General features: G+C 42.4%; 35 protein-coding genes, 2 tRNA genes, 1 rRNA gene and 3 other annotated features. Of the genes, 18 read left to right on the forward strand and 20 right to left on the reverse strand.

All coding sequences use genetic code 11. The features are described from left to right. Positions 1-42 precede the first annotated feature (42 nt). Positions 43-211, forward strand: a sequence feature (23S ribosomal RNA rRNA prediction is too short). A 19-nt stretch (positions 212-230) separates the two neighbouring features. Beyond that, positions 231-390: a sequence feature (23S ribosomal RNA rRNA prediction is too short), on the forward strand. Between the two features lie 19 nt (positions 391-409). Continuing rightward, positions 410-653 (forward strand) — a sequence feature (23S ribosomal RNA rRNA prediction is too short). A 91-nt stretch (positions 654-744) separates the two neighbouring features. Next, positions 745-855 (forward strand): 5S ribosomal RNA (gene rrf / locus HMPREF1534_RS17950). Between the two features lie 49 nt (positions 856-904). Here rrf and HMPREF1534_RS17945 read toward each other — a convergent pair. After that, the gene (locus HMPREF1534_RS17945) at positions 905-1,549 is read right to left on the reverse strand and encodes a MarC family protein (RefSeq protein WP_005935799.1); all 645 of its coding nucleotides are present in this window, start codon (positions 1,547-1,549) and stop codon (positions 905-907) included. A gap of 164 nt (positions 1,550-1,713) precedes the next feature. Between HMPREF1534_RS17945 and HMPREF1534_RS17940 the strand changes: the two genes are divergently transcribed. Together HMPREF1534_RS17940 and HMPREF1534_RS0118755 are read left to right on the forward strand one after the other, a co-directional pair. After that, the gene (locus HMPREF1534_RS17940) at positions 1,714-3,423 is read left to right on the forward strand and encodes a helix-turn-helix transcriptional regulator (RefSeq protein WP_005935802.1); all 1,710 of its coding nucleotides are present in this window, start codon (positions 1,714-1,716) and stop codon (positions 3,421-3,423) included. A gap of 290 nt (positions 3,424-3,713) precedes the next feature. Beyond that, the gene (locus tag HMPREF1534_RS0118755; RefSeq protein ID WP_159106082.1) at positions 3,714-4,505 is read left to right on the forward strand and encodes a sensor histidine kinase; all 792 of its coding nucleotides are present in this window, start codon (positions 3,714-3,716) and stop codon (positions 4,503-4,505) included. Between the two features lie 144 nt (positions 4,506-4,649). Here HMPREF1534_RS0118755 and HMPREF1534_RS17935 read toward each other — a convergent pair. The 4 genes from HMPREF1534_RS17935 to HMPREF1534_RS17920 all read right to left on the reverse strand — a co-directional run bounded on the left by HMPREF1534_RS17935 (position 4,650) and on the right by HMPREF1534_RS17920 (position 9,407). Further along, a tRNA-Leu gene (locus HMPREF1534_RS17935) sits at positions 4,650-4,731 on the reverse strand. An 85-nt stretch (positions 4,732-4,816) separates the two neighbouring features. Continuing rightward, complete coding sequence (locus tag HMPREF1534_RS17930; protein ID WP_005935807.1) at positions 4,817-5,848, reverse strand: S41 family peptidase; 1,032 nt, start codon at positions 5,846-5,848, stop codon at positions 4,817-4,819. Between the two features lie 7 nt (positions 5,849-5,855). After that, on the reverse strand, positions 5,856-6,701 hold the full coding sequence (locus tag HMPREF1534_RS17925; RefSeq protein WP_005935810.1) for a DUF3316 domain-containing protein: 846 nt from the start codon (positions 6,699-6,701) through the stop codon (positions 5,856-5,858). Between the two features lie 3 nt (positions 6,702-6,704). Next, a complete protein-coding gene (locus HMPREF1534_RS17920) occupies positions 6,705-9,407 on the reverse strand; it encodes a DNA gyrase/topoisomerase IV subunit A (RefSeq protein ID WP_005935812.1) in 2,703 nt (900 codons plus the stop codon). 151 nt (positions 9,408-9,558) lie between these two features. Between HMPREF1534_RS17920 and HMPREF1534_RS17915 the strand changes: the two genes are divergently transcribed. Together HMPREF1534_RS17915 and HMPREF1534_RS17910 are read left to right on the forward strand one after the other, a co-directional pair. Continuing rightward, positions 9,559-11,100, forward strand: coding sequence for a glycine--tRNA ligase (locus HMPREF1534_RS17915; RefSeq protein ID WP_005935815.1), 1,542 nt, complete (start codon positions 9,559-9,561; stop codon positions 11,098-11,100). A gap of 10 nt (positions 11,101-11,110) precedes the next feature. Continuing rightward, positions 11,111-11,722 (forward strand): FKBP-type peptidyl-prolyl cis-trans isomerase, encoded by a 612-nt coding sequence (locus HMPREF1534_RS17910; RefSeq protein ID WP_005935818.1) that lies wholly within the window; start codon positions 11,111-11,113, stop codon positions 11,720-11,722. Between the two features lie 444 nt (positions 11,723-12,166). Here the strand turns inward: HMPREF1534_RS17910 and HMPREF1534_RS17905 are convergent, their stop codons facing one another. Continuing rightward, on the reverse strand, positions 12,167-13,177 hold the full coding sequence (locus HMPREF1534_RS17905) for an aspartate-semialdehyde dehydrogenase (protein WP_005935821.1): 1,011 nt from the start codon (positions 13,175-13,177) through the stop codon (positions 12,167-12,169). 161 nt (positions 13,178-13,338) lie between these two features. On the opposite strand from HMPREF1534_RS17905, the gene HMPREF1534_RS17900 reads away from it, so the two are divergent. Genes HMPREF1534_RS17900 through HMPREF1534_RS17890 form a run of 3 tightly spaced genes read left to right on the forward strand, consistent with a single transcriptional unit; the run spans position 13,339 to position 16,860 of the window. Continuing rightward, complete coding sequence (locus tag HMPREF1534_RS17900; RefSeq protein WP_005935824.1) at positions 13,339-15,489, forward strand: cation:proton antiporter; 2,151 nt, start codon at positions 13,339-13,341, stop codon at positions 15,487-15,489. Continuing rightward, positions 15,476-16,198, forward strand: a complete 723-nt coding sequence (locus HMPREF1534_RS17895) for a tRNA threonylcarbamoyladenosine dehydratase (protein ID WP_005935828.1) — start codon at positions 15,476-15,478, stop codon at positions 16,196-16,198. The genes HMPREF1534_RS17900 and HMPREF1534_RS17895 overlap by 14 nt, the downstream gene beginning before the upstream one ends. 2 nt (positions 16,199-16,200) lie before the next feature. After that, a complete protein-coding gene (locus tag HMPREF1534_RS17890; RefSeq protein WP_005935831.1) occupies positions 16,201-16,860 on the forward strand; it encodes an ABC transporter ATP-binding protein in 660 nt (219 codons plus the stop codon). Here the strand turns inward: HMPREF1534_RS17890 and HMPREF1534_RS17885 are convergent. The 3 genes from HMPREF1534_RS17885 to HMPREF1534_RS17875 form a co-directional block, all read right to left on the reverse strand. After that, entirely contained in the window at positions 16,857-17,807 is a 951-nt protein-coding gene (locus HMPREF1534_RS17885) for a FimB/Mfa2 family fimbrial subunit (RefSeq protein WP_005935833.1), read from the reverse strand. The genes HMPREF1534_RS17890 and HMPREF1534_RS17885 overlap by 4 nt on opposite strands. 76 nt (positions 17,808-17,883) lie before the next feature. Beyond that, entirely contained in the window at positions 17,884-18,114 is a 231-nt protein-coding gene (locus HMPREF1534_RS17880) for a putative signal transducing protein (protein ID WP_018452473.1), read from the reverse strand. A 34-nt stretch (positions 18,115-18,148) separates the two neighbouring features. Continuing rightward, positions 18,149-19,291, reverse strand: a complete 1,143-nt coding sequence (locus HMPREF1534_RS17875; RefSeq protein WP_005935838.1) for an iron-containing alcohol dehydrogenase — start codon at positions 19,289-19,291, stop codon at positions 18,149-18,151. A 76-nt stretch (positions 19,292-19,367) separates the two neighbouring features. On the opposite strand from HMPREF1534_RS17875, the gene HMPREF1534_RS17870 reads away from it, so the two are divergent. The 5 genes from HMPREF1534_RS17870 to HMPREF1534_RS17850 all read left to right on the forward strand — a co-directional run bounded on the left by HMPREF1534_RS17870 (position 19,368) and on the right by HMPREF1534_RS17850 (position 23,393). Continuing rightward, positions 19,368-20,201, forward strand: coding sequence for a CvfB family protein (locus tag HMPREF1534_RS17870; protein ID WP_005935840.1), 834 nt, complete (start codon positions 19,368-19,370; stop codon positions 20,199-20,201). 124 nt (positions 20,202-20,325) lie between these two features. Continuing rightward, entirely contained in the window at positions 20,326-21,183 is an 858-nt protein-coding gene (locus HMPREF1534_RS17865; RefSeq protein ID WP_005935842.1) for a hypothetical protein, read from the forward strand. Positions 21,184-21,324: 141 nt separating this feature from the next. Further along, positions 21,325-21,891 (forward strand): RNA polymerase sigma factor, encoded by a 567-nt coding sequence (locus tag HMPREF1534_RS17860; protein WP_005935844.1) that lies wholly within the window; start codon positions 21,325-21,327, stop codon positions 21,889-21,891. Next, the gene (locus HMPREF1534_RS17855) at positions 21,888-22,313 is read left to right on the forward strand and encodes a hypothetical protein (protein WP_005935847.1); all 426 of its coding nucleotides are present in this window, start codon (positions 21,888-21,890) and stop codon (positions 22,311-22,313) included. Before HMPREF1534_RS17860 ends, HMPREF1534_RS17855 begins: the two co-directional genes overlap by 4 nt. Positions 22,314-22,325: 12 nt before the next feature. Beyond that, positions 22,326-23,393: a hypothetical protein gene (locus tag HMPREF1534_RS17850; protein WP_005935850.1), complete on the forward strand. Its 1,068-nt coding sequence runs from the start codon at positions 22,326-22,328 to the stop codon at positions 23,391-23,393. A 184-nt stretch (positions 23,394-23,577) separates the two neighbouring features. Here HMPREF1534_RS17850 and HMPREF1534_RS17845 read toward each other — a convergent pair whose 3' ends face one another. The 5 genes from HMPREF1534_RS17845 to HMPREF1534_RS17825 all read right to left on the reverse strand — a co-directional run bounded on the left by HMPREF1534_RS17845 (position 23,578) and on the right by HMPREF1534_RS17825 (position 29,291). Next, on the reverse strand, positions 23,578-24,897 hold the full coding sequence (locus tag HMPREF1534_RS17845) for a TolC family protein (protein WP_005935853.1): 1,320 nt from the start codon (positions 24,895-24,897) through the stop codon (positions 23,578-23,580). A gap of 2 nt (positions 24,898-24,899) precedes the next feature. Beyond that, entirely contained in the window at positions 24,900-25,997 is a 1,098-nt protein-coding gene (locus HMPREF1534_RS17840) for an efflux RND transporter periplasmic adaptor subunit (RefSeq protein ID WP_005935856.1), read from the reverse strand. Positions 25,998-26,059: 62 nt separating this feature from the next. Then, complete coding sequence (locus HMPREF1534_RS17835) at positions 26,060-27,301, reverse strand: ABC transporter permease (RefSeq protein ID WP_025066892.1); 1,242 nt, start codon at positions 27,299-27,301, stop codon at positions 26,060-26,062. Positions 27,302-27,305: 4 nt separating this feature from the next. Next, on the reverse strand, positions 27,306-28,559 hold the full coding sequence (locus HMPREF1534_RS17830) for an ABC transporter permease (protein ID WP_005935861.1): 1,254 nt from the start codon (positions 28,557-28,559) through the stop codon (positions 27,306-27,308). 12 nt (positions 28,560-28,571) lie between these two features. After that, entirely contained in the window at positions 28,572-29,291 is a 720-nt protein-coding gene (locus HMPREF1534_RS17825) for an ABC transporter ATP-binding protein (RefSeq protein WP_005935865.1), read from the reverse strand. A gap of 151 nt (positions 29,292-29,442) precedes the next feature. Between HMPREF1534_RS17825 and HMPREF1534_RS17820 the strand changes: the two genes are divergently transcribed. Both HMPREF1534_RS17820 and HMPREF1534_RS17815 read left to right on the forward strand, forming a co-directional pair. Further along, positions 29,443-30,420 (forward strand): ROK family protein, encoded by a 978-nt coding sequence (locus HMPREF1534_RS17820; RefSeq protein ID WP_005935868.1) that lies wholly within the window; start codon positions 29,443-29,445, stop codon positions 30,418-30,420. Further along, entirely contained in the window at positions 30,420-30,809 is a 390-nt protein-coding gene (locus tag HMPREF1534_RS17815) for an L-rhamnose mutarotase (RefSeq protein ID WP_005935872.1), read from the forward strand. Before HMPREF1534_RS17820 ends, HMPREF1534_RS17815 begins: the two co-directional genes overlap by 1 nt. A gap of 217 nt (positions 30,810-31,026) precedes the next feature. Here the strand turns inward: HMPREF1534_RS17815 and HMPREF1534_RS20220 are convergent, their stop codons facing one another. Both HMPREF1534_RS20220 and rplS read right to left on the reverse strand, forming a co-directional pair. Next, the gene (locus tag HMPREF1534_RS20220; protein ID WP_154653392.1) at positions 31,027-31,167 is read right to left on the reverse strand and encodes a hypothetical protein; all 141 of its coding nucleotides are present in this window, start codon (positions 31,165-31,167) and stop codon (positions 31,027-31,029) included. Between the two features lie 490 nt (positions 31,168-31,657). Further along, positions 31,658-32,011: a 50S ribosomal protein L19 gene (gene rplS, locus HMPREF1534_RS17810; protein ID WP_005935875.1), complete on the reverse strand. Its 354-nt coding sequence runs from the start codon at positions 32,009-32,011 to the stop codon at positions 31,658-31,660. 251 nt (positions 32,012-32,262) lie between these two features. Here rplS and HMPREF1534_RS17805 point away from each other — a divergent pair, with 251 nt between their 5' ends. Together HMPREF1534_RS17805 and HMPREF1534_RS19575 are read left to right on the forward strand one after the other, a co-directional pair. Then, on the forward strand, positions 32,263-35,232 hold the full coding sequence (locus HMPREF1534_RS17805) for a glycoside hydrolase family 3 N-terminal domain-containing protein (RefSeq protein WP_005935878.1): 2,970 nt from the start codon (positions 32,263-32,265) through the stop codon (positions 35,230-35,232). A 117-nt stretch (positions 35,233-35,349) separates the two neighbouring features. After that, positions 35,350-35,517, forward strand: coding sequence for a DUF362 domain-containing protein (locus tag HMPREF1534_RS19575; RefSeq protein WP_005935882.1), 168 nt, complete (start codon positions 35,350-35,352; stop codon positions 35,515-35,517). A gap of 79 nt (positions 35,518-35,596) precedes the next feature. Here HMPREF1534_RS19575 and HMPREF1534_RS17800 read toward each other — a convergent pair whose 3' ends face one another. The 4 genes from HMPREF1534_RS17800 to HMPREF1534_RS17785 form a co-directional block, all read right to left on the reverse strand. Beyond that, complete coding sequence (locus tag HMPREF1534_RS17800) at positions 35,597-36,790, reverse strand: pyridoxal phosphate-dependent aminotransferase (protein ID WP_005935884.1); 1,194 nt, start codon at positions 36,788-36,790, stop codon at positions 35,597-35,599. 124 nt (positions 36,791-36,914) lie between these two features. After that, positions 36,915-38,129 (reverse strand): bifunctional 3,4-dihydroxy-2-butanone-4-phosphate synthase/GTP cyclohydrolase II, encoded by a 1,215-nt coding sequence (locus HMPREF1534_RS17795; protein WP_005935886.1) that lies wholly within the window; start codon positions 38,127-38,129, stop codon positions 36,915-36,917. Between the two features lie 2 nt (positions 38,130-38,131). Then, positions 38,132-40,033: an LptF/LptG family permease gene (locus tag HMPREF1534_RS17790; RefSeq protein ID WP_005935889.1), complete on the reverse strand. Its 1,902-nt coding sequence runs from the start codon at positions 40,031-40,033 to the stop codon at positions 38,132-38,134. 83 nt (positions 40,034-40,116) lie between these two features. Next, on the reverse strand, positions 40,117-40,503 hold the full coding sequence (locus tag HMPREF1534_RS17785; RefSeq protein ID WP_005935892.1) for an START-like domain-containing protein: 387 nt from the start codon (positions 40,501-40,503) through the stop codon (positions 40,117-40,119). 206 nt (positions 40,504-40,709) lie between these two features. Between HMPREF1534_RS17785 and HMPREF1534_RS17780 the strand changes: the two genes are divergently transcribed. Then, positions 40,710-40,783: transfer RNA gene (locus HMPREF1534_RS17780), tRNA-Met, on the forward strand. Positions 40,784-40,793: the final 10 nt, after the last annotated feature.

Raw genomic sequence — 40,793 nt, forward strand, 5'->3', positions numbered from 1 at the left:
ATACGAGGACACTGATTGGTGGGTAGTTTGACTGGGGTGGTCGCCTCCAAAAGTGTAACGGAGGCTTCTAAAGGTGCCCTCAGACCGATTGGTAACCGGTCTCAGAGTGTAATGGCATAAGGGCGCTTGACTGGGAGACTAACAAGTCGAGCAGGTAGGAAACTAGAGCATAGTGATCCGGTGTTTCCGCATGGAAGGGACATCGCTCAAAGGATAAAAGGTACTCCGGGGATAACAGGCTGATCCCTCCCAAGAGCTCATATCGACGGAGTGGTTTGGCACCTCGATGTCGGCTCGTCACATCCTGGGGCTGGAGAAGGTCCCAAGGGTTGGGCTGTTCGCCCATTAAAGTGGCACGCGAGCTGGGTTCAGAACGTCGTGAGACAGTTCGGTCTCTATCTATCGTGGGCGTATGAAATTTGCGTGGCTCTGACACTAGTACGAGAGGACCGTGTTGGACAGACCTCTGGTTTACCGGTTGTGCCGCCAGGTGCATTGCCGGGTATCTAAGTCTGGATCGGATAAGTGCTGAAAGCATCTAAGTACGAAGCCGGCCACAAGATTAGATTTCTCAGGGTCGTTGTAGACTACAACGTTGATAGGATGCAGGTGTAAAGATGGAGACATCAAAGCCGAGCATTACTAATTGCCCGTTCACTTTCTTTATATGCCGGATGGTGTATACGTTTAGCGGTTACTATGAAATGAAATTACGATAATAGCTTATCAATATGTCAACCTTCTTCAGGTGGCTATAGCACAAGGGTTCCACCTCTTCCCATTCCGAACAGAGAAGTTAAGCCTTGTCACGCCGATGGTACTGCGTAACAGTGGGAGAGTAGGTAGCCGCCGTTTTTGATGGAAGCCTCCAAGTCAGTCAAATGATTCGGAGGCTTTTTTGTGTTTATACTCTACTCAACTGTATAATATCGATTAATATAGGGCGTAATCCACTTACAAAACATTCTACGGCAATAACCATTAGGATAAGTCCCATTAAACGCATCATAACATTGTTACCTGTTTCTCCTAAAATATTGACTAATCGAGTTGAAGCTCTTAATATAAGGTAGGTGATGAAATAAATCAAAGCAATCATTCCTATTAATATACCTTTCATACTCCAGGTATTGGCATCATCCATTAGCATGATACCATTTGCTATCGCACCCGGACCACATAACATGGGGATAGAAAGGGGAGTTATGGATATATCATTTGCGTAGGTCTTGATTTCTTCATCCTTTAGCTTTGTATTAGTGAAACGGGCCTGAAGCATATCGTAACCAATCTTTAATATTATAAATCCTGCTGCAATTCGAAAACCATTGGTGGATATACCGAAGAACTTAAAGAGGAATTGCCCGGAGAAAGTAAAGGCAAGGAGGGTTATAAACGAAATGATGGTAGCACGTTTGACGATGTGTTGTCGTTCTTCATCAGACATTCCTTTAGTCATTGTTAAAAATACCGGCATGGTACCCAATGGGTTGGTTAATGTAAAAAAGGAAGTAAAGCATAGCAATGCATACGGTAAAAGTGTATCCATGAGTGTGATTTTTTAGGTTATATGCAAATGTAGTTTTTAATTGTTAGATAGCCCAATAAAGTAATGATATATTTTTGCAAGAAGATTTTTTATATAATAACTTTAGCACATTTGTTGTATAGTGGATTATATTTTATCTTTGTCTCAGAATCTAACATCATCAAATGAACTACTATTACTTAATAATACTTGTGTATGCATGGTTCTTTGCAGGTGCGCAATCTGTTGTTGCACAAGAAAATGTATTGCCGACTCACGAATATTATACTGAGGAATATATTGCGAAAATTTATATTGAAGAGCCTAAACGTGCTTTACAATTACTTGACGAAGCAGAGAACTTGAACTGCATGCCATCGAATATGATAAATGATTTGCGTAGTAGGACTTATCGGAATATGTATATGAATAAATCTGCTTTTGTTTATGCCCGAAAAGCCTATGTCATTGATTCTATTCAAGGTACTGATCCTTCTCATCTTTTAGAAATGACAATAGATTTAGCGGAAATATCTTTCTTGTTAAGTCGATTTGAGCAGAGTGTTAAATATGCTACAGAAGGAATTGCTTTAGCGCGTAAAAATGGAAATAAGGGATCGGAAGCTAAATTATTGTTTTGTTTGGGAGAAAATAAGAAGGTGCTTGGGCTTAAAAGAGAAGGTTATGCTTATTTTGACCAAGCAATAGATTTGATAAAAGGAGAGAGTGATATGCTTTCCATGCAAATGCTTTCTTATTTTTATGGATTGAAAATGAATTATCTTCTTTCTGATGGTTGTTTTGATGAAGTTCTTTTTATAGGATTGGAGCGTGAAAAGTTGATACATGAAATGGCTGATTCCCGAAAATATCCGGATTCATATATTGACTTGCAATATTCGTATGTATACATTAAACTTGCCTATGTAGCATTTAAATTGCGAAAATATGAAGAGGCTGATAACTATTTCAGGAAATATAGTTCAACAAAGGCAGCTTTGACTCCCGATGGTAAATGTGATGCGGCTCCTTATTTGTTATTGACTAAGCGTTATAAGGAGGTATTAGAAAAATGTGAAGACTTTAAGAATGTCTTGAGAAGTCAGGATACTCTTAATCAACAATATTTAAGTGTTCTTCAAAAAGAAGTAGCGGCCTATTCAGGTTTGAATAACTTTAAGAAAGTAGCAGAATTACGTGAATCAATTCTTAATATTGTTACTCACATGTATAGAGATGAAGTAAGGAATGCAGCTTTGGAGTTGGATGCAGTTTATAAAGTGAACGAAAGGGATAAGCAGATAGCGAAGCAGGACTTTCGATTAAAGATGCATGGCATATTTCTTCTTTTTGCAATTGGGTTTATTTTGTTGATGTCTTTTTTCCTTTGGAAAAGCTGGAAGTATAATCGTATTATCAGGGCAAAGAATAAAGTACTTGTACGCCTTATAAATGAACAATTATCTCCAAAAGAGAATACTGATGTCGTGTCTGAGTCTTTACCGGCTGCAAACCGGGAAGAGGATATTTTATCGGAAAATGGTATGGAATGGGCAGAGAACAGAGAGCTGTTTAGTAAATTGAATGAAACTATTCTTCATGAGAAATTATATTTGTCACCGAATTTATCAAGAGATGATTTGGTGAGGATCGTACATTTGAATTATGCTCGTTTTGCCAGGATGATAAAAGAAAATACGGGTGGTAACTTAAGTGGATATATAAATAATTTGCGTTTGAATCATGCTATTCAGTTGTTAAATGAGCATCCTAATTATACGATGAAGGCGATAGCAGAAGATTCAGGCTTCAACAGTATGCCTACTTTTAATAATCTCTTTAAGAAGAAAACAGGGATGACTCCTTTTGAGTTTAAAAGTGTACAAAAAGAATAGGTCATATAATATATTGGTTATCAGTAGAAAAGAACTTTTATTTATATCTTTTGAACAAATCTTTATAAAGAGTATGTCTTTCTAAGCATATTTTTCGTACATGATTATGTTTTTTTGCATCAGAAACTATGTATAACCTTATTAGATGTAGAAAATGAATTATGTGGTATCTGAGTCTATTATTCATATTATTCTTAATTATAATTTTTACTTATTTTGTTAAAGAATATCGGCGGTATCGTTTAGAATTAGATAAGACGCTGCTTGAATACCACTCTTATGTAGTAAAAATGGATAAATTGGAAAAAGAAAATATCCAATTAAGGCGAGAGTTGGCTATCGAGAAAAATGCAGCAAAGGAAAGGAAAGAAAAAGTGAATCAACTCAAGGCGGCTTTCTTGGCTAATATAAGTCATGAGATACGCACTCCTCTGAATGCCATTGTCGGGTTCTCTAATTTGTTGATAGAGTCAAAAGATGTTTCAGAGAGGAGACAATATGCACAAATAATCAGTGCAAATAATGAATTGTTGCTTAATTTGGTTGATAATATATTAGATTTAGCAAAGATTGAGTCTGGTTATCTTTGTTTGCATACTTCCTCTTTTAGTCTTTCGGAACTTGTGCGGGAGATTGCTATGAAATGTGAATCCAGAGTGAGTGATGAGGTGAAAATTATAGTAAAAAAACCGGAGAATGATTATTGGGCTGAATTAGATAAAAAGCGTATAACTCAAGTTCTGGAGCATTTTGTGATGAATGCATTAAAGTATACTTCGCAGGGATATATTGAAATTACTTATGAAGTGAAGGAAGCAGCAGTTATATTAAGTGTTACAGATACCGGTTGCGGAATTCCTTCTGATAAATTAAATAAGGTGTTTGACCGTTTTGAAAAAGCAGACTCTTTTGTTCAGGGAATTGGTATTGGATTGTCTATTTGTAAATCGATAGTAGAACAAATGGGAGGTTGTATAGGAGTTGAATCGGAGTTGAATGCAGGAAGTAAATTTTGGATTGAAGTACCTTGTCATCCTATTTGTTGTAGTGAGGAAAAAAACAGTGTATATTTGATGTCATAGCATTAATGTTTTTACGTTGAGCCTTGCGTTCGTTCTTTTGCGTTGACTCAAGGCTCGGTTTTTCTAATTTTTGCAGACATAAAAAAGGCTATCTCAAAGTATATTTTGAAATAGCCTCTTTGTTTTTCAACATGTAATGTTGTGTGCGCCTGATAGGACTCGAACCTACACGTCTCACGACACCAGATCCTAAGTCTGGCGCGGCTACCAATTACGCCACAGGCGCGGCAATCCTTTCGGTAAGCGGTTGCAAAGGTAATGCTTACTTCTGAAATAACCAAATTATTTCATTATAAAATGCATATAATCCTTTATTGTTTGTGATTATGTAAATATTCACGTGCCGCTTCAATAATAGTATCAATGCCTTTGTTGTAATCTTCGGAAGTGATATCTACTTTTTTATCCGGTTCGATACCGAATTCCAGATGTTTCATATCAGGATCATACATCGGGCTTGCAGAAAAGCGGACAGACCAACCATTGGGGAGTTCGGAAGAGAAGGGGAGCCCTGAACCGCCACCGGTTTTGTCGCCGATAACGGTAACTCTGTCTAATTGTTTCATTCGGTTCACAAAATCGTTGGTGGCACTATAAGACCGGCGGTTTGTTAATACTACGGTATGTTTCTGCCAGCGTACACGATCCATGGGTGGCTCAAGATAAACAGCTTCGGGAGTGGAAAACTCATTATGGCCGGGACCGGTTTTGTAGGACATGTAGCCAATCAGCTTTTTCTCGTTAGTGAAGCGTTCTGCCAGTTTCTCGGCAGTAGTGAGGTTGCCGCCTCCGTTATTGCGGACATCAAGAATTAATCCGTTGCAAATGGCCAATTTGCTGAGAATCTGATCTAGGTTGCCGGAACCGATACCCGACTGGAAGCTTCCACAATATACATAGGCTATATTATCTTCTAAAATCTGATATTTAAGTCCTGAAGCGGTATTATAATCCTTTCCCAAATAGCGGCTTTGTATGCTGTCATCAAAATTGCGCGGATAATTGTCGTACCACTCTCGGTATTGGGAAGTACGATCTTTTGAAACCAAATTGACATGTCCGTCCCGCAGTTCGTTCAGCATTTCCGATAAGACATCAAAGAGTTGTTCATTACTCATACCGGAAGTTAACCGCTTCTTATAATCAGAATGGATTTTATTCCAATCTAATCCGTATTCCTGATTCTTATATTCTAGGAAACAATAGTGTTCATCGATGATTTTCCATAAAGCTTCGAAGTTTCCATCGGGAGAATCATTGAAAGTATCTTCGGTGATGCAGGAAGTGCCTGAGAGAATCATCAAAAGGAAGATGGCTGTTTTTTTGAATATTTTCTTTATCATATACGATTTAATATGGACTGACCTTTGGGGACATTCCTACTTTCTTTTTGTTTTTTATCAGATAGAAGTTTTTCACAAAGCCCAGCATGAATACGTGAGACCACGTGTGACTTTTTAAGTGGTTGACTTTAGCCTGCTGGATATCACAAATATATCCTGCCCGCACATTCATATTGCCTACAGGAAAGTCGAGTGTGAGCAGTTGACGAAGCGCCGGCTGATTGTGTAAAGAGGTGAAAAGGATATTTTTTCCTCCATGTTTCAAACTGAAAATCTCATAATAAGATTGTCCGTATTCGGGTGAAAACATAACTCCCATTAAAGGTAGGTTGGCCTGATAGCGTGCTATCAGGGGATAGTTTCCGATACGGAAACGGTAGATGACCATACCGGACCCTGCAATATTTACATACGCTTTGGCTTGCGCAGGATTATTGGAATTTCTTGTGTTGTATACAAATCCTCCGTTTAAGTCAATCATGGGTCCGGCAAGGATTTTCAAGTTCTCTGCCAGCCTGAACTGATAGTGCCAAGCATAATTCCAATTGATTAATCCAGCCAGTTCACTGCCTGTCTCGGCTTTATTGTCTGTCAGTGACAGGTTTATCTGAAACAGACTTTGCGCAGATACGTTGCCGTTCAGCAATTTGGTCATTCTCATACTCTCTCTGAGAATACGGATTTCGGGACCGGTATATTCCATCGGAGACAGATAAGTATCAAGGATATTGGTATAGCCTGCTCCATAAAGGGTAGCCCGCATGACGTATCGGTTTGTCTGCAGGCTGTCTTCTTGTGCTTTACCCCCAAGGACAAAGGGAAGCAACAATAATAGTAAGAATATTTTCTTCATGGATTAAAACAGTTTCATTTGCCCGGTTATCTCATCTATGATATCTGTCTCACTCTTGCCATGGTCAGGATCTTCTATCATTGCCTCTTTTTCATTGTCATCATCATTCTCTTTTTCGTTATCTTCTTCTGCCGAAGAGGATTCGTCGGGAAAACGGACAGGGGGTAGCTCGTTGATAGATTCCACAGCATACGTGGTTATTCGTTTTCCTTTTGCTTTATAGCTTTTCACACCGATAAACTCATCGACATCAATTTCCAAGGCCTCGCGGAAGCTGTCGTGACCGCCAAAGATAACTTGTACCCGCGGATAGACGATGCTGGTCAGCAGAATAGGACGGCTGTCCTTATTCTCACCTAGATAATTGAGCTTTTTGGAAGTTGCTTCAAAGGTGAATCGCTTTAAATAAGGATATCCCTGTTGGTCAGCGTCATAGAGTGCTGCCGACCATACTTTGTTGGCATTGAATTTTTCAATCACACAAATTCCCGGGTCATAATGATTATTCAAGTCAAAGTTGGTGGTATAGAATTCTCCGTTTTCTTGAACTATCAAGATAAGGTCATCGCTTTGGAATTCTCCAAGGTACTGGCCGCGTTCGTCATAATTCAGTCGTAGAACATCATGGTCAAACCATACTTTGCGTCCTCCCAAAGTAGAGCCTCCGCGTTGCTTCAGGGCAATCTTATGCACTTCATATTTGCTCAGGATATTTCCCATGGACTGGCGTCCTTTGATATTGATATCACTGAAATCTTTTTCATAGATTATCTTTTTGATACGCGGGTTCGGTTTTAGTGTTATCTTGATGACTTCTGCCTCACCGTTGGGGTTAGCCGTGAAATAGACGATACGCGAACCGGGAGTTCCCTGAGTGACATCGTATTCGCGGTCACGGGTAATCGAAGTGATATTGAATCGCTTTATATAATGAAATCCTTCTTTTCCGTCGCGATACACCACATTGTAAATGGTACGTTTGTCGTTCTTTTTGAAAACGTTTACATACAGTACGTTTTTGCCGACAAACATCTTGTCGGTTACACGAACCACTTTGTATTTTCCGTCTTTATAGAAAATAATCACATCATCAATGTCCGAGCAATTGGCCACAAACTCGTCTTTCTTCAGGCTTGTGCCGATAAAACCTTCTTCGCGGTTGATATAAAGCTTCTCGTTAGCTTCGACTACCTTTGCTGCTTCTATGGTATCGAAATTGCGCAGCTCGGTGCGTCTCGGATAATTCTTGCCATATTTTTCCTTCAGCATCTCATACCAGTTTATGGTATAATCGATGATATGCGCCAGTTTATCATTAATGTCTTCTATTTCTTCTTTGATGCGGGCGATGTTTTCGTCTGCTTTATCTTTATTGAATTTCAGAATACGTGCCATTTTGATTTCCATCAATTTCAGGATATCTTCTTTCGTTACTTCCCTGATAAATTGCGGATAGAATGGGGTCAAACGTTCGTCGATGTGTGCACAGGCCGCATCCATATTTTCAGATTGTTCGAATCTTACGTCTTTATAAATGCGTTCTTCGATGAATATCTTTTCAAGAGAGGCAAAATGAAGATTCTCCAGAAGCTCTCCTTTGCGTATTTCCAATTCCTGACGAAGCAGGGACAATGTATTGTTTACAGATTTTTTCAATACGTCACTGACAGTGAGAAAGTGTGGCTTGCGTGCATCAATCACGCAACAGTTAGGTGATATGCTCACCTCACAGTCTGTAAATGCATATAAGGCATCCAGTGTTTTGTCGGAAGATACTCCGGGAGCGAGATGCACCAATATCTCTACTTTCTCTGCTGTGTTATCATCTACCTTACGGACTTTTATCTTCCCTTTTTCAACTGCTTTCAAAATGGATTCTATCAGTGACGAGGTTGTCTTTCCATAAGGAATTTCGGTGATGGCCAGCGTCTTGTTATCCAGCTTGTTTATTTTGGCGCGTACTTTTACCACACCGCCGCGCTCTCCGTCATTATAACGGGATACATCGATAGACCCTCCGGTTTGGAAATCAGGGTATAATTTGAACTCTTCTTTGCGCAGATAGGCAATAGATGCGTTGCATAAATCATTAAAGTTATGCGGAAGAATCTTTGAAGAAAGTCCTACGGCGATGCCTTCCACTCCCTGAGCGAGAAGAAGCGGAAACTTGACCGGTAGTGTTATGGGTTCTTTGTTTCGTCCGTCGTATGAAGATTGCCATTCGGTGGTTTTGGGATTAAAGACCACGTCGAGGGCAAACTTCGAAAGCCGGGCTTCAATGTAACGGGGAGCTGCCGCACCGTCGCCGGTCAGAATGTTACCCCAGTTTCCCTGACAGTCTATCAACAAGTCTTTTTGTCCTAATTGTACCAGTGCGTCACCGATAGAAGCGTCACCGTGAGGATGGAATTGCATGGTATGACCTACAATGTTGGCCACTTTATTATATCGTCCGTCATCCAATCGCTTCATACTGTGAAGAATACGCCTTTGAACCGGCTTAAGTCCGTCATTGATGTGCGGAACGGCACGTTCCAAAATAACATAAGAGGCATAATCCAGAAACCAGTTTTGGTACATACCGCTTAATTGATGCTTGACAGATTCATTTTTGGTATCTGCGGGCTTATAGTCTGAATGTTGGTTTTCCGCTACGGGAGTATTTTCATCGTTCTGTTCTTCTTTATCGATAATATCTTCGCTCATATATATTTAAATTCCTTAATGTTCTGCTGATATGCACGCAAAAATACGATTTTTATTGAAAAAAATCATTTACTTTGCACATTATTTCGTCCTAATTAAGGGATGACAACAGGAAAAACAACAAAAGTGTAAGAATAAACATAAAAGGAAAATGGCACAAGAAGATGTTTTTAAGAAATTAGTTTCTCACTGTAAAGAGTATGGTTTTGTATTTCCGTCAAGTGATATTTATGACGGATTGGGTGCTGTCTATGATTACGGCCAGATGGGAGTGGAGTTGAAGAATAACATCAAACAATATTGGTGGCAGAGCATGGTGCTGTTGCACGAAAATATCGTGGGTATCGATTCGGCAATTTTTATGCACCCTACTATCTGGAAGGCATCGGGACACGTTGACGCTTTCAATGACCCCTTGATTGACAACCGCGACTCTAAGAAACGCTATCGTGCCGATGTTTTGATTGAGGACCAATTGGCTAAATACGATGATAAAATCAACAAGGAAGTTGCCAAAGCCGCCAAAAAGTTCGGAGAAGCTTTTGATGAAGCACAGTTCCGCAGCACCAATGCACGTGTGCTGGAGCATCAGGCTAAACGCGATGCACTTCACGAACGTTTTGCAAAAGCATTGAATGATAATGATTTGAATGAACTTCGTCAGATTATCTTGGATGAGGAAATCGTCTGTCCTATTTCGGGTACGAAGAACTGGACGGAAGTGCGTCAGTTCAACCTGATGTTTACTACCGAAATGGGCTCTACTGCCGACGGTTCTATGAAGATTTATCTCCGTCCAGAGACGGCACAGGGTATTTTCGTGAATTACCTGAATGTGCAGAAGACCGGTCGTATGAAAATACCTTTCGGTATTGCTCAGATTGGTAAGGCGTTCCGTAACGAAATCGTTGCCCGTCAGTTTATCTTCCGTATGCGTGAGTTTGAACAAATGGAGATGCAGTTCTTTGTTAAACCGGGTACCGAGCTTGATTGGTTTAAAACCTGGAAGGAAACCCGTTTGAAATGGCATAAAGCATTAGGATTTGGCGATGACCATTATCGTTATCATGACCATGATAAATTGGCACATTATGCGAATGCTGCAACGGATATCGAGTTCTTGATGCCTTTCGGATTCAAGGAAGTAGAAGGTATTCATAGCCGTACTAACTTTGACTTAAGTCAGCACGAGAAATTCTCAGGCAAGAGTATTAAATATTTCGACCCGGAATTGAACGAAAGTTATACTCCGTATGTTATTGAAACATCCATCGGTGTAGACCGTATGTTCCTGAGCATCATGAGTGCTGCTTATACGGAAGAAAAGTTGGACAACGGTGAAACTCGTGTCGTTCTGAAATTGCCCGCAGCATTGGCTCCCGTAAAACTGGCTGTCATGCCTTTGGTCAAGAAGGACGGTTTGCCTGAAAAAGCGCGTGAAATCATGGATAATCTGAAGTTCCACTTCCATTGCCAATATGATGAAAAGGACAGCATCGGTAAGCGTTATCGCCGTCAGGATGCCATCGGTACTCCTTATTGCATCACTGTGGATCATCAGACACTCGAAGATAATTGTGTGACATTGCGCAACCGCGATACCATGCAGCAGGAGCGTGTCGCTATTTCGGAATTGAACAATATCATTGCCGATAAAGTAAGTATAACAAGTCTGTTGAAGACTTTGCAATAATTAATAGTGTATGAATAAAAGTATTCTTTGGCTGATTAGCCTGTTGTTTGCCGCTTCATTTGCAATTGTTTCATGTAGTGAATCGGATGGAGAAGAAAATCCTTATGCAAACTGGCAGGAGCGTAATCAGAAATATTTGGATTCCATTGCGGCTGAGGCAAAGGCGAATCCGGGTGAATGGAAAGTTGTCCGTTCCTATAAACTTCCTCCTTTGGGCTTGAATGAGCAGGGAAAGGTGAATGAGTATGTTTATTGTAAGATAATAAACAACGGAGAAGGAGAAAGACCTCTGTTTACGGATACTGTGGCGGTTAATTATCGGGGTAAGTTAATAAACGGAACTGTTTTTGACCAAAGCTATAAAGGAGAATTGAATCCGAGCATTGCTGTTCCGGTCGAATTTCCGGTAGGCGATGTGATTGTCGGGTGGACAACAGCTCTTATGAATATGACCGTAGGCTCCAGATGGGAACTTTATATTCCTTCCGAACTTGCTTATGAAGAAGCCGGAAGCGGTTCGATACCGGGCTATTCTACTTTGTTTTTTGATGTGGATTTGGTGAAACTTATTCCTTTGGCATCGAATGGTAAAAGTGCAGAATCGGCTTTGGATACTGAATAAGCGGTTATCATAAAAGATTTGAAAGAGTATTGCAGTTCTTCTGTGATACTCTTTTTTTTATGGAATATGTTCAGCAAAGGCTGTTTCATGTTTGGCTATCCGTTTGTCGGGCTAAGCCTTGCATGCCCCAAGGCTAACCCTTTTTCTGTATATGGCCAAGCTTTTTTCTACGTCCGGTTAGTACGTCCCACTGCAACAGAACGTACGTCCCACTATAGCAGGATATACGTCCCACTGTAGCAGGACGTACGTCCCACCGTTGTAGGACGTACTGGTTCTCCGTATAAAAAGGGTTAATCTGAGGTATGAAAGTGCTTAGCTTTGGGCAAGAAGAGGCTTGGTTCTAAAAAAATAATCTTTATCTTGGTCTACCCCTTAGAAAGGAGATTGACGCAAAGATAAAGATTATAATATTAAAGAATTAAAGCTTGTGTGAGCAGCGGATTATTTCACATTTCCCACTTTAATCAGGTATTCTGCAATCTGTACGGCATTCAGTGCTGCGCCTTTCTTGATTTGATCGCCTACAATCCAGAAAGTCAGTCCGTTCTCATTGGCCAAGTCCTTGCGAATGCGGCCAACGTAAACAGGATCTTTACCTGCCAGGAACAATGGCATGGGATATTCTTTCTTCTCTGGATTATCCATCAATACCAAACCTTCTCCTTTGGCAAATGCTTCGCGGGCTTCTTCGGGAGAGATGGGACGTTCTGTTTCTACCCAGATGCTTTCAGAGTGAGAGCGGAGAGCAGGAACACGTACACACATGGCACTTACCTGAATGTCAGAGTGCATAATTTTACGTGTCTCGTTAAACATCTTCATTTCTTCCTTGGTATAACCGTTGTCGGTAAATACATCAATTTGGGGAATCAGATTGAATGCCAACTGATAAGCAAATTTATCTACAGTGACGGGTTCATTAGCCAATACCTGGCGATATTGTTCGTACAATTCGTCCATGGCTGCTGCACCTGCGCCGCTGGCAGCCTGATAAGTAGCTACATGCACACGCTTAATGTGTGAAAGGTTTTCGATGGCTTTCAAGGCGACTACCATTTGGATTGTTGTACAATTGGGATTGGCTATCACATTGCGTGGACGGTTTAATGCGTCTTCCGGGTTCACTTCTGGCACAACCAAGGGTACATCTTCATCCATACGGTATGCGCTGGAATTGTCGATTAATACGGCACCATGTTTGGTGATGGTTTCACAAAATTCTTTTGTGGTTCCGGCACCTGCCGATGTGAAAGCGATGTCAACACCTTTAAAGTCATCGTTGTGCTGAAGGAGTTTTACTTCTATCTCTTTACCGCGGAAAGTGTATTTTCGTCCTGCACTGCGTGAAGAACCGAACAACATCAACTCATCCAACGGGAAGTTTCTTTCATCGAGCACACGCAGGAACTCTTGTCCTACAGCTCCGCTCGCACCAACAATTGCTACTTTCATTTTGCTTTTTTATTTTATAAATTAGTAATACTTAATCTGTTTACCTGCCAAGCGAGCAGGTTCAGATTGCAAAATTAGAACATTTTGGAATATAAATCAGTAAAAAAGAAACTTTTTTCGTAATTTTGTCGATATTATGGTATAACCCTCAAATAAAAGCAATGGAATTATTCGGTTTAAATATTCATTTTCCGGTTACTGACCCTACTTGGATATTCTTCCTGGTACTTATTATTATCTTGTTTGCTCCCATGATATTGGGGCGTTTGCGCATTCCTCATATCATCGGTATGATTCTTGCCGGTGTATTGGTTGGCAAATATGGTTTTAATATTTTGGAGCGAGATAGCAGTTTCGAGTTATTCGGAAAAGTGGGATTGTATTATATCATGTTTCTGGCGGGGCTGGAGATGGATATGGATGACTTTAAAAAGAACAAAACAAAGGGATTGGTCTTTGGGCTGTTCACTTTCCTGATACCGATGGCGCTTGGTATATGGAGCAGTATGAGTTTATTGGATTACGGACTTGTCACTTCCATCCTGTTGGCCAGTATGTATGCCAGTCATACTTTGATAGCTTATCCCATTATCAGTCGTTACGGTTTGTCCCGGCAGCGTACGGTGAGCATAACGATTGGGGGAACGGCGGTGACTGTCGTATTGGCCTTGATGGTGCTTGCCGTGATTGGAGGTATGTATAAAGGAGAGGATGTGGGAGGATTGTTTTGGGCCATTTTGCTGGGAAAGGTTCTTGCATTGTTCGGCTTGATTATTTTTCTTATGCCTCGCATCAGTCGGTGGTTTTTCAGAACATACGAGGATGCGGTAATGCAGTTTGTCTTTGTCTTGGCTATGGTGTTCTTAGGGGGTGGACTGATGGAGCTGGTAGGAATGGAAGGTATTTTGGGTGCTTTTCTTGCCGGTTTGGTACTGAACCGTTTTGTTCCTCATGTTTCTCCGTTGATGAATCGGTTGGAGTTTGTAGGTAATGCGCTTTTCATTCCTTATTTTTTGATTGGTGTAGGAATGATTATTGATGTACGCTGTCTGTTTACGCAGGGTGAAGCACTTAAGGTGGCGGTTGTCATGACAGTGGTTGCTACATTCAGCAAATGGCTTGCGGCATGGATTACTCAAAAAATATATGGCATGCAGAAGGTGGAACGCAGTCTGATATTCGGATTGAGTAACGCGCAGGCGGCAGCTACGTTGGCAGCCGTGTTGATTGGACATGAAATTATCATGGAAAACGGAGAGCGCTTATTGAATGATGATGTGTTAAACGGAACGGTGGTAATGATATTGTTTACCTGCATCATCAGTTCGGTTGCGACGGAGAGGGCAGCGCGCCGGATGGTTACACAAGAAAACCTGACCGGCAATGATGATAAAAATAATAAGGAGCAAGAACGGATTCTCATACCTGTGGCAAACCCTGATACGATAGAAGGATTGGTGGGAATGGCGCTGATGATGAGGCATCCTAAACAGAAGGAACCGTTGGTGGCTCTTAGTGTGATAAATGATAATAACGCTTCGGAAACGAAGGAACTGATAGGTAAACGGAATCTGGAACGTACGGCAATGGTTGCTGCTGCTGCCGATGCTTCGGTCAAGACGGTGCTCCGTTATGATTTGAATATTGCACAAGGCATTATTCATACGCTGAAGGAATATGCGGTGACGGATGTGGTTATCGGTTTGCACCGAAAGACTAATCTGATGGATTCATTCTTTGGTACAATGACGGAGAATTTGTTGAAAGGCACTCACCGGCAAATTATGATTGCCAAGCTGTTGATGCCGGTTAATACGCTTAGGCGTATTGTAGTGGCTGTACCCGAAAAAGCAGAATATGAGGTTGGATTCATGAAATGGGTGGTGCAGTTGTGCCGTATGGGTAAGTTACTGGGATGCCGTGTACATTTTTTTGCAACGGAGGATACCCTGAGACACTTGCGTGCGGTGGTAGAGAAGCAGGAAGCAAATACGTTTACGGAGTTTTCTGTATTAGAGGAGTGGGATGATTTACTGTTGCTGACCGGTCAGGTTAATTTTGACCATTTATTTGTCGTTGTTTCGGCTCGTAAGGGCTCTATATCCTATCAGACTTCTTTTGAGCGGTTGCCGTCTCAGGTTAGTAAATATTTTGCAGATGCCAGCTTGTTAATCATATATCCCGATCAGCTGGGCGATCCGCAGGAGATTGTGTCTTTCTCCGATCCGCGCGGACAGTCGGAGACCCGGATGTATGATAATGTTGGTAAGTGGTTTTATAAATGGTTTAAGAAAGGTGATGAACGGAACTGATACGGAATGGCAGCAACGCACGGAATTGTTGCTGGGAGAGGATAAGATGCTACGTTTGCGAAATTCCCATGTGCTTGTTGTGGGTTTGGGAGGAGTAGGAGCGTATGCTGCCGAAATGATTTGTCGTGCCGGTGTGGGACAAATGACGATTGTGGATGCCGACACGGTGCAGCCAAGCAATATCAACCGCCAGTTGCCGGCTTTGCATTCCACACTGGGACGGCCGAAGGCGGAAGTATTGGCAGAGCGTTTCAAAGATATCAATCCCGATTTGAAACTGAATGTGTTGTCGGAATATTTGAGAGATGAACGCATTCCGGAATTGCTGGATAGTGCTGAGTTTGATTTTGTGATTGATGCTATTGATACGGTAGCTCCCAAATGTTACCTTATATATAATGCGCTTCAACGTCATCTGCCTATTGTGAGCAGTATGGGAGCGGGTGCGAAATCGGATATAACCCAAATCAGATTTGCTGATTTGTGGGAAACTTATCATTGCGGTTTAAGTAAGGCTGTGCGCAAGCGCTTGCAGAAAATGGGTATGAAGCGCAAGTTACCGGTTGTTTTCAGTACAGAGCAGGCAAATGCGGATGCGGTTATTTTGGTGGATGATGAAAAGAACAAGAAATCCACAGCCGGAACAGTGAGTTATATGCCTGCCGTGTTTGGATGTTACTTGGCAGAGTATGTGATAAGAAAATTGTAATTATGATAGAATTAAGTGGAATAACCAAGAGCTTTGGCACGTTGCAAGTGCTGAAAGGAATAGATTTGCTGATAGGAAAAGGCGAAATAGTCAGTATTGTGGGACCCAGCGGAGCCGGAAAAACGACGCTGCTTCAGATAATGGGAACATTGGACAAGGCGGATGCAGGTACGGTGATACTGAATGGTACGGAGGTTAACCGGTTGAAGGAAAAAGAACTGTCGGCTTTTCGCAATCAGCAGATAGGCTTTGTTTTTCAGTTTCATCAGTTATTGCCGGAATTTACAGCATTGGAGAATGTGATGATACCGGCATTCATATCCGGAGCTTCTTCGGGAGATGCGATGAAGCGTGCCAAAGAAACATTGGATTTTCTGGGGCTTGCCGAACGAGCTTCTCATAAGCCGGCGGAGCTGTCGGGAGGAGAGAAGCAGCGCGTTGCTGTGGCGCGCGCATTGATAAACAGCCCGGCGGTTATCCTTGCAGATGAACCGTCGGGCAGTCTGGATACTCGTAACAAAGAAGAACTTCATCAGTTGTTTTTTGATTTGCGGGATAAGTTAGGGCAGACTTTTGTTATAGTTACCCATGATGAGACGCTTGCCAAATTGACCGACCGTACTATTCACATGGTTGACGGCAGGATATCCATAGACCGTTAGCGTAATGGTATATGGATATTTTCGTTCTGCTCTTTCCATTTATCAACTTGGAATCCGCCTGTATTTCCTTCTTCCAGCAAAACTCCGTCCATGCTTAGATTGATGGTGGTTTTGGTGCCTGCGGTGAGTTGGGTGGACAGTTTCTGCTGATACCGTTTGACTTTACCGTTTTTCATTCGGACAAATATCTGGAAAGGCGGAGTCGGGCCGGATGGAAAGACAGAAACGAATTCTTTGCTCCATTGTTTACGGTCGGTACTGGGGCTCATGCCGAATTCAACCGTCTTGAAAGTTCCTTCCGGTTGCGCAGAGAAATAATTTAAATTACTATAAATTCCTCCGATGTACACCCACATGGAATCAATGCCATTGCCGAAAGCATTGCCGTTTGTCTCCGTGGCAACGACTTCCAAAGCTGCCGAAGCACGTCTCAAATGAGCCTGCAGCTCCTCTTCTCCTATGTTTATGCTCTGAGTGCCGTACACTAAATCGTGAACCGGATAACAGACGGTGTCGGCAGGAACCTTGCGCAGTCCCAAAGAAGTTCCGTGCAGCTCTTCACCAACGATGAGGATAGGGTCGGCTATGTAAGCGTCTGTGGTATTATAGTAATTGGGATATCCCCAATAGATTATATTATAGGTACCTACCGGAAGCCTTAACGGATAATTCTTTGACTGGCCGATACCATTGTTGATGGCATAGTAAGCGGGGAAAGGGACTTGCCGTCCTGTCGGAGTATAGTTGCCTACATAGATACTGCCATCGGGTTGGCAGGGAAGTACTTCCAACGGTCCGGTATAGGGGTCGGTGCTATGCTGTTCGAGGGTTGCATAAAGTGCCGGAGACACTAGATTGTCCGGATTGACGTTGGCAGGGCTACAGTCATCGTCTTTTGCACACGAAGCGAGTAATGACAATAAAGGTAAAAATAAAAACTTTCTCATATACATCTCGGGTTTAGGTTTAATAATCCCTATAACAAGATGCAAATGAGAAAGTTTGAATATAGAGGGGAGAAAGTTATCCTTCTACTTCCTCCGGAAAACTGGTTTTCAAAATTTCCCGTGCCCGTTCGTAATCCTTTTCAAAGACCAGAACCTGTATACCCAGACCCGGAATATAAGAGGCTATCACTTGGGCGGACAATTCTCCTTGGAGCATCGACTCTATGCCTTCGTTTCTCAAGAGGTCTTGCAACATGTGCGCTTGCACATTGTTGTAAAAGGTAGTAAGAATAACTGTTTTCATCATTTGTTTCCTCCTAATATTAAATGTTTTGGAAATATTATTTGCAATTCTGCAAAATCCGGCGAGCTACTTCTCCCGTCACGTCACCGTCTTCACCGAATGCAGCACCTCGCTCATCAAAGCGACGTGCAATTTCTTCGATGGTATCGTCACCGATTCCGGCTTCGCCCAGACGAGTCTTCAGCCCCAGGCTTTTAAAGAATTCCTCGGTTTTGTCGATGGTGAGTGCGATACGTGCGCTCGGCACACCGGAAGTCACCCCCCAGATACGTTCTCCGTATTGTAGTATCTTGTCTCGTTTTTTATCCGCAAGTGTGCGTAGTGTTCCGGGAAATACGATGGCAAGGGTCTGTCCGTGGGTCATGCCGTGCAGGGCAGTCAGTTCATGGCCAATCATGTGGGTAGCCCAGTCTTGGGATACACCCATGGCAATGAAACCGTTCAATGCCATGGTAGCCGACATCATGAATTCGCTCATCAAGTGATAATCCTGTTTGTTCTCTTTGATGAGAGGGGCTATCTGCACGAGGGTTCTCAAAATACTTTCGCTCCAGCGATCCATCAGGTATGATTCATTGCTTTTAGTCATATATTGTTCCATGACATGAACAAAAGTGTCAGCCAGTCCACAGGCAATCTGGAAATCGGGAAGAGAGAAAGTGACGGTCGGGTCGAGAATGGAAAAGACGGGATAGTCGGCATAAAAAGGATACTTCTCATGAGTTTCCCGGCGTGAAATCACGGCTCCGTTGTTCATTTCGGAACCGGTGGCAGGGATAGTCAGCACTGTTCCCAATGGAATAGTCACTTGTGAGCTTCCTTTTTTCACCAGTTCCCAGGCGTCTCCCTCGTATGGGATACCTGCGGAAATCAGTTTGGTGCCATCAATGACCGAACCACCGCCTACGGCAAGCAGGAAATCTATATTCTTTTCCTTGCCTATGGCAATTGCCTTTTTCAGTGTGTCTATATCGGGATTGGCCTCAATTCCCCAAAACTCGGTATAATCACGTCCTTCGAGTGCTTGGGTTACCTGTTCGTAAACTCCGTTTGTTTTGACACTTCCTCCTCCAAAGGTAATCATGATACGCTTGTCGGCAGGAATTTGCTGAGTCAGTTGGTTTATCATTCCTTTACCGAAAAGGAGTCGGGTAGGGTTGTAAAAAATGAAATTATTCATAATCTTTATTGGGTTTTCTATTGTTTAGAACGTAAAGATAGGGTTTTTTCTTTATCTTTGATAAAAATTTTAGCTAATGAACGTAAAACTCGGAAAATACAATCAATTAAAGGTTGTGAAAGAAGTAGACTTTGGAGTCTATCTGGATGGAGACGATGATGGTGAAATACTGTTGCCGGCCCGTTACGTGCCCGATGGTTGCAAACCGGATGACGTGCTCAATGTGTTTATCTATTTGGATAACGAAGAGAGATTAATAGCCACTACCCTGCAACCGTTGGTTCAGGTAGGTGAGTTCGCTTGTCTGGAGGTGGCATGGGTCAATGAATTTGGAGCTTTTCTGAACTGGGGACTGATGAAGGACTTGTTTGTACCTTTCCGCGAACAGAAAATGAAGATGCAGCAAGGACGTAAGTATGTGATACATGCACATATAGACGAAGACAGCTATCGCATTGTCGGTTCCGCCAAGGTAGAGCGTTACTTATCCAAAGAGCATCCTGACTATCACCAGGGACAGGAAGTGAATATTTTGATATGGCAGAAAACCGATTTGGGTTTTAAAGCGATTGTCGAGAACAAGTTCAGCGGATTGCTTTATCAGAATGAGATATTCCAGCCCGTCGAGACAGGTATGCAGCTCCGGGCTTATGTGAAACAAGTGCGTGAAGACGGTAAGATAGACTTGGCGTTGCAACAGGACGGTGTGAAGAAGGTGGAAGATTTTTCGGAAGTCTTATTGAAATATATTAAAGATAATGATGGTTTTACTCCGTTGAATGACAAGAGTGCGGCAGAAGAAATCTATAGTGCTTTTGGCGTGAGCAAGAAGACATTCAAAAAAGCAGTTGGCGATTTGTATAAAAAGCGTTTGATAGTGCTGGAAGAAGGGGGAATCCGTCTTGCCTGACGGGAGTTTTCCCTATCAAATATAGGAAAAAACCTATGAATAAATGGGGAGTTTCAATTGTGGGGGAAAGGGATTTCCCCTATTTTTGTGCCATAAGAATTAACAAACTAAAAACGGTATGATTATGAAGAAATGGACCACACTATGGATAATGATTATGATGCTGGGCGTGTCGGTTCCCGCGTTGGGAGCAATGAGTATCAGCAAGATGAGACAGAACACGCGTTTCCTTACCGACCGTATGGCATATGAGTTGAAACTCAGTCCTCAACAGTATGATGATGTATACGAAGTGAATTATGACTTTATCAACAATGTCCGTTATCTGATGGATGATGTGGTAAGAGGGTATGATTATGCTTTGGAGCGTTATTACGATTTTCTTGATGTCCGCAATGACGACCTTCGCTGGATACTTTCCGGTTCTCAGTATCGTCGCTTCCTGAAAGCGGAATATTTCTACCGTCCTATTTACGCGCAAAACAATAAATGGCAGTTCCGTATTTATATGGTTTACAATAACGTCAACTTTTTCTATTTCGGAAAACCGCATCATTATGCTTCATATTGCGGTGGTCATTATCGTACTCATTTTAATAATGTCAGTTATTATCGCACCCATTTCCATAACCGCTATCACCACGATATCTACGATGGACATTATCGCATCCGTCATGATAGGGTGACTTATGACAATCATCGCCGCCGTGATTTTCAGGTCAACGTCCGTCCGCCGAAGAAAGACAATCACCGTCCTGCCACGCCTCAGGCACGGCCGGGCAGAAGACCGGGAAGGGATAATAACCATAAGCACGAGGAGCGTCCTTCACGCCGTGAATATAATTCCCGTCCTGATAAAGACCGTCGTGAAAACAGGCGTTCCGTCTCTCCGAAAAGAGATTCAAAGAAAGAGAATAAAAGGAATGACAAGAATTCGAATCAATCCGGAGGAAGAAGTGCAACACACGCTCGCACAGTGTAATTTAATGGCTATGATATAAAAAGCAGCAAACAGGCAAATTTCGGTTTTAATATACCACAACCGGAGTTTGCCTGTTTTTTTTTGTAACTTGCATTCGACCGGCAACGTTTTCTCACGTATCATATAATAAACGAACATAGCATGATGAATCAAGAACAGATAGAGGAACTTATTGACCGTAGCAGACAGAACGATACGATTGCTTTCGCTCAGTTGGTTTCTGAATTTCAGACGATGGTGTTCAGACTGGCTTTTCGTTTGCTTTGCAATGAGGACGAAACGAGGGATATGGTGCAGGAAATATTCGTCAAAATCTGGCTTTCGTTGGATAAGTATGACGGAAGATGCCGGTTTACTACCTGGATGTACAAGATAACCTGTAATACATGCTATGACCGTTTGCGTGTGCTGCAACGTTCGCCTTCGGCTTTCTCATCCGATTTTGCTCCGGCGAATGAGAATTGGAAGTCGGAAGAAAACATAGAAGAAGCTTTGGCCAATAAGGAATTGCAGGATTTGATTCTCCGTTTCACAGGAGATCTGCCTCCCAAACAGAAGCTGGTGTTTACATTGCGTGACATTGAAGAACTGGATGTTGCAGAAGTAATAAGCATCACCGGGATGACCGCCGAACAGATAAAGCATAATCTTTATCAGGCACGAAAACAAATAAGAGCTAAAATCCATCAAATAGAGACAGACTTATGAGACAAGAGGAAAACGAACGATATGAACAATGGTTGCAACAGGTGAGAAAGACGCAACCGATACTGACAAGACCGGATGACTTGACTCGGAATATTCTCCAAAAAGTAGCCCGGACTCCCCGGAAAAGAAAGGAGCACAGAAAATTCATGGCTTGGGCTTCGGCCGTGGCTGCCGGTTTCTTGCTTTGCTTTATGGTGCATGAGACTGTCTTCTATTCCGTCTCTTCCAATGCGGGCACACGGGATGCCGTGTTAAATGCTTCTCCTTTGTACCGCCGTTTATCAGAATGGCCGGCAGACCGGAACGCAGACATGAGCCTAAAGGAAAAGAGTGCCTGTCTGTCCGAAATGTGGAAAGCACGGAAGGCTAAGCAACACGGACAAAAGCGATTGATACATCAATTTATGAGTAACAACCATTAAAATGAGTGCGATATGAAAAAGAGAATGAACATAGTAATGGTAGCCTTATTGACGATATTGGCATCATGTTCCACCAATTATCAAATGGTGACGCGCGTTCACAAGGACGGAACGGTGGAAAAGGAAGTATGGGCACTCGCCGATTCTGCTTTCTTGGCCGGAGACAGTAACCATAATCCGTTTTTGTTTCGGTTGGGAAAAGATTGGGAAGTGGAAGAATTGGATTCATGCATCGAGACGGACTTCTTTGGAGAAACCGGAAAACTGAATCTTAAGGCATGCAAAACACGGAACGGCTTGGAAGGCATGGATTTCTTTTCGGCAAAGGAAAAGTGGATGCGTCCATTGGCAGTTCCGGAGGAAAAACTGGAAAAACATTTTCGTTGGTTTTATACTTACTATACTTATACCTGTGATTTTCAGGAGATAAAAGATAAAGGACCTATACCGATGGATAAGTACCTGAGTAAAGCCGAACAGCTCTTTTTGTTGCAGGGAAAAGCGGACGGTTATGCAGGAATGAATGGAGTGGAGCTGATAAACAGCTTGGAAGACACAGAGCAGCGTTTCCTTGAATGGTTCTATCATACTCAGTTTGAAATGAGCTATGGGATAGTAGAACACTTTCTGAAAAAGACCCCGGCTGAATTGACCTATCTGTCGAGACTGGAGAAGGACAAAGAGGAAATCTTCCGCAGCGATGGGAATAGGAAGAAAGAAATGGAATGCTCGCCGGAGTATATATGCAGATTGCTGGACAAAAGGTATCAGACTGCCGTTTTCGGCAACTTATATAAAGACTATGCCCGGCAGATGGAGCAATTGTTTGAAGAAAAATGCATCGCTACACAATTATTTGAATATCAGATAAAGTTTGAACTGTCTATGCCGGGAGAACTGCTCTCTTCCAATACAGTATCGGCCGAAGATGGAATGCTGGTATGGAAAGTGGATGCCTATCGGGTGTTGGCAGATAATTACCGGTTACAGGCCGAGTCACGGGTAATGAATATATGGGCTTTTGTGCTGACCGGGCTTCTGCTTGCAGTTGCACTGATCTTGTTCATACCAACCCGATGAATTTGGATATGAATACATATATACCTGCGGGCTTATGGCGGATGTCCTGTTGAATGATAAGTTAGATATGTCCCTAGAGTACACGATCGGATAAATTGGGAAGGTAAAATTATGAAAACAATCCATATTTTGCTTTTTGTTAGCGTAGGTGGCAGAATATGGATTGTTTGTGGATGAATTTGAATTATTCCAGTGTCAGCGGTATTCCTTTATAGAAGTCCAGGATTTTGCTCCTGAACAGATAGTCATATTTAGCTTGTACCATATCCGATGTGGCTTTCATCCAATTGGTACGCATCTCATTGTATTCCGTGGCAGTTGCTTTTCCATTGGCATATTTTTCACTCATCAGTCGGAAAGAGGCTTCGGCAGATTCGGTTGCCGTGCGGCTACTCTTGAATTTACTTTCGGCGGCTACGGCATTGTAATAGGCCTGCTGGATTTCTTTGAATAATAATTTCTTGCTTTCTTCCAGTTTCCATGACAGGGCAGTGCGTTGGATGCGTGCCATCTTTACTCGGTTGCGGGTCTCAAAGCGGTTGAACAACGGGATGCTGAGCGAGAACTGGAAATATTTATTGAAGTTTTGGTGCCATTGACTGTTGAAAGAAACATTTTCTTCTCCGGCAATCTTATAATAACTGGTACCCAGTCCGGCTCCGAAACTTAATTGCGGATACCAGTTGCTCTGGGCAATGCGTATATTCTTGGATGCACCTTGCAAGCGATATTGTGCAGCTTTTATGCCCGGCTTGGTGAGAACGGCATCGGCGTAGATATCTTCAGGCAGCGAAAGCGAATTGAAATTATCATCTACCTTGGGAGATGCGATGCGGAAACCGTCCGGTGTGGGAAGCTCCAATAGCTGGCTTAAATCCAGAAGGGCTAACCGGTAATTATTGTCAGCTTGTACGGCAGACATCTCGTCTTGTGCCACACGTGAGCGTGCATCATATACTTCTGCTTCGGATGCTTTGCCATTCTCAAAGAAAGCGGTCTTCAGTTTCAATTGCTCACGGCTCAGTTCCACTTGGCTGTGTGCTATCTTTGCCAGTTCTTCATCAAAGAGAACTTGAAGATAAGAGGAAGTAACCTGTATGCTGATATCTTCCTTGGCTTTATTCAAGTCTTCAATGGCAGCTTTCAGGTTCAGCTTACAGAGAGCTATGTTGTTGGGTATCTGCAAACCGGTGAATAACGGTACATTGGTTCCCAATGAGAAATTGGTGTTTTGGGTGTTGCGGTTGCCATAAGTGTTGTCCGCCTGAAGAGCTCGGCCGAAGTTGAATGATTGTCCCACATTTCCGTTGAGGTTGGGCAGACGGCTCCATCGGGCAGTGTTCAGTTCCACAGCATTCTGGTCGCGTGTGGCTTCCTGTTGTTTAATGCTTAAATTGTGTTCGATGGCATAGTCAATGCATTTCCGCAAGTCCCATTCCTCTTGTGCGAAAGAGGGGAGGCAAGATGCGGTAGCCACTATCAGGGTCAGTATTTTAGCTTTCATCCTTATTTGTCTTTTTTAGTTCCACGTACGATATCATTGGCCTGCAAGCCGTTTTTGATTTCTATCTTTATTCCGTCACTCATTCCGGTAGTCACCTGCTTGCGGGTGAATGTCTGTTGCGGAACGCTGTCGGTCAGTACATACACGAATGTAGAGTCTCCGCTGAATTCGACGGTACTTTCGGGCACAGCCAGAACTTTGTCGGCGTGCTGCAATACGATTTCGGCATTGGCGCTATAGCCCGAACGAACGGTAACGCTGTCGGGGACGGTGATGGCTGCTTTTATTTCAAACTGGTTGGCGCCATTTTCCTCTACACCTTTCGGGGAAATATACTCCAGTTGTGCATCAAAAATCATATTCTGCAAGGCGCCTAGCGTAATTTTGACTGGAATTCCTTCGCGTAGACGGCCTACTTCTGTTTCGTCTATGTTTCCGCGGAAGATTAAGTCGTTCATGTTGGCAACGGTAGCAATCGTTGTACCGTCATTGAAGGTATTACTCATGATAACTGAGTTTCCTGCTTTTACGGGCACATCCAGAATCAATCCGTCGATGGTGGAACGGATGAGTGTGCTGCTGAATGAAGCACTGTTCTTAGTGATGCCTTCTTTAATGATTTCAAGATTATCTTTGGCCGTTTGAAGTTCTTCGCGCACTTGTTTGACAGCCACTTCGCTCTTTTCAAATTCTTCGCTGCTTATCAGTTTGTCGGTATATAGCTTCTGCATGCGGGCAAAATCTATTTCTCCCTGTTTGGCATTGATTTCTGCCAGACGCACCCGGCTTTCGGCAGAGTTCAGTTGTCCCAGTTCGGGAATAACCTTTACTTTGGCTATTACTTCACCCTTCTTTACTGTTTGTCCGGCTTCTTTATATACCTCGTCGATGATGCCCGAAATCTGCGGTTTAATCAAGATTTCATCTCTCGGTTCTATCTTACCGGTGGCAACGGTGGTTCTCTTTAAGTCGGCTATTTCGGCTTTTTCTGTGTTGTACACAGTTTCTTTGGGTTGTGACTTCTGATAGAGGAAGACAAAAGTTCCCAAGAAAATGAGGGCTACGATGACTAGTAACGCAATCTTTACATACTTTTTCATATCTGTTTGTTTTATTGTTTTTACTTCATTGGATTTATTTATGTGTCGGGTTGTCGGGCAGATTATTCGTCCCGGATAGCTTCTATCGGTTTGATGGCCATGGCGCGGTAGGCAGGTGCCAGTCCTGCCAGTGTGCCGAGGATCATCAACAGGATGCAGGCTCCGATGGCCATCCAGAAACTAATCTGGAAATGCGCCGGCGTGTCCGAATGGGCAGTTCCTATCTCCATCATTTGCAAGATAAACACGGCAAAACAGATGCCCGACATGCCGGCAATGATGGTCAATACCATACTTTCGGAAAGAATTTGGTTCATAATGTCTCTGGGCTTGGCACCGATGGCACGGCGAATGCCTATCTCGGTCGTACGTTCTTTGACTGTCACCATCATAATATTACTTACACCGATGGCGCCTGCCAATAATGTTCCCAATCCGACCATCCAGCTCAAAATCTTTATGCCTTTAAACAGGTTGTCTATCATGCTGAACATTGCTTCTGCATTTACAGTCACCAAGGCTTGTTTGTCATCGGGATGGATAAGGTGTGCTTGTTTTATCACTTTATCTACCTTCTTCTCTATCTCGGAAATGGAATATCCCGGTTTGGCCGTGTAGCATAGTAATTGGATTTTCTGTCCGAAGTTATAGTTCTGCTGTATGGTGGTGAAAGGAATGGTGATGCTGGTAAGTGCATTTCCCTGCAGACTCATATTGCCGGCAGTGGTGCTGATTCCGATTATTTGATAGTAAATTCCGTTAATGCTCAGGAACTTGCCACATGGATTGTCACCTTTCGGGAATAAAGTTTCGTGGATACGCTTGCCGATGACACAAACTTTTCTACGCTCTTTTACATCTACCATATTGATAAAACGTCCTTGTACGATGACCGGTTCCTCTATATTCGTATATTCGGGATATACACCTTTGAGGGTACAATTAATCTTATTTTCTTTATAAAGTGCTGTCATGCCCCATTTGGCTATGGTGGGGGTTACTACGTCAATTTCAGGGATTGCCCGGCGAACGCGCTCTACATCTTTATTTTCTAAATCCCACCAGCGTCCTTTTCGGAAGCCTTTATAAGCCTTGCTGGTTTGGTTGGTTCCCATAAAACCGGAATTGGTAGCGAATCCGTCGAACTGGGATGCCAGCATGTCCTGCATTCCCTGACTGCCGCCCATCAGGGCAACTAACATAAAAATGCCCCAAAAAACACCGAAGGCGGTCAACAGGCTTCTTGTTTTGTTTCTCGTGATGGTGATGAGTATTTCCTCCCATCTGTCTATGTCTATTCTTATCATATTAATCTGCTCTAAGTGCTTCAATAGGACGAATCATAACGGCTTTACGTGCCGGGAAGAATCCCGCCAATGTGCCGGCTATTATCAGGGTAAGGGTGGCCTGAATAGCAATATTCAACCCCACGGTGGGATTCAGGAATACGGTAGCCGAAGCTACACCGATGTCCATCACTTGCTCTCCTGCTACCGCATTCATGTATTCGGTAACGGCAATACCTGCCACCATGCCTATATATCCAAAGAAAGTGGTGATAGCTACGCTTTCTGCAATAATCAGCCAGAGGATAGAGACTGGTTTGGCTCCCAATGCCTTGCGTATGCCGAACTCGCGGGTACGTTCTTTGACTGTAATCAGCATGATGTTGCTTACACCCACAATTCCGCTCAACAGGGTGAAGATGCCGATTACCCAAATAGCAGTGTGCAAAATGTTGTTGCCCTTCTGTTGCTGTAAATATTGAGTGAACCGGTTGGAAATCCATATTGCTCCGCGGTCTGTCGGGTCAAAGCGCTGATGGTTGCCGATGGCTTGCCGGTATTGCTTCTCGAAATCTTCGTTGGCTTTTTCGGTGGGTAAGTTTTGTGTCAGGAATACTAAAGTTTCCAATTTATCGCCTTTATTGTATATCAGTTGCAGAGTTGTGAATGGAATGTAGGCTGAGGGAGAGTAGTTGCCCATATCTGTATAGACTCCTATTACTTGGTAGGCCAGACCACTGGCGTTTACATACTTTCCGATGACATTTGCATCTTTCTTACCGAAAAGCATTTCTACCGTCTTCTCATGCAAAAGGATTACTTTCCGTTTTTCTTTGATATCGGGGGCGTTGATGAAACGTCCTGTCTTTATAGAGATGGCATCGATATGCAGATATTCGGGCGTTACGCCTTCCAGCAAAAGAGAGACGTGATCTTCTCCGTAACTTAAGTTTACGCTGCTTTGCTCTATGGTGGCACCTACGGCAGTAACATTGTCTTTAAAGTTGCCTGTAATCTCCATATCCTTTTCTGTCAGCTTGATACTTCTGCCTTCCTTTAACCCGTCAAAAGGTTTGTTAGTCCATCCCGGGTAGACTTTCATGGAGTTCAGCGCCCGTCCGCCGGCGTTGCTCTCAAAGGCATTGATTAGTCCATTGCCGGCTCCCAGCAGCACAATGAGCATGAAGATGCCCCACGCTACGGCAAAACCGGTGAGGAACGTGCGCAGTTTGTTGCGCTTTATGGTTCCGTATATTTCTTGAATAAGGTCTATCATATGTGTGTGCTGTTATTTCATGAAACCGTTCTTCCCAAAAGGAGAAGAATCATGGTTGAGATTTTCTTCGATGCGTTCGATAAGACCGTCTTTGATATGGATAATCTTGTCGGTTTGGTTGGCAACGCCACTCTCGTGGGTGACAACCACGATGGTTAAGCCCTCTTTTTCATGTAAATCCTTTAATATCTGCATCACCTCTACCGATGTCTTACTGTCGAGTGCTCCTGTGGGTTCGTCTGCCAAAATGATTTGCGGTTTTGAAATCAATGCGCGGGCGATGGCTACACGTTGTTTCTGTCCTCCCGAAAGTTCGTTAGGCATGTGATGTGCCCATTCTTTCAGTCCGAGTTTTTCCAAATATTCCATGGCAAGCTGGTTTCTTTTTTTTCGACTCATGCCTTGATAGAATAATGGGAGAGCTACATTTTCCATTGCATTCTTAAAAGAAATAAGGTTGAAAGACTGGAATATGAAACCAATCATGCGATTCCGGTATTCCGCGCTTTTTGTTTCACTAAGGTTCTTAATCAATACATCATTCAGGTAGTAATTGCCCGAATCATAGTTGTCTAAAATCCCCAATATATTTAATAAGGTAGATTTACCGGAACCGGAGGCGCCCATAATAGACACAAACTCACCTCTTTTTATATCGAGGTTGATGCCTTTCAAAACGTGCAAAGGCGCTCCGTTGTGATAGGTTTTGTTGATATTCTCTAAATGTATCATAACCGATGAAATTTATTCGTGTTTGAATAGTTAGACGTACCTGCTCTGTGAAAAGTTGCATGGATACATGAAATAATTGAAAAAAAAATTGCTCCCTTTTTTCGCATTCAGTACATTTGTTCCCAATAACTAACCCTAAATTATACATATCATGGTAACAGGCATGGAAAAACCCTACGTTGTAGGTATGGACATCGGCGGGACTAATACAGTTTTTGGTGTTGTAGATTCACGTGGTAACGTATTGGCTACCGATTCAGTTAAAACACAGTCATACTCCAAGATAGAAGATTATGTAGAAGCTGTATGTACAAAGTTACGCCCCTTAATCGAATCTTTTGGCGGAGTAGAGAAAATCAAAGGTATGGGTGTAGGTGCTCCTAACGGAAATTACTACAATGGTACCATTGAATTTGCTCCCAATTTGCCTTGGAGAGGTGTTATACCTTTGGCTGCTTTGTTTGAAGAAAAAATAGGTGTTCCCACAGCCCTGACCAATGATGCTAATGCCGCTGCTATCGGTGAAATGACATACGGTGCTGCCCGTGGTATGAAAGATTTCATCATGATTACTTTGGGTACCGGTGTAGGTAGTGGTATTGTAGTAAATGGTCAGTTGGTGTATGGACATGATGGTTTTGCAGGCGAGCTCGGACATGTTATCGTGCGTCGTGAAAACGGACGCCAATGCGGTTGCGGTCGTAAAGGTTGCTTGGAAACTTATTGCTCAGCTACCGGTGTGGCACGCACAGCTCGTGAATTCTTGGTTGCACGTCCCGAACCTTCTTTGTTAAGAGATATTCCGGCTGAAGAAATTGTGTCGAAAGACGTATTTGACGCTGCCGTAAGAGGTGATAAACTGGCACAGGATATCTTTGAATATACCGGACGCATTTTGGGTGAGGCTTTGGCTGATTTCATTGCATTCTCCAGCCCCGAAGCAATTATTCTGTTTGGTGGTTTGGCAAAGTCGGGTGATTATATCATGAAACCTATTCAAAAGGCTATTGATGATAATATCCTGAAAATTTATGCCGGAAAGACTAAGCTGTTGATTTCAGAATTGAAAGATGCTGATGCTGCTGTTTTGGGAGCAAGTGCATTAGGTTGGGAAGTAAGAGATATCTGATGGAAAACAAAACACAAGGATATAAAATTCGGGAATATCACGGTCCGGTGAAGCGTTATTGCCAGATGTTGAATTTAAAAGATGACCCGGCATTGATTGCAGAATATCGGAAACGTCACTCTGAAGAAGAGGTGTGGCCGGAGACTTTGGCAGCAATCCGTGAGGTGGGTATTTTGGAAATGGAGATTTATATCCATGGCACTAGTTTGTTTATGATAGTGGAGACTCCGCTTGATTTCGATTGGGATACAGCTATGGCTAAAATGGCCACATTGCCCCGTCAGGAAGAATGGGAAAACTATATGTCTGTTTTTCAACAGGCAGAACCCGGAGCTTCTTCAGCTGAAAAATGGCAGTTGATGGATCGGATGTTCCATCTTTATAAATAATATATATTTAACGTATACTTTATGGAGAGGAGGCTGTTCTGAATATGAATTCAGGATGGTCTCTTTTGTTTGTGCCTTATTTATGCTTTCTCCGGTCTGACTGAGTTTCTTATTGGATCAATGGGATAGATATAAAAAAAGAATGTTTCCCCTGAAATGAGGAAACATTCTTTTCATTATTATAAATTATAAACTTGTGTTCTCAGTGGTAAAGCCATTAGGCATTAGCCTGTTGGCTCATTAATTTGTGAAGTTTGTACTGCAAAGATTGGCATGCAGCTCCCTTTCTCATTGCTTTGTATCTTTTCAACTGATACTGCAACATCTCGATTGTGTCATTTGTTCTTTTCATTTCCATAATTACATCTTTTGTGTTCTCCCGTTTGGAGAACTGGTTAATCCTTAAAACCTTTTTCTTTTCTTTTATTACTCTGCAAAGATAACACCAAATGAGCAAAATATGTTTTGCAACATGCTTTTTATATTGTTGTTTTAACTTTTAATATTGAAAATGGCTTCTGTTTAATATAAATTTAGAAATAAAACTGTAATATTGGCACCTGTTGCCTGACATGAAAATACTTCTTAATAAAAGTGGTGAAATACATTAAAACATGTTAGAAAGCATACTTTTTTTCTTGTTTTATTTGCTTATTTCATAAAAGTCCGTACCTTTGCACTGTGTTTTTCATAGTATTAGATTTAAGGTTAACAAAGGTTGGAGCAAGGCGTTGCTCCTTTTTTTATGCCTTGATGTTTCATGCACTGCTAAAGAGATTTAGTTATATGAAATAAAAAAGGAACGCTCCTGTTGGAAACGTTCCTTTTTTATGTAGGGATAATAAGTCTTACGCGTTAACTCTTTTTTCTTGAATTCTAGCCTTCTTACCGGTAAGAGCACGTAAATAATACAATTTAGCGCGACGAACTTTACCAACTTTGTTAACAGTAATACTGTCGATAGCCGGAGATTCGATAGGGAAGATACGTTCAACACCTACAGTTCCAGACATTTTACGAACGGTGAAACGTTTTTTGTCACCATGTCCGGCGATTTTGATAACAACACCACGGTACAACTGTACACGTTCCTTGCTACCTTCAACGATACGGTATGCTACTGTAATAGTATCACCAGCTTTGAATGAAGGATGCTGTTTGCCAGTAGCAAATGCTTCTTCAGCAATTTTAATTAAATCCATTTCTTTTGATTTTAAATTGTTTATCGTTACAACGCAACATATCAAGTAACTCTTCTTTGACAGCGATTGCGCGAAAGCGGTGCAAAATTAGTGGTTTTTCGCCATACAACCAAATATAATTTCATATATTTTTATCTGATATAGTTGGCAGCTTTTTCTTTTTTGAGTACATTTGGGCAATAAACGCTTTAAAAGCGTAGAGTAAAGAAGAATGTGAAATAATAAAAAAAGAGTGACTTAACTGTAATCGAATGAAGAAAATCATTTTACTATATGTATTATGTATATTCGGGCTTTCTTTGTATGCCCAGCAAGTGCCTAATGTTTTGAGAAGAGGTGGGGCTGACAGTGCGGAATGTCGTGAATGGGTGGAGAAGCAATTGTCGGAAATGAGTTTGAAAGAGAAAATAGGACAGTTATTTATACATACAGTCGCTCCTCTCAATACGCAGTCTAACCGGGCGAACATATATAATGCTGTTAAGGAATATAAGGTGGGCGGTTTGCTGTTCTCCGGCGGACAGGTGGGGAATCAGGCAATACTGACCAACTACGCACAAGAATTATCGAAAGTACCTTTGTTTATTGCTTTTGACGGCGAATGGGGATTGGCGATGAGGCTGAAGAATACTCCCCGTTTTCCCCGCAACAGGGTATTGGGCTGTATTCAGGATAATCAATTGCTTTATGAATATGGTAAGGAAGTTGCCCGTCAGTGCAAAGAAATAGGTGTACAGATTAATTTTGCTCCTGTTGCCGATGTGGATATTAATCCGCGCAACCCTGTCATCAATACTCGCTCTTTTGGCGGTGATCCTAAAAACGTTGCTCAAAAAGTGGTTGCATATTCTCGTGGATTGGAGGATGGAGGAGTACTTTCTGTAGCCAAGCATTTTCCGGGACATGGAGATACGGAAGTGGATTCTCATAAGGCGTTGCCTGTGCTGAATTTTGACCGTGCCCGTTTGGATAGTATTGAACTTTACCCGTTTAAGGAGGTAATCCATGCCGGATTGGGAGGGATTATGGCCGGTCATCTGGAAGTTCCTGAATTGGGAAAGAATCCGGCTTCATTGTCTGCTCATGTTATTGACAATCTGCTTTGTCGGGAGTTGGGTTTCCGAGGATTGGTGTTTACAGATGCACTCGAAATGAAAGGGGTTTCTCAAAATGAGAACCTGTGTGCTAAAGCGTTGAAGGCGGGTAATGATTTGTTGTTGGCTCCTCGCAATCTGAAAAGAGAACTGAACGGAGTATTGGAAGCCGTAAAAAGTGGCTGGCTTTCTGAAAAGGAGATAACAGAGAAATGTCGCAAGGTATTAACTTATAAATATGCTTTAGGGCTAAAGACGAAGCCTCATGTTCAGATATCGGGACTTGATAAACGATTGAATCGTACGGAAGTGGCAGAATTAATTAGCCGTTTGCAGAAAGCAGCTATTACCGTTGTCAATAATACCGGCGGGGTTTTGCCTCTGGATGCCAAGTTGCGCGGCACTACAGTATTGAATATCGGAAAGCCTTCCTCCGGACTTGAGTTCTACAGTCGCTTGAAACAGTATTTACCTCTGAGGCGTATTATGGCAACATCCGATTCGATGTCAGCCATTAGGAAAGAGTTGGTAAACAGCCAGCGTGTCATTGTAGTCATTAACTCTAATGATTATAATAAGTATAAGCCGATGTTGGAAAAACTGCCCGACAGCCTGCCTGTTGTTTATGTATATCTGATGCCTTTGAAGACTATGTCGGATATGGAGGTATGTTGGAAAAAAGCAGCAGCAGTTGTGTTGGGACATACGGATGAGCTTGAAATTCAGCGTCAGGTGGCAGATGTAATGGCGGGAAGAGCCGTGGCGGACGGACGTCTGTCTGTGGCAGTTTCCGATTTATTCAAACCGGGTGACGGAGTAACCATGAGTCCTAAGGTCTCTCGCATTTACAAACCTGAAGATTATGGCATGAGCTCTGCTGTATTGAAGGGAATAGACGAGATAGCCCTTGAGGGAATCAAAGCGAAGGCTTATCCCGGTTGTCAGATTTTGATTTTGAAAGATGGGGTGCCGGTATATGATAAATGTTTCGGAACCTTTACTTATGAAAAGTCTAAGGAGGTTGAGGCTGATAATTTATATGATTTGGCTTCGCTGACCAAAACTACCGCCACTCTGTTAGCTGTCATGAAACTGTATGATAACGGGAAGTTCGGATTGACTGATCGTGTCTCAGATTATATTCCTGTGCTGAAGGGGACAGGTAAGGAGCGTATCACTATTGAAGAATTATTGATGCATCAGTCCGGGCTACCTGCATTTTGGCCGTTCTATAAGAAAGCGATAGATGAAGAAAGCTATACGGGAGCTTTTTATAGGACGAGACCGGATGCCGGCCATCATAGACAGATAGATACACGCCTGTTTGTCATTGATCATTTCGGATATAAGAAAGAACTGGTGTCGAAAGTTTTTTCATCGGATTATCCTTTATTGGTGTCAGATAGTATGTATCTGCATCGTTCTTTTCGTGATTCGGTGTTGCAACAAATAGCCGGAGTGCCTTTGAAAGACAGGAGGTATCGTTATAGTGATTTGAATTTCATATTGCTGAGAGAGATAGTGGAGAATATAACAAAGATACCGATGAATATTTTTCTTCAAAAAGAATTTTATAAACCGATGAAGATGGAGCATACTTTATTTCTGCCTTTGCGCCGTTTTGCTAAAGATGAAATAGTGCCTACTGTGAAAGCTGATTATCTGCGTAAAGGAGGTATGTTGCAGGGGTATGTGCATGATGAGTCGGCAGCATTCTTGGGCGGGGTATCGGGTAATGCCGGATTGTTTTCTACGGCCGGTGATGTGGCTAAGGTGTATCAGATGCTGATAGACGGTGGAGTATATGAAGGAGTACGCTATCTGAGCAAGGAAACTTGTGACTTGTTCCTTACTCACACTTCTAAGATAAGTCGTAGAGGACTCGGATTTGACAAACCTGACAAGAAAAATGAGGCAAAGAGTCCTTGTGCTGCCGAGGCTCCGGCAGAGGTAGTGGGACACACCGGTTTTACGGGTACATGTGCATGGGCTGATCCGAAGAATAAATTAGTCTTTGTTTTTCTGAGTAATCGTATTTATCCCCGTCCCTTTGACCATAAACAGTTGATGAGGTTAAATATTCGTCCACGTATCCAACAAGTTATGTATCAGGCAATGACAAAGTAAACGTATTTAGATTAAATACAAATTAGTGTAATATTGTAATGTCTATATGACAACTAATGGATAAAAGCTGTATATTTGTTCCATCAATTAGTACTAATAATTTAATATTTAAAGAAAATGGCTTACGTAATTAGTGACGATTGTATCGCTTGCGGTACTTGTATCGATGAATGCCCGGTAGGAGCAATTTCTGAAGGTGATAAGTATTCTATCAATCCTGACATGTGTACAGAATGCGGAACTTGCGCTGATGTATGCCCTTCAGAAGCTATTAGCCAGGGATAATACAATCCGTCAAGGTTTAAAAAGAAAAATGGCTGTTCTCAATGAGAGCAGCCATTTTATTTGATGGGGATATGAACGGTTATTTCAGTTCAGCCAATGCTTCTTTAATGCGGCGCATTGCTTCAACGATATTTTCATCGGAAGTGGCATAGCTCATACGAATACATTCGGGAGCACCGAATGAAGCACCGCCTACACAAGCCACATGACCCACTTCGAGCAGATACATGGCTAAATCATCCGAATTGTTGATTTGTCGGTCACCCGCTGCTTTTCCAAAGAATGAATCACATTTTGGGAACAGGTAGAAAGCACCTTGTGGGTTGTTTACTTCAAATCCCGGTATTTCTTTAGCCAACTTTACAATCAGGTCACGACGGCGTTCGAATGCTTTACGCATTTCTTCCACCGGAGCTTGAGTTCCTGTGTATGCAGCTTCAGCGGCTTTCTGAGAAACAGAGCAAGGACCTGATGTGTACTGTCCTTGCAGTTTATTCACTGCTTTGACCAGCCATTCGGGACCGGCAATGAAACCGATTCTCCATCCGGTCATTGCATACGCCTTCGACACACCGTTCACGATAATCACACGGTCATGGATTTCAGGGAATTGGGCAATGCTTTCGTGCTTGCCGATGTAATTGATGTGCTCGTAGATTTCATCTGCTATTACATATACCTGAGGATGCTTTGCCAATACTGTTGCCAGGCCGGCCAACTCTTCTTTGCTGTAAACAGAGCCTGTCGGATTAGACGGTGAACAAAGAATAATAGCTTTGGTCTTGGGGGTAATAGCTGTTTCGAGTTGAGCCGGAGTGATTTTAAAGTCTTGTTCGATGCCGGCTGCTACAATCACAGGAGTACCGTCTGCCAGTTTTACCATTTCAGGATAACTTACCCAATAAGGAGCCGGAACGATAACTTCGTCACCGCTGTTGACTAAAGCCATGATGGTGTTGCAAACCGATTGCTTGGCTCCGTTGGCACAAGAAATTTGCGTTGCAGTATAGTCCAGTCCGTTTTCATTTTTCAGCTTGGCCACAATAGCATTGCGAAGTGCAGGATATCCCGGCACGGGAGAGTATCTTGAGAAGTTATCATCTACTGCTTTCTTCGCTGCTTCTTTGATATGGTCGGGGGTATTGAAATCCGGTTCACCCACGCTCAGGTTAATTACATCAACTCCTTGAGCTTTTAACTCACTACTTTTTTGTGACATTGCCAGCGTTGCTGATGGAGACAAACGATTCAGGCGGTCTGATAATTGGTTCATTGCTATTGTTTTTTATGTGTTTAAGTTTACTTGCTGCAAAATAAGTTATTATATCTCAATTATGAAAGTGAATCGGGCAAAATCATATTAAAAAAGATATGATTTTGCCCGATATGTAGAAATATTATTTGCTAAAGTGTAAAGTGTGCCCCATTCTGTCTTTTTTTGTTTTCAGATATCGTTCATTGTATTTATTGGGCGTTGTTTCGATGGGGATGTTTTCTACTACAGATAAGCCGTAGGATTCCAAACCGACTCGTTTTACGGGATTATTAGTGAGAAGACGCATTTTGGTGATGCCGATACTGCGTAGTATTTCGGCTCCTACACCATAGTCGCGTTCGTCGGCCTGATGACCGAGACAGATATTGGCATCCACGGTGTCCATACCGTCTTCTTGCAGTTTATAAGCTTTCATCTTTTCCATCAGACCGATTCCTCTTCCTTCCTGATTCAGATACACTACTGCTCCTTTGCCTTCTTTTTCTATCATTTGGAGAGCCTTGTGCAGCTGCTCGCCGCAATCGCAACGCATGGAACCGAAAATATCACCGGTGGCGCATGAAGAGTGTACACGTACCAATACCGGTTCTCCTTCTTTTATTTCGCCTTTAATGATGGCAATATGTTCCAAGCCGTTGCTTTTCTGACGGAAAGGAATCAGACGGAAGTGACCGTATTCGGTAGGCATGTCTACTTCTACACCTTTTTCTACCAGGGATTCACTTTTCAGGCGATAAGCAATGAGGTCACGGATGGCAATGATTTTCAGGTCAAACTTTCGGGCCTTTTCAATCAGCTGAGGCATACGAGCCATCGAGCCGTCTTCGTTCATTATCTCGATAAGGGCTGCAGCAGGCTGAAGTCCTGCCAGACGTGCCATGTCGACAGCCGCTTCAGTATGTCCCGCACGTCTCAATACACCTTTATTTTGTGCATACAAAGGATTGATATGTCCCGGACGTCCGAAAGTAGCGGAAGTTGAATTTGGGTCAGCCAATGCCTGAATCGTAGCGGCACGGTCATGAGCCGAGACGCCGGTTGTGCAGCCTTCCAATTTGTCGATGGTGACTGTGAAAGGAGTTCCTAATATAGAGGTATTGTTACTAACTTGTTTTTCAAGTTCCAACTCGGCGCAACGCTCCAATGTAATAGGGGCGCATAGCACACCGCGACCTTCTTTTAGCATGAAGTTCACTTTTTCGGGAGTTATCTTTTCGGCAGCGATAATGAAGTCACCTTCGTTTTCACGGTCTTCATCGTCTACTACAATGATAAATTTACCTTCACGGAAGTCTGCTATTGCTTCTTCAATGGTATTCAGTTTGAAATCTTCCATAGTCAAATTATAAATGATTCATTTTTTATTCTATCTTGAATTTCGCGGCTGGTCTTTATGATATTCTTCAAATCTTTGTCCAGTCTCAGGCGGAAGCGCCAGATACGGAAATAAAAGAATACACCTATTGGGAATATGAGACCTGCCGGCAAGTTCAGCCATCGGTTGTCGAACGGACTCTTGTGAGCCTTAGTAGACAGGATGGGGTATTTATTCATAAAGTTCAGCAATGTGCCGTCTTTACTATTCGAAAGTTCTTCTATGAGATGCTCCATTTTCTCGCTGATTCTGGCAATTTTATCGTCATGTCCGCTATTGGTGAATATACGATAATAATTGGGAGCACCTGACAATTTATGTTCGGTGTCATATATCTGACATTCATTACACAAGTCATCGAGCCGGGCCAGGATATTCGGATAATCCGGGTCTTCTATGATAACTTCTTTTTTAAATACATGGCGTGACGGACGTAACCCCAACAGCATGCGGAAGAAGTTGATATATACTTCGGCATTGAACACCACAGAATCATTATTGGACTTGTAGGTGAAGAAAGCACCTAATGGTGCCAAAACCAGCGTACTCATCCATACTCCCAATACCATATCCATTTCACCACTTTTTGCCACACGCGTAGCACCGGAGTCAATGATATAATAGATTACGAAAATCAATACGGAAATAACCACCGGCATACCCAATCCGCCTTTTCGGATAATAGCTCCCAATGGTGCGCCGATGAAAAAGAAAATCATACAACTAAGTGAAAGAGTGATTTTCTTGTGCCAGTCTGCTTTGTGCTTGCGGATATTGTTGTCTACATCCGTGGTAGGGTAACTTTTCATGTTCCATTCCGAAGCAAGAGATTCAGCTCTCTCGGCAGCATTGCCCAGCGTTTTATCCTTTTCGGATAAAGTATACGAGCTGAATAAACTGTCTGCGTTAATAATGGTCATGTGGCTTTCTATCATTTTGACAGAGTCTTTCTTGGTCAAATCAATGTCTCGGTAAGCAGACGATTTAATTTCCGAATAGAGGCTTCGTCCGATACTGTCTCCCCGAAAAGTCAAAGAGTCAATAGAATGACTGATTTCTACCATGTTTTTGCTGTCCGAACGGTCGCTAAGGAAACTTCCGTCAACCATGTTGAAACCTCCGTCGAATTCAATAATAGTATGTTTTTCTCTGAAAGTTTCGCGTCGGTAGGGAACATTATTCGAAGAAATGCTTTGCGATTTCAAATTCTCAAACTGTTCACCATTATATAAATGAAGATAAAGATGCTGTTTGTCGGCAGTCATTTCCATCTTGCCTTCTGAAGCCCAAATGATATGTGCATTCTCAAATCCATCGGAGAAGTTGTAGATGAGTATATCTTTCAACATTCCTGTTTTGCGGTCTTTCTGCTTTACATATATATTATATCCTTCGATTTCATCATAAAAGACTCCTTCCGGGATGTCAAGTTCTGGTGAAGTCTGCTTCATGGATACCAATAATGTCCACAATTTCATCTGGGCTTTTGGCGCAACTACATTCTGAAAGTAGAAAGAGATACAACTGAGAAACAGACAGAAAAATACGAGGGGACGGATAATTCGCAGCAGAGGGATACCTGCTGCTTTCATAGATAGCAATTCATAGCGTTCTCCGAAATTGCCGAATGTCATCAGTGCAGCCAACAGGATGGCTAAGGGTAATGACAAGGGTATCAATGTAAGGGCCGAGTAAAAAAAGAACTGAGCCAATACACTCATCTCCAGACCTTTTCCCACCAATTCATCTACATATCGCCATAAGAACTGCATCATGAAGATGAAGAGACAAATGAAAAAAGTTCCAATAAAGAGCATCAAAAAGCTCTTAAGGATAAATATATCTAATTTTTTTATGCGTAGCATTATTCCATTTTGTGCAACTATCAAGGTACAAAATTAGCATAAAAAATGGAGAGCAGAGTTATGTTTTGAATATTTTTAAAGAATTACAGTCCACTTACTCGTTTCAACTTTTCTATTTCAGAGTCCCACAGCTCTTTAACGTCCTCTTTTTCATCGGGTTCTGCCCAATCTGTAACTTCCAGCATATAGTCTCCGGTCAGTTCGTTATATACCATTTTCAGTTCGAAGTAAGCTTTCGGCTCTTCATCATCCAGCCAATGAAACCGTATGAAACTGTTCGTTCTGAAGTTTATTACTTCTGCTTCGCGACTTTCCGTTTTACCCCATTTGAAGGTGAATACTTTATCTTTGAATGTTATTTTATCTGCAAACCAAGTCTCTAAGCCTGATGGGGTGCTTATTATGGACCAGACGACATTACCGGAGCCGGCTTTCAACATGTATTCTAAACGAATTTTTTCTTTTCCCATAGGTGTTAGCTTATTTAAAGTTTCTGCAGGCAAAATAAACCAAATTTTCTATATTCACATAATAAATACATTGTTTTTTTGCTTTTTAATTGTCTGAAATGTAGTATTTATTGAGATAAAAAACATTATTATGAAGAAAAAGTTTAGAATAGGCTTGTGAAATTCAAAATTAAGCTCTATCTTTGCACCCGCAAATCAGAAATGATGGCGGGATAGCTCAGCTGGTTAGAGCGCATGATTCATAATCATGAGGTCCCCGGTTCAATCCCGGGTCCCGCTACAAAGAAAGA

Origin of the sequence: Phocaeicola massiliensis B84634 = Timone 84634 = DSM 17679 = JCM 13223 (genome assembly GCF_000382445.1) — a bacterium.
In the GTDB taxonomy this organism is placed as follows: domain Bacteria; phylum Bacteroidota; class Bacteroidia; order Bacteroidales; family Bacteroidaceae; genus Phocaeicola; species Phocaeicola massiliensis.

What these genes read in the sequence shown, in the direction of transcription:
- HMPREF1534_RS17885 (WP_005935833.1), bottom strand. Translation starts at nt 17,807, where the DNA reads ATGAGAAAGTTTTTATTTTTACCTTTATTGTCATTACTCGCTTCGTGT.
- HMPREF1534_RS17870 (WP_005935840.1), top strand. Translation starts at nt 19,368, where the DNA reads ATGAACGTAAAACTCGGAAAATACAATCAATTAAAGGTTGTGAAAGAA.
- HMPREF1534_RS17880 (WP_018452473.1), bottom strand. Translation starts at nt 18,114, where the DNA reads ATGATGAAAACAGTTATTCTTACTACCTTTTACAACAATGTGCAAGCG.
- HMPREF1534_RS17855 (WP_005935847.1), top strand. Translation starts at nt 21,888, where the DNA reads ATGAGACAAGAGGAAAACGAACGATATGAACAATGGTTGCAACAGGTG.
- HMPREF1534_RS17815 (WP_005935872.1), top strand. Translation starts at nt 30,420, where the DNA reads ATGGAAAACAAAACACAAGGATATAAAATTCGGGAATATCACGGTCCG.
- HMPREF1534_RS17800 (WP_005935884.1), bottom strand. Translation starts at nt 36,790, where the DNA reads ATGAACCAATTATCAGACCGCCTGAATCGTTTGTCTCCATCAGCAACG.
- HMPREF1534_RS17805 (WP_005935878.1), top strand. Translation starts at nt 32,263, where the DNA reads ATGAAGAAAATCATTTTACTATATGTATTATGTATATTCGGGCTTTCT.
- HMPREF1534_RS17915 (WP_005935815.1), top strand. Translation starts at nt 9,559, where the DNA reads ATGGCACAAGAAGATGTTTTTAAGAAATTAGTTTCTCACTGTAAAGAG.
- HMPREF1534_RS17865 (WP_005935842.1), top strand. Translation starts at nt 20,326, where the DNA reads ATGAAGAAATGGACCACACTATGGATAATGATTATGATGCTGGGCGTG.
- HMPREF1534_RS17850 (WP_005935850.1), top strand. Translation starts at nt 22,326, where the DNA reads ATGAAAAAGAGAATGAACATAGTAATGGTAGCCTTATTGACGATATTG.
- rplS (WP_005935875.1), bottom strand. Translation starts at nt 32,011, where the DNA reads ATGGATTTAATTAAAATTGCTGAAGAAGCATTTGCTACTGGCAAACAG.
- HMPREF1534_RS17930 (WP_005935807.1), bottom strand. Translation starts at nt 5,848, where the DNA reads ATGATAAAGAAAATATTCAAAAAAACAGCCATCTTCCTTTTGATGATT.
- HMPREF1534_RS17840 (WP_005935856.1), bottom strand. Translation starts at nt 25,997, where the DNA reads ATGAAAAAGTATGTAAAGATTGCGTTACTAGTCATCGTAGCCCTCATT.
- HMPREF1534_RS17825 (WP_005935865.1), bottom strand. Translation starts at nt 29,291, where the DNA reads ATGATACATTTAGAGAATATCAACAAAACCTATCACAACGGAGCGCCT.
- HMPREF1534_RS0118755 (WP_159106082.1), top strand. Translation starts at nt 3,714, where the DNA reads ATGGATAAATTGGAAAAAGAAAATATCCAATTAAGGCGAGAGTTGGCT.
- HMPREF1534_RS17875 (WP_005935838.1), bottom strand. Translation starts at nt 19,291, where the DNA reads ATGAATAATTTCATTTTTTACAACCCTACCCGACTCCTTTTCGGTAAA.
- HMPREF1534_RS17890 (WP_005935831.1), top strand. Translation starts at nt 16,201, where the DNA reads ATGATAGAATTAAGTGGAATAACCAAGAGCTTTGGCACGTTGCAAGTG.
- HMPREF1534_RS17795 (WP_005935886.1), bottom strand. Translation starts at nt 38,129, where the DNA reads ATGGAAGATTTCAAACTGAATACCATTGAAGAAGCAATAGCAGACTTC.
- HMPREF1534_RS17920 (WP_005935812.1), bottom strand. Translation starts at nt 9,407, where the DNA reads ATGAGCGAAGATATTATCGATAAAGAAGAACAGAACGATGAAAATACT.
- HMPREF1534_RS17790 (WP_005935889.1), bottom strand. Translation starts at nt 40,033, where the DNA reads ATGCTACGCATAAAAAAATTAGATATATTTATCCTTAAGAGCTTTTTG.
- HMPREF1534_RS17785 (WP_005935892.1), bottom strand. Translation starts at nt 40,503, where the DNA reads ATGGGAAAAGAAAAAATTCGTTTAGAATACATGTTGAAAGCCGGCTCC.
- HMPREF1534_RS17910 (WP_005935818.1), top strand. Translation starts at nt 11,111, where the DNA reads ATGAATAAAAGTATTCTTTGGCTGATTAGCCTGTTGTTTGCCGCTTCA.
- HMPREF1534_RS17895 (WP_005935828.1), top strand. Translation starts at nt 15,476, where the DNA reads ATGAACGGAACTGATACGGAATGGCAGCAACGCACGGAATTGTTGCTG.
- HMPREF1534_RS17940 (WP_005935802.1), top strand. Translation starts at nt 1,714, where the DNA reads ATGAACTACTATTACTTAATAATACTTGTGTATGCATGGTTCTTTGCA.
- HMPREF1534_RS17845 (WP_005935853.1), bottom strand. Translation starts at nt 24,897, where the DNA reads ATGAAAGCTAAAATACTGACCCTGATAGTGGCTACCGCATCTTGCCTC.
- HMPREF1534_RS17945 (WP_005935799.1), bottom strand. Translation starts at nt 1,549, where the DNA reads ATGGATACACTTTTACCGTATGCATTGCTATGCTTTACTTCCTTTTTT.
- HMPREF1534_RS17830 (WP_005935861.1), bottom strand. Translation starts at nt 28,559, where the DNA reads ATGATAGACCTTATTCAAGAAATATACGGAACCATAAAGCGCAACAAA.
- HMPREF1534_RS17925 (WP_005935810.1), bottom strand. Translation starts at nt 6,701, where the DNA reads ATGAAGAAAATATTCTTACTATTATTGTTGCTTCCCTTTGTCCTTGGG.
- HMPREF1534_RS20220 (WP_154653392.1), bottom strand. Translation starts at nt 31,167, where the DNA reads ATGGAAATGAAAAGAACAAATGACACAATCGAGATGTTGCAGTATCAG.
- HMPREF1534_RS17860 (WP_005935844.1), top strand. Translation starts at nt 21,325, where the DNA reads ATGATGAATCAAGAACAGATAGAGGAACTTATTGACCGTAGCAGACAG.
- HMPREF1534_RS17905 (WP_005935821.1), bottom strand. Translation starts at nt 13,177, where the DNA reads ATGAAAGTAGCAATTGTTGGTGCGAGCGGAGCTGTAGGACAAGAGTTC.
- HMPREF1534_RS17900 (WP_005935824.1), top strand. Translation starts at nt 13,339, where the DNA reads ATGGAATTATTCGGTTTAAATATTCATTTTCCGGTTACTGACCCTACT.
- HMPREF1534_RS19575 (WP_005935882.1), top strand. Translation starts at nt 35,350, where the DNA reads ATGGCTTACGTAATTAGTGACGATTGTATCGCTTGCGGTACTTGTATC.
- HMPREF1534_RS17820 (WP_005935868.1), top strand. Translation starts at nt 29,443, where the DNA reads ATGGTAACAGGCATGGAAAAACCCTACGTTGTAGGTATGGACATCGGC.